Here is a 52,514-nt window from a genome sequence, read left to right as displayed (position 1 = left end):
CGGAAGAATCTACATCCTGTTTGTTACATATTGCTATGAACACTCATCGTTACATTGATAATAATTTTGATTGCCACCTAAGTGACAATTTCGATTAACTCAACACCTGTGAGTGTCCACACAGATTTACTTGTTTGATTGTTAAAGAGCGTTGACCGTGTTGGTCAGGGATGCGTATTCTACGCTTTCCCTCGTTGGCGTCAAGTGTTTTTTCAAACTTCTTTTTGCCGTTGATTTGAGGTAGTTAAAACCGCTTCAAATCAAGCTGACTCAGTGTTGGCTAGTGCCTGTTGCCGTGTCAGTGGATGCGCATTATAGGCAAATACTGAAACACCGCAAGGGCTTTTTTAAATATTTATGACAAACACGACTCAACTGAACAATAGTTAATCACAATGTGGTCTTTTTGCTCTAATTAGCCTGTTTTTAGTGTATTCGCTCGAAATAAACACCTTTGAGAAAGTATCAAAGTAGCGGCCGTGTTGTACTTAATTGCCATTAATAGCGAAATCTACTTGTAACAATATTCATTTAGCTATTGGTTTTATGTGCTATTTAGCCTATTTTAATTTTATTAGGGAAAATTATGCTTCACCATATTGTTAGGAATATCTATGTTCAGTTTACGTCTGCTTGCTTTTTTACTTTGTAGTAGTGTTAGTCATATCAGTTTTGCCACTGTCATTTATACATGGGTAGATAAGGATGGTGTGTCTCATTACAGCCAACAGCCACCAGCAGGTGTCGACTCAAAAAAAGTATATAGTGAAGATATTGAACCTGCACAAGTAGGTTATGTGCCAGTGTTACCCACCACATCGTCAAGCAAAACAAGTCAAGATTCAGACTTGGCAGCAAAAGCTAAACTCATCAAAGAAAAGGACGCTGAACAAGCCGCTTCAATTTGTGAAAGTGCGAAACACAGTTTAAAAGTATTAAGTACTTATCAACATCTGCATCGTAAGGATGCGGAAACAGGCGAAGAGATTGTAATCACCGAAGAAGAAAGACTGGCGCAGATTGAAAAGAATGAAGAACGTAAAAAACTTTTCTGTAATTAATTTAAAAATACCATAAACATTTAAAGCTAAAAAAGGAGCCCTAGGCTCCTTTTTGTTACTCACTATAAATATCGACTGAAATATTTACTGCGCGTTACGCACTGTATACATAGAACGAAACTCACCATCATTACAAGTTTCTGTACCTGAACGCCAACCATCTTCGAATGCATCAATACCAGATAAGGTTTCATCTTTCATAGACTCTAAAGATTCATTGGTTTGCTTTTCCTTCAATGCACCACTGCAGCCCTTGTTATATCCGTAATGATAAAGGCTGTTATATTCCACATTACCGACACCGATAATATCAGATTCACTTTTTTCAGGTGAACTACTACAACCTGTAGCAGCTATTGACAGTAATGCGATACCTAATACGACAGTTTTCTTCATGGTATATCCTTTTACTTGAATTTAGATTGAAGATTAATAACGCCTCTTTAATCAAATTAGTTTAAAAATTACTCACTATCAAGTAGTTCATCTCAGTTATAACGTCAAACTGGCTGGTTCTGTATCTAATGTGTTCGGATTAAAACGAAAGAAGGAACGATACTTTTGCATCGTTCCTTCCTAATTATCGTTAATAAAGTTTAATTACTGTTTAAATGTCAGCAGTCCATCTACAACATCAATTAGAATTTGCTTACCTGGTAGCAACTCACCTTTTAATAAATGATGCGCTAATGGGTTTTCAATTTCTTGTTGTAATGCCCTTTTAAGTGGACGAGCTCCGTAAGTTGGATCAAAGCCAGCTTCTGCAATCAAGGCTAAGGCATTTTTCGAAATAGACATGGTAAAGTCTTTTTCAGCTAAACGTGCTTTTAAGTTTTCTAACTGGATCTCAGCAATATGAGCAATATGCTCAGCCGCTAAAGGATGGAACACTACGGTTTCATCAATTCGATTCAAAAATTCAGGCCTAAAGCTTTGGGTCACCACACTCATAACAGCTGACTTCATTTGTCCATAGTCTTGAGAGGCAAAGCCATCTTGAATAATGTCAGAGCCTAAGTTGGAGGTCATAATAATCACAGTGTTTCTAAAATCGACTGTTCTTCCTTGACCATCTGTTAAGCGACCATCATCTAATACTTGCAGTAAAATATTAAATACATCTGGATGTGCTTTTTCTACTTCATCTAACAAGATGACTGAATAAGGTTTACGACGCACAGCTTCAGTTAAGTAACCGCCTTCTTCATAGCCAACATAACCAGGAGGTGCGCCAACTAATCTCGATACCGTATGCTTTTCCATAAACTCAGACATATCGATACGTACCATTGCAGATTCAGAATCAAACAAGAAATTCGCCAGAGATTTACATAGCTCGGTTTTACCAACCCCAGTAGGGCCCAAAAATAGGAATGAGCCAATTGGACGATTCGGATCAGCAAGGCCTGCTCGGCTGCGTCTTATCGCATTCGATACCGCTTCGACCGCTTCGTTTTGACCAATGACGCGTTGATGCAGCGCACCTTCCATTTGCAATAACTTATCGCGCTCGCCTTCAAGCATTTTTGAAACAGGGATCCCCGTCGCTTTAGATAACACTTCAGCAATTTCAGTATCAGTTACTTTATTGCGCAATAAAGTCATGTCCTGCATTTCTGCTTGCGAGGCTAAATCCAGTTGTTTTTCTAACTCTGGAATACGACCGTATTGAAGCTCAGACATACGGGTCAAATCACCTGCACGTTTGGCCACTTCCATATCCATGCGTGATTGTTCTAAATCCGCTTTAATATGTTGAGTACCTGCAAGTGCTGCTTTTTCTGTATGCCAGATTTCATTTAACTCGCCTGCTTTCTCTTCTACTTGCTTAAGCTCAGTTTGCAAATGATTTAAACGCTTGCGACTAGCTTCATCTTCTTCTTTCGCCAATGCTTGCTCTTCAAGCTTAAGCTGAATAGCACGGCGATCTAAACGATCAAGCGCCTCAGGTTTAGAATCGATTTGCATACGAATGCTCGATGCCGCTTCATCAATCAAGTCGATAGCTTTATCGGGTAACTTTCTGTCTGAGATATAGCGATGCGACATGCTTGCAGCCGCAACAATAGCAGGGTCAGTAATTTCAACATGGTGGTGCAATTCATAACGCTCTTTCAAGCCACGTAAAATCGCAATGGTATCTTCTACATTTGGCTCTTCTACTAGCACTTTTTGAAAACGACGCTCAAGCGCTGCATCTTTTTCAATGTATTGACGATACTCATCTAGCGTAGTCGCACCAACACAATGTAAATCACCGCGAGCTAAAGCAGGTTTAAGCATATTCCCTGCATCCATCGCTCCTTCGCCTTTACCGGCACCGACCATGGTATGAAGTTCATCGATAAATAAAATCACTTGACCTTCTTCTTGAGCAAGTTCATTTAGCACTGCTTTTAAACGCTCTTCGAATTCACCACGGTACTTGGCGCCAGCAATTAACGCGCCCATGTCCAAAGATAATACGCGTTTATTTTTAATCCCTTCGGGTACTTCACCATTAACAATACGCTGAGCTAATCCTTCAACAATGGCAGTTTTACCGACACCTGGCTCACCTATTAGTACCGGGTTATTTTTACTGCGACGTTGCAATACTTGAATAGTGCGACGAATCTCTTCATCACGACCAATCACAGGATCGAGTTTTCCTTGCTCCGCACGCTCAGTGAGATCGACTGTAAACTTGTTTAATGCTTGGCGTTGATCTTCCGCATTGGGATCATCAACCTTTTGTCCACCACGAATTTGCTCGATAGTTTTTTCAAGTAATTCTTTACTGGCACCTGCATCTTTTAGGCACTTACCTAATGGATCTGTACCTTCAAGTGCCGCCAAAACAAACAATTCAGAAGAGATATACTTGTCTTTACGCTTTTGAGCCAACTTATCGCACAAGTTTAATAAACGGATCAGGCTTTGGGATAATTGAATATCACCACCAGCACCTTCAACTTGTGGCTGACGCTCTAATTCTTGGCTAAGTGATGAACGTAAGCCGCTCACATTGATCCCAGCTTGGGTCAATAATGGATGAATTGAGCCTGAATCTTGATTTAATAACGCCATCATCAAATGAATAGGTTCAATAAACTGATGATCACGCCCTAATGCCAAAGATTGGGCATCTGAAATAGCGATTTGAAATTTGTTGGTCATACGATCGAGTCTCATACGGCCTCCTACACAATTTAATAAAAACGGAATGTTTTGATAATTAAAATATGGGGATGTTTATGAAAATTTCAATCTTGGAAGATAAAATCAGTACATTAGTGTTAGATTAATTGATTCAGATCAAATCGAAAAAACAGATTAAGACTTTAACCAAATAAAAGAAGCCATACGACCTGTTTGTTGATCGCGGCGATAAGAAAAGTAATCTTTATCTGAATGCGTGCAGGTATCAGCACTAAAAATTTGCTTAATACCTAACAATGTTAAGCCCATTTTTGCTAGCGCGTTCAAATCGGCAAGATATTTATCAGATGGCTTATCACATGATTCGTTAACAACAGGCTTGAAGTATTGCGCAGAGTGTTTATTTACCATCACAAACTGTTGTTTCACTTCTACACCGACTTCAAATGCTTCAGGTCCAATCGCTGGGCCTAAATAAGCCATTAACTCGGAAGGGGCACAGCTAAACTTTTTTACTGCTGTTTCGATAATGCCATCGCACAAGCCACGCCAACCAGCATGCACCGCCGCAATTTCTGTTCCTGCTTTATTACACAGTAATACCGGCAAACAATCAGCCGTCATAATCGCTAATGAAACATGAGGGGATGACGAATAACTGCCGTCAGCTTTGGGTGGGACATTATTGACTAACGATGCAGCAGACAAATGAGTGCAATCAACAATCTCAGTGCCATGTACTTGTTCAAGCCAAAACAAAGGAGCAGTTATAGATAACCTTTGCTGAATTAAAGCGCGGTTAGCCAATACATCTGACGCCTTATCTCCGACATGTAAACCTAAATTAAGGCTATCGAAGGGAGGCTTGCTTACACCGCCATGACGATTTGTCATAGCGATGCTAACATTATCAGGGATCGGCCAACTGGCTTTATACACGTTTTGCCCTTTTCTTAGCAGAAGTTAAAGATACTCGATTGGGTTTTCTTCAGTATCTTTACGCATTGCTTTAGCAAGCATTTGCATATCTTCAGGAATAGGAGCCTGCCACGACATAATTTCATGAGTGAAAGGATGCGCTAACTCTAAACGTACAGCGTGCAAAGCCTGACGATTGAAGTTTTTCAAAATATCAAAAAACTCAGGGCTGGCTTTTTTAGGCGGACGAGGACGGCCACCATAAACTGGATCGCCCACAAGTACGTGACCAATGTAATCCATGTGAACACGAATTTGGTGAGTACGACCTGTTTCTAGACGTAATCTCAAACGGGTATGCGCTCGGAATTTTTCAGCAACACGGTAATGAGTAACTGAAGGACGTCCACCCATAATGACAGCCATTTGGGTACGACGAGTTTCATGACGCTCAATCGGCTCATCAACAGTGCCACCAGCAGTCATAGTACCAATAACAATCGCTTCATATTCACGAACGATGTCACGGGCCTGCAGTGCAGTCACTAAATGCGTTTGCGCTTCAACGGTTTTAGCAACAACCATTAAACCTGTGGTGTCTTTATCTAAACGATGAACGATACCCGCACGAGGGACGTGCTCAATATCAGGACAATGATGTAATAACGCATTTAATAATGTGCCATCAGCATTGCCAGCTCCTGGGTGAACCACTAGGCCAGCTTGCTTATTAACGACAATAATATGGTCATCTTCATAGACAATATTAAGCTCAATATTTTGCGCTTTATCTTTTACTTCTTCTTCAAGCGTTGCTTCTACCGCAATTAACTGCGACTCTAATACCTTCTCACGAGGTATATCGACAACAACGCCATCGACAGAAACTGCACCAGATAGGATCCATTCTTTGATGCGTGTACGGGAATAATCAGGGAACAATTCAGCCAAAGCTTGGTCTAAACGAAGACCCGTTTGATTTGCTGTGATCTCGCTTTTTAGGTTAATCTCTTGTGTCATAGGAACCGTACCCCTTTTTTGGGGTCCAAAGTGAATGTGCTATCTGTTACAATCGGATTGTTTTCTATTTTACAGTGAAATGGAAAAATTCTTAACAACAACTTATAAAAGAATTGAATTTACATATGTCTAAATTTGCCAAAGGCGCCGCCCTAGTATTGTTTTCATTAGCTTTATCAGCTTGTAGTACCTCAAAAGGTTTTGAGGATGAAGACCTAAATGGTAAGTCTCCAGAAGGCCTTTATAGCCAAGCAAGGACCTCAATGGAGCTTGGGAACTATTCTAAAGCAGTAAGAACCCTTGAAGCTTTAGACTCTCGCTACCCATTTGGACCGCATAAAACTCAAGTACAACTTGATATGATTTTTGCGTATTACAAAATGGATGACGTCGCATCTGGCATTGCCAATATCGATCGTTTCTTACGTTTAAACCCAACGCATCCAGATATTGATTACGTGTATTATATGCGTGGTTTAACAAATATGCAGGCTGATAATTATCTTTTCCATGACATGATGAATATCGACCGTACCGATCGCGACCCTAAAAATGCTCAAGATGCATTTAAAGATTTCGATCGTTTAATCAAAAGTTACCCAAACAGTAAATATTCTGCCGATGCACAACAACGTATGCAGTATCTTAAAAACCGTTTAGCACAATACTCGATTAAAGTAGCTGAGTATTATATCAAAATGGAAGCATGGAGTGCGGCTGCTGTTCGTGCTCAATCTGTGATGGAGCAGTTCCCAGGAACGCCAGCCATTGAACGTGCACTGGAAATCATGTCAGAAGCTTACGGTGAATTAGGTCAAGAGCAGCTAAAACAGAATGTATTAACCGTTATGGCAGCTAACTTCCCTGATAATAAAGAGTTAAGCAACTAACAATTACTAGCCGATTACTTGTAAATACAGAAAAGCCCGCACTCATATCGCGGGCTTTTTTATTGCTTCAACTTAATTTTTAGCTTACACAATGCTGATAAACAAAACCGCCATAAAGGTATTTAGTTGCCTCAGCGCCTAGCACTGCAACCTTATCACCATCTTGTAATTTACCAGAATGAATCAAATTAGATAAACTCACCCAAATAGCTGCAGAACCTAAATTGCCGAACTGTTTCGCATCATTAATGATTCTATCTGGCGTCATCCCTAAAGCTTCGGCCATTAGCACATCAATATGACCATTCGCTTGATGAGGTAAAATATAAGCAAAGTCATCCAACTGGTAGCCGCGGCTTTGTAGTGCTTGCCAGCCAAGTTCAAATAGTTGACTACCCTGCTCTCTAACTGCATGGATATTATGGTGAAAACGCGCCATTCGTTTTTCGCCAACATCTTTTGAGCCGCTATCTAAATAAAACCCAGGTTGTTTTTGGTGGCCTATTTGTCCTAAATAGATATCTGAGACTTTAGCCTTCCCTTCGGTTAATGGCCCTAATACTGTCGCGGCAGCGCCATCTCCCATTTGCACATAATTTACTAATTGTTCGGTGTCGATAAATGTCTTATCCATATCAAAATAAACAGAACCTGTTTCAACCCCAACAATAGCAACCGGTTTTTGATTCACCGCGCAAAAAGCCGAAGCTATCTGTAAACCGTTAGCAAAGCCTGTACATGCTTGCCTTAGCTCTAAATATGGCCCGTGATACGCCATAACATCAGCAAGCCATGCGGCATTAGGCGGCACTTGGGTGTGGGGAGTACAAGTATGAGTGAGTAAGTAATCCAACTCATTACTGTTTATAGCGGCGTTTTGTAATGCTTGAGTTAAAACCTGCTGACTTAACTCAATACTGGTTGGCGAAGCTGAGCTTGTTGCTTTAGTTAAATCTCTCACCAAGTGACGGCCTTCAATACCCAGCCGTTTAGCAATACTTTTAGCTTTACGCGCATTTAAACGACCACATTGTTGAGATAAACAAGCCAAAAGCATTTCATTATCAATATTTATACCCGGCAATTGATGGGCAATTGAATACAATGACAAATCATGTTGAGCAAATTTTACTGCCATTTTTCCTCCAATTTATCTTGTAAGGCATCCAAGCAAATTCCCATATGTTCAAATGCCCTGTCTTGGCTTCGCAATAATTGAAACAGGTTTTGGGTAATTGACTCTTGTTGTTGGTTAAATTCAGCATTATCCGCGCCTAACTCCATTGCATGGTGACGACTGATGTAAACATGTTTGGCTTCATCTTTTTTAATTAAGCCACAGAGCTGACTAAAAGGATGGTTTGCTCCTAAATGGCTATGTTCAAAAGCCTGCATAATTTGAGTGACGCAGGTATCTAACACTGCAATACGGACAAAATGATGACTGTAATTATCTACTCTGCCAAGGCTTGTATAAAAACGTTTAGCAAGCCGTTGCACTTTCGCAACCGAATCAACTTCAGGTAAATTATCCACCACGCTTTGCAAAGCAGTATCATGTCGACACTCGTCAGACTCAACTTCCATCAAGGATGAAATCAGCCTTTCAGAATGCGCAGATATAATAGAGTGATGCTTGATTGAGTTATCTCGTAATCTGATAATTTCTTGGTTGAACACCAGTTGCGCCGATTGCTCTCCACACAAAAGGAGTGGCAATAAATGCGCCATAGCCTCGGTTTGGCGATCATTAAATGACAAGGATGAATGACCAAAGTGGTTTATCCAGCTTTGAAGCCGAAGCGCATTTTTCCCATACAAGACTTGAGGTGAGGCTTGCTTACCAAAACAACGTTTAACGATCTTACTGCTGCCCATATTGATAGCGCCTCCATTGATGATAAATAACCGGTAAGACCAAAACATCAAACAACCACGCTAATGCAATCACCATACAAGACAACAGACTAAGCTGCGCTATAGGGGCAAAGTCGGATGCTAAACCAATACCGAAGCCCAATACTAAGGTTAAGCTGGTAAAACTAATCACAGGAATGATGGCTGAATATTTAGGCCAGAAAAGGTCAAACGCCAAAGCCTTGCTAGGCTCTGGTAGCTTTAATAGAAGATGCAAAGTATCGTCTACAATAATGCCTAACATGATCCCTAACACGACAGCACTACCAATACTGATATAGCCTCCCATTAACTGCCATGCGCCAAATACCCATAGTAGTGGCAAGAAATTCACCATTAAGCCAATCAACGCAAATATCAAACTGCGTTTAATAACACCTAAAATGATACTGAGCATCAGTAATGCAATAGCGAAAGACCACAGCATATTATTAGCATTCTCTACTGATAAATGTGCAAATAACAAACTGTTTCCTAATGCGGGGCTAACGGTAAAATCAGGTTTGTTTTCCCCTAGCCAATCATCTACCTGATGCTCAAACGCTATCATTTGTTTAGCCGTTAAAGGGGCAAGGTAAATAGATAGTAAACTTGATTGATAATCTGCAGATATTTCAGCGCCAAGTCCGAGGGTATTTACTGAATTTTCACTGACAACTCGCTTAAACTGGCTTTGTGTTAATCCAGCACTTTTCACCCAATCGCCAATATGTGTCACCCTGTTCACTTCAGGTTGTTGTTTTAAAAAACGTGCGAATTGATAGAGAAAACTTAAGTATTGTTTGTCATAAATAGAATGCGAAGTTTGAGTGGCACCATTTGAAACATCATCCCCGCTCGCATTATCAGAGCTATCGTCATCTGAGATAGCAGCATTTACGCTGATTTCATAATTAATTAAATTTACTCCATCAAAGTATTGCTGCATCTTCTGCTTAGATTGACTAAAAGGATTTTCAATTGGGAAGTAACTAAATGGATCATCATTGAGTTCAAGTTTGGATGCGCTGAATATCGCCAAAGTTGAGATTAATGCCACGCTAACGAGTATGGCTGTAGGGTATTTAATTCCTCTTTTTGCCATAGTCTCAATGGGGAAGTGAGCTATTCGACTCTGGTCTTTTCGACTAAGAAGCTCGGGTTGTTTTTTTGTAGATCTTTTACCAAGCGAGCTGACAATAACGACCATTAAACTATGACAAAGCACGTAATGACATAAAACGGCTATAGCCACCAAGATACCGAAAGTTTGAATTGGTGGTGACGGGCTAAAACTCAATAAACCAAAACCTAACATGGTTGTTAGTGTGGCATAAAATAATGGCAGCTTATTATGCTGAAAACTAAACTGAAGTGGGTCGTCATTTTGCTGTTTAAGCGCCAGTTGCCATGCCAAATATAAATGAGCGGAATAAGCTAACGACAAGGTGATAATAATGACGGGAATAAATGCACTAATCGCGGCGATGGTTAGTTTAAACCAACCTGCAATTCCCAAGGTTAGCATTAACGTAACCACACAATTTAATCCAATAGCCAGCAACCATAATTGCGCTCGGATAAATAAAAATGCCATTAAAGTGATTATCAATAATAAACACGGTGCAAACCAAGCTAAATCATGACGTAGCACTTTTGCATATTGCCAATTAAGTGCTTGCTCACCACTTAGGTAAACATTTACTAATGTGTTTTTATTTGAGTCCCAATATCCGTTAGCGCTATTCAGTAAGCTATCTACATTGTGATCACGCCATAAGGTCTCATTGGCGAAATTTTGTTTACCTACATCACTGAAGCTAATGTTAAGCAGTATGGCTTGACCATCTTCAGATATCACCAGCGGCAATCGTGGATTTTGTTTATAGCTTAATAATTTGGCACGTTTATTTGCATCATCCCCTTCCACAAGATGGAGTATTGAATCATCTATATTAGAAACATCAATAAACGAGGCATAACCACCCACTTGCGCAATAGTACTATCTTGCGCTAACTGTTCGATAAAGTGGGTTAACAACAATTGCTGCTTGGGTTGACGCCAATCTTGTTGGTTTTCCAATAGCAAGAGTAAATTATTTCGCTGTTCAAATTTATGGGTAATTCGCTCAAGCCCCAGAAATCCAGCATCGTCATGGGCAAAGTAATCATTGAAGTTCACATCAAGGTTAATTCTAAGTACGCCAAGGACACTGAAAGTAATTAACATCGACACTACTAAACATACCCTAAAAGGATGTTTTTTCGATCGGTTAATCAGGGTCAATTGCCAGCTCAATAGCCTGTTCCTAATGTGAGAATGAGATGATATCCATTGTATTCAATCAATAAGACCTTGTTGCGGTGGATTTCTATTCAAACATAGCTGAAATAGTTGAAAAACGTCTGCACAAGCTTTGCTGATGACCTTTCAAGCTGTTAGTTTAATCCATTAGTTTTAGCTGAACATTTGAGCCTTTTGCGGAATTCTTAGTCAAACAAACCTAAAAATAACCTTATCACTAAAAAAAAGTTGACTATAGACCGCAAAAAACGTTTAATTGCGTCCGTCGCCCGAATAGCTCAGTCGGTAGAGCAGAGGATTGAAAATCCTCGTGTCCCTGGTTCGATTCCGGGTTCGGGCACCATATTTAGATTTGGTGGCTACTGCGACCAAATAACAAAAAAGCCTCGCAATGCGAGGCTTTTTTGTATCTGTCTATTTTGTAATAAGTGTCAAACAGACTCGAATGAATACCAGTGCAGTTACTCAACTATACTGGCTTAAACAAAATAACGATGACCAAAATACTATTATCTATGTTGCTTTGTATAAACAGTCACTTTTCAACAATTGCTGTTATCCCCAAAAAGCTAGGCCGGCTCAATATAATCCACTAGCATTTGCACCGTTTGATTGCCTCTAAACTCGTTCACATCAAGCTTATAAGCCACTCTTGCATGCTTAATTGTCGCGTCCGGCCAAGTGGCTAAATCGACATTAAACGCTATCGCATCCATCATCACTGAACCACAGTCGGTTTCAAGTACTAACTTAAGGTGTTTCTCACCCACTATTCGTTGTTGGATCACGCTAAAGTGGCCATCAAAAAGTGGCTCTTCAAACGACTGCCCCCACGGACCAGACTCCCGTAATAAAAATGCAGTTTCAAGATTCATTAACTGAGCAGGTAACTCACCATCTGATAAAACTTCACCCGTTAGTTGTTCAGGCTTTAGTATTTCACGTACCGCTTTATCATAGGCTGCTTCAAACTCAATAAAGGCATCTGCTTTAAGCGATAAACCTGCAGCCATTGCATGACCGCCAAACTTGATAATCATGCCCGGATGACGGCTATTAATCAGCTCAAGTAAGTCACGCATATGCAGACCTTTGATTGACCTAGCAGAACCTTTAATTTCTCCATCGCCTGCATCAGCAAAAGCAATAACCGGTCGATGATATTTATCTTTGATCCTTGAGGCTAAAATTCCAATCACCCCTTGATGCCAATCATCTTGGAAAATGGCTAAACCCCAAGGCAATTTAGATTCATCTAGGGTGAGTTTTTGCAGGCTTTTAAGTGCTTCTTGCTGCATACCTGCTTCAAGTTCGCGGCGCTCACCGTTGAGGCCATCGAGTTCATCAGCCATTCTGCGCGCTAGCATCATATCTTCACATAAGAGGGTTTCAACACCCAATGCCATTTCATCAAGTCGACCTGCTGCATTAAGTCTTGGCCCTACTGCAAAACCAAAGTCAGATGCCACAATGCGATGTGGGCTTCGTTTGGCAACTTCTAACAGTGCGGTAATGCCTACACGACAGCGACCACTTTTGACTCGCTGAAGTCCAGCCTGAACTAAAATGCGGTTATTACTATCAAGAGACACCACATCTGCAACCGTACCTAGCGCCACAATATCTAAAAGGCTTCCTAGATTAGGTTCTGCAATATGATTATTTTGAAACCAGTCTCGGCTTTTAAGCTCTGCTCTTAAAGCTGACATCAAATAAAAAGCCACTCCGACTCCCGCAATCGACTTACTGGCAAACTGACAACCATCTTGATTCGGGTTAACGATAGCGTCTGCATCTGGCAGGCTTTTACCTGGTAGATGGTGATCTGTCACCACTACTTGCATGCCTAATTGCTTAGCTGCAGTAACACCATCAATTGATGAAATACCGTTATCAACGGTAATCAATAACTCTGCGCCTTTTGATTGTGCAACGGCGACAATTTCAGGACTTAAGCCATAACCATAATCAAATCGATTCGGAATAAGGTAATCAACTTTAGTCGCCCCCATCATCCGAAGAGCAAGTAAACACACACTAGTGGATGTGGCACCATCGGCGTCAAAATCGCCAACAATCAATATCGATTTTTGGGCAGCAATCGCATCGGCAATGATCGCGGCGGCTTCAGGCAAGCCCAACATAGTATCAGGTCTAAGTAGCTTAGATAGACTTAACTCACACCCAGTTAAATCGACATTTCGACGTGCATAAAGTTGTTTTAACAAAGGATGGATAGTCGCGGGTAAATGGCTGTCATCTACATCAGCACGGCGAACAATTTTGTGAGCCACAAATAAACCTTATCGATAGAAATGAAAAAAGATCAAAAGCAAGATAACAAAAAAGGCGAGCTAAGTGCTCACCTTTTATTAAAATAGCGCGATATAATTATATGAACGAGCCATCGACAACCATCATCAAACCCTACAAGTTAAATGTTAGTTTTAATGGTGTTTAATAACGCTTCTGGTGGCTGGTAACCTGGTACTAAAATACCATTTTCTAACACGATAGCTGGCGTGCCATTAATACCAAATGCTTGGCCTAAACGATATTGACCTTCGATGTTAGCATCACAACTAGCCGCTTTAACGTTACCGCCAGTTTTGGCATCTGTCATTGCCTTCAAAGGATCTTTAGCACACCAAACCGCTTCCATTTCCTGCGCGTTTGCAGATGGAATACCCGCACGAGGGTAAGCTAAGTAACGTACGGTAATACCTAGGTCATTATAACCGTCCATTTCTCTGTGTAGCTTTCGGCAATAACCACAATCTACATCAGTAAAGATAGTCACAACGTGCTTTTCGTTCTTAGCTTTGTAGACCAACATATCGTCTTCAAATGGTTTAAGCATATCAACACGAGGGCCGGCAAGAGCCGCTTCGGTCAAGTTTTGCATGCCATTTTTAAGATCGTACATGTTACCGTGAATTAGCTTAGTTCCATCGGGTGAAACATATAATACACCACGATCAGTAAATGCTTGATACAGACCATCAATAGGTGATGACTGGATTTTCAAAACATTGACACCAAGTACATCTGATACTTGTTTTTTCAATTCAGTTTCATTGGGGATATCTGTTGCTGAAGCTGCCTGTAGCAGAGGCGCAACAGCTAGCGTAATCGCAAAAGAGAATGCTTTGGTTAACTTCATTAATTAATCCTATTGGGTAAAACTGAATGTCTCAGCTAATACATAGACCTGATATTGTCGGCAAAAGTTACAGAGAATATTTTACTAAATCAACCTTAACTCTTTTATTGGTGACTACTACCACCAAATTTTAAGTAACAATTCATTATAGAGTGCTGCATATCACTAGCCTCTTGGGTGGTGCTCACTATGCAATTGCTGCAATCTAGCTTTGGCAACATGAGTATAAATCTGGGTTGTTGATAAGTCGCTGTGTCCTAATAAAAGCTGCACCACGCGCAAGTCTGCACCGTGATTCAGTAAATGAGTAGCAAAGGCATGGCGTAATGTGTGCGGCGATAAATGGCAATTAATGCCTGCCCGAATTGCATACAACTTTATTCGATGCCAAAAGGTTTGCCGTGTCATCATTTGACCGCGTTTAGACGGAAACAACACATCACTTTGCTTGTTATTCAGTAATTCAGCCCGTGCCGCTAATAAATATTGCTCAATCTCAGTCACTGCGAGTTCACCCAAAGGCACTAAGCGCTCTTTGCCGCCCTTGCCTACGATTCTCACTAGACCTTGACGCAGACTGATTTGCTCAAGCGTCAGGCTCACTAATTCAGTAACACGCAGCCCTGTTGCGTAGAGTAACTCCAGCATCGCTTTGTCGCGACACTCGATGGCATCTTCAACATTTGGCTCATCTAACAAAGCATCGATTTGGCTCTCGCTTAACGCATCAGGCAGTTGGCGTGCAAGTTTAGGTGACTCAATTAAACTGGTAGGGTCAATTTCAATAGTCTGCTTAACAATCAAATAGCCATAAAAACGACGCAGGCTACTAAGCAGTCTAGCAGTGCTAGTTTTAGCAAAATTATGTTCAACTCGATAGGCTAAATAATCTCGAATAGTTAGCTGATCAACTTCAATCAAGCACATACCTTGGCTCAGCACAAAACGTTCAAAATGACGTAAATCGGTACGGTAGGATGCAAGGGTATTATCACTTAAGCCTTTTGTTGACCAAAGGTCATCTAAAAAAGCATCTATGATGGGGTCAGCTTGATACTTATCAGTCACTTTTAATCCTAAAAAAACGGCGTTACTTCACATGAAGTAACGCCGTTAGTGTAACCAAAATTAGTTTACTTTGACAAAGTTTGTCATAAGTAAATAATTGATTAGCTTGCTGCAACAGTTTGGTTTTTAGCTGGCACAAATAAGCATGCCACAATCGCGATACCGACAGGTAATAACCAAGCCATACCTTCACTGTGAAGAGGCATAAAGCTTAAGAAGTTAATTTCGAAACCAGCAGCTTTTAAGCCATCAAACACACCGAAGAACAAGGCAACCGATAGCACTAAACGGTGCGAAAACTCAGGGCGTGCAAAGCGTTCAGTTAAGAAAGTAATTGCCACTAATGCAATCGCAACAGGGTAGATAGTCATCAATACTGGAATACTGATATTAATTAACTGAGTTAAGCCAACGTTAGCAACAGTTGCACATACTAAGCTGAAAAAGATAACGAATGCTTTATAAGAAACCTTTGGCAGCAATTCATTGAAGTATTCAGAACAAGCAGTGATTAAACCAACAGCAGTTGTCAAACATGCGATGCTCACGACAGCGGCCAATAACACAGTACCCATAGTACCGAACTCGTGGGTTACATAATTTGTTAGAATTTGACCACCATTTTCAGCGCCAGCTGCAATCTCACCTGCAGTCGCACCTAAATAGAATAATGAGATATAAACAAATGCTAAACCAGACGCAGCTATAATCGCGGCGCGAACAAGGTAACGAGTTTGCGCTTTTGATTCAGTGATGCCTTTCTTACGTAAAATATCAATAATCAACATACCAAAGATCACTGAAGCCAGTGTATCCATAGTGTTGTAACCTTCTAAAATACCTTTAGAAAGTGGGCTAGTAATATAGTCACCTGTTGCAGCACCTACTGCAGCGCTCGGAGTAACAATGACTGAAACCGCTAAACCCACTAATAAGAAAATCAAAATTGGGGTTAATACTTTACCCACGCTATCAAGCAACTTACCAGGGTATAAAGACAACACCATAGCTAAAGCAAAAAAGCCAATGGTGTAAAATAGTTGAGCTTGATTAAGCGCTAACGCGCCTATTTGAATAACCGCTTCTGCATTATCTAAAAACGGACGAGCGCCAATTTCAAACGCAACTAAACCAGTACGAGGCGCCGCGAATGCAGGGCCAATAATGATATAAATAGAGACAGCAAGTGCTGTTGCAGCAAAAGCGGGCAACATCGCCATGACCTTACCATTTGCCTTAGCGACTGCAATCAGGCCTGCAAGAGGTAAACCCACGGCTGTAACAAGAAAGCCCAACATTGCGAGAGTCATATTCTCGCCAGCTAACATACCTGCAAAAGGAGGAAAAATTAGGTTACCCGCACCTAAGAAAAATGCGAAAGTCATAAAGCCTAAGCCTAATGTATCGCCGATACTCATATTACTGTTTTGCACAAAATGCCCCATCTTGTTGTTTTGTTTTTTAACAAACTTAAGTGATTCATTGATAATTAGCTACCGCTAATCAAAACCAGCCTGTAAGAATGTAAACTTAAAATTACACTTAGTCATATTAAAAACTACTCATAAATGGTTATAAAAAAGCCATTTACTCGCTTTTACAATACTCATTTGTGAGTCGTATTTCATTTTCAGCCATTTAATTGCGCGAAACGCCTTTAAACGGGTAGGAACTAATATCAAATAGCGTTTAGATAAACAAGCGCAAAACCAGCACAATGCAAAATTAACCTTCATCTGAAAACAAGGTTAAAACTCACAAAACATTCCTGCTACAGGCCAACCACATAGCGCGCATTTAGCAACATCTACGCAACGCTAATTATTTTGGGGAATAAACTAAAAGCAGTTACCATGTGTCCTCTAAAGCACCATAGTTAATATCAGAATAAAACCATGCCATTTACCTTTAAGCAGTTCCACATTGATGATAGCCATTGCGGAATGCCTGTCAGTACTGACGGCGTCATATTAGGCGCTTGGGCAAAACTACCGATTACGACTGATGAAAATAAACCGAGAAACCGCTATCGTATTCTCGATATTGGTGCAGGAAGTGGTTTGCTATCATTAATGGCGGTCCAGCGAATCAATAACCTTAATACTGATGTCATTGCAGTTGAACTCGATGACGGTGCTGCCCAAGACTGCCATTTCAACTTTGAGCAAAGCCCATGGCATTCGCAGTTGAGGGGTCAGCACCAGAGTATTCAGCAATTTTCTGATGAGATTGCACGGTCTGGTTCTGCGTTATTTGATGCCATTATTTGTAATCCACCCTACTTTGAAAATGGTCCACAATCTGATGCTAATCAACGTGCAACAGCAAGACATACCAATACATTAAACTTTGAAACACTGTTAACGCATATTCAACAGTTACTCTCGGCGAATGGTACGGCAAGTCTGATCATTCCTATTCAAAGCGAACTTGGCTTTTTGGCCGCGCTTTCGCAAACTGAGCTGGTTATTACTGCCAAAACCACCATTTGCACAGTTGAAACCAAAGCCACTAGTAGGCTCCTTTTAGCGCTTAAACATCGTTCAGCCTTAAGCAAGCAACTACCCATACTAACCTCGTCAAATTTGATTATCTCAGACGGTAAAGGTCAGTACACAGAGGCAATGAAACAACTTTGCCGCGACTTTTATTTGAAACTTTAAGGTTTAATCTGCTTTTAACTGATTACTCTCTCGCTGAGATTAACAACTTAGGTTATAATGTCCGGCTATCAATCAGTGAGACCCAAAGCGCATGCTATTTGAAGATTTTGACCTAGATCCACGCCTATTAGACTCTCTAAAGGCCATGGGACATTTAAGCCCGACTACCGTTCAACAACAAACATTGCCAATGGCTATGGAACAACGGGACATTTTAGCTAAAGCGCCTACAGGTACCGGTAAAACTGCTAGCTTCTTGCTACCTGCTTTACAACACTTGATTGACTTTCCGCGCCGCTTTAACGGTCAAGCCAGAATATTAATTCTGACACCGACTCGTGAACTTGCTAGTCAAATCCATCGTTATGCTTGTCATTTAGCCACAGATCTTGAACTAGATGTTGGGATCATCACTGGTGGTGTGCCGTACGGGCCGCAGGAAGAACAACTTGAAGAAAATATCGATCTATTAATCGCCACACCAGGTCGTTTAATGGAATACCTCGATAAAGGTCAATTCGAAGCGACTGAAGTCGAAATGCTGATTATTGATGAAGCTGACCGCATGCTAGACATGGGCTTCTCATCAGTGGTTGAAACTATTGCGATTGAAGCTCAAGGTCGTAAACAAAACATGCTTTTCTCTGCCACCTTAGAAGGTAGCGGTGTTGCCCGTTTTGCTCACGTATTGTTAGAAGATCCTGTCACGATTGATGTTGAGTCTCCACGCAGCGAAAAAGCTAAAATCCACCAATGGGCTCACTTAGCTGATAACAATGCCCATAAATTTGCATTACTGTGCAACATCCTTCAGCAAGAGTCTGTTAAACGCACCATTGTTTTCGTTAAAACTCGTGAAGTGGTTGCTAGCCTTGAAGGCTTACTACTCAAAGCAGGTATTCCTTGTGCTTTCTTGCGTGGTGACATGGAACAAAAGAAACGTTTCCAAGCCTTAAGTAAGTTCAGTAAAGGTGAAGTGAACATTTTGCTCGCAACTGATGTTGCTGCACGCGGTATCGATATTGATGGTATTACTCATGTAATCAACTATGACATGCCACGCTCAGCTGATGCTTATGTTCACCGTATTGGTCGTACTGCCCGTGCTGGCGCAAAAGGGACTGCTATCTCATTAGTTGAAGCTCACGATATGCGTATCGTCAGTAAGATTGAGCGCTACATTGAACAACCATTAAAGCGTCGTTATATCGACGGCCTAAGACCTACGCACAAAGAGGCGAAGGTACCGGGTAAGAAAAAAGATAAAAACAAGATTGCTGCCAAGAAATCTAAGAAGAACAAAAAGAAGAAATAATATTTCTTGATTAACATTTTCATAAAGCCCTGAATTGTAAACACAGTTCAGGGCTTTTTTATGGTCTAAATTCGAATTTGTAGCGTAATCAACTACTCAAGCACAAAATAAATTTCCTGAAACATTTATTTCACAACTAACGCTTTTTCTTCAATTGGTTGTCTGTTAATTTAGAGCCTATAGTGCTCTAAGTTGTTAATATTTTAATAAGAAAACTGAGTTTGAGCTGAGTTTCAAGCAGAGCCGCCCTTTAGAGTTAACATTGTTGTTTTAGTATGGATACGTTTACCGATGAAAAGAATTTTAAGAATCCTCTCTCCTTTCCTTATTCTTATCGTGTTTATTGCACTGGCAGGCTTACTTGTCAGTACCCAGCAAGCACCTGAGCAAAAAGAAGAACAAGAAAAAATCGCCATCGTCGATGTAATAACGGTTGAGCAGCAAACCGTATCATTGAATCTTCCTTCTTACGGTGTGGTTAGCCCGAAGTATAAAACTCAACTGGTGACTGAAGTACAAGGTAGGTTAGTCAGCTTAGACCCAAGCCTTGTTGCGGGCGGAATCGTTCAGCAAGGGCAAGCTTTGGCTCAAATTGAACCTTCTGATTATCAAGCAGACTTTATTCAGGCGGAAGCGACACTTGCCCAAGCCAATGCCGCACTCAACGAAGAAATCGCTCGTGGCGAAGTCGCTAAGATTGAATTTAAGGATTTTGATAATGGCTTACCGCCAGAGCTTGGTTTACGTATTCCTCAGTTAAAGAAAGAACAAGCTAACGTAAAATATGCAAAAGCCGCATTAGCTAGAGCCCAGCGCAACTTAGAACGCACGGTCATTCGCGCACCATTCGATGGGATCATCAAAGCCCGTAATGTTGATTTAGGTCAGTACGTATCATTAGGGACAAACTTAGGCGAACTATACGATACTAGTATCGCAGAAGTGCGCTTACCGCTAACCAATAATGATCTCGCCTATTTAGAGTCTGTCGACAACCCTGATACCTCTGTCATCTTAAGTGCTTCCCTTGCCGGAAAATCATTTACTTGGAACGGCAATATTGTCAGAAGTGAGAATGTCATTGATGAGCAAAACCGCATGGTGTACTTGGTTGCAGAAGTAAAAGACCCGTACCTGCGCAATCAACGTCAAGAAGGTGAATTACCACTTAAATACGGCAGCTTTGTCACGGCAATAATTAAAGGCCGAACGGTAAACGGGATTGTTAAGCTCCCACGCTATGTCGTACGCCAAGATCAAGTCGCAATCATCACCGCTGACAATACGATAGAAATACGTAAAGTGAATATCGTGCGCACCGATATCGAAAATGTATTCATCAAAGACAGCTTAAAAACCGGTGAGCGCATTTCAATTACCGATATTAACAACATGGTGTCAGGTCAAAAAGTTAAACTGCTAGGTGAGCAACAAGAAGCTGAAATTGAGTCAGAACCTGATAGCGCGGAACAAATTACACTAGCAGGTGAGCAGTAATGGACAATAATAAAGGCATAATAGCTTGGTTTGCCCGTAATAATGTCGCGGCAAACCTACTCATGTTTGCGCTGCTAATCGGCGGTTTATTTAGCTCATTATTAATCAATAAAGAAGTCTTCCCGACTTTTGAGCTTAACTTACTCAATATTTCAGTTGCCTACCCAGGCGCAGCTCCTCAAGAGATTGAGGAAGGGATTAATATTAAAATCGAAGAGTCGATTCAAGATATTAATGGCATTAAAAAAGTCACCTCTGTAGCCAGTGATGGCGTCGGCTCAGTCACGATTGAAGTTGAAGATGGTTACGAAGTTCAGCAAGTATTAGATGAAGCTAAGCTACGTATCGATGCGATTTCTACTTTCCCCGATAACATTGAAAAGCCCAATATTTATCAGATAAAACCTGAGAACAATGTAATTTGGGTGTCTGTTTATGGGGATTTAAGCCTCCATGAAATGAAAGAAATGGCTAAGACCATACGTGATGACATTACCGACTTACCCGCTGTCACTCGTGCGCAAGTTACTGGTGTACGGGACTACGAAATAGGTATTGAGCTTTCTGAAGATAAATTACGTGAGTACGACCTAACCTTTTCTCAAGTGGCCCAAGCCGTACAAAACTCATCGATTGATTTACCTGGTGGCTCAATTCGCGCCCAAGATGGCGACATCTTACTTCGTACTAAAGGTCAGGCTTATACTGGGGAAGACTTTTCACGCATTGTAGTTACAACCCGCCCTGACGGTAGCCGTATTATGCTGCCAGAAGTCGCCACCATTAAAGATGACTTTGAAGAACGATTAGAGTACACCCGCTTTAATGGTAAACCTGCAGCAATTATCGAAATCACCAGTATTGACGATCAAAATGCGCTCAATATTTCAGAACAAGTCAAAGCCTATATTGCTGAACGTAAAACCACTTTACCCGCCAATATCCAGCTTGATACTTGGGGGGACTTAACTCACTACCTCGAAGGTCGTTTAAACATGATGTTGTCGAACATGTTTTACGGGGCTTTATTGGTGTTTATTATTCTTGCTCTGTTCCTAGATCTTAAATTAGCGTTTTGGGTGATGGTGGGATTACCAGTGTGTTTCCTTGGCACCATATTACTGATGCCACTGGAGCCATTTAACCTATCAATCAATATGCTAACCCTGTTCGCCTTTATTCTGGTGCTGGGGATAGTGGTGGACGACGCCATTGTCATAGGTGAGAGTGCCTATAGTGAAATTGAAAAGAATGGCCAATCACTCACTAACGTGATTACTGGCGTACAAAAAGTTGCGATGCCAGCAACCTTTGGGGTACTAACAACCATTGCTGCATTTATTCCGATGATCATGGTTTCAGGACCAATGGGGATCATTTGGAAATCGATCGGTATGGTCGTTATCCTTGCATTAGCATTCTCGCTCATTGAATCAAAATTAATTTTGCCTGCGCATTTAGCCCACATGAAAGTGAAGAAAAAGCGCCCTCCAACCAATATTTTTTCGAAGTTTAAAGTGAGGCTCAATGAGAAACTGCAATACTTTATTCATAATCAATATCGCACCTTTCTAGGCAAGTGCATTGAAATTCGTTACAGCGTTGTAGCCATATTCATTGGCGTATTAATCCTGTCTTTGGCGTTAGTTGCTAGCGGAAAAGTGCGCTGGGTATTCTTCCCTGATATCCCCTCAGACTTCATTCAAGTTCAGCTTGAAATGGAAGAAGGCAGCTCTGAACTTAACACCTTAGATGTGGTGCAAAAAGTGGAAGAAGCCTTGTATGCCATGAATGATAAGTTTGCAAATGAAGTTGGCTCAGACGTGGTGAAACATAGCTTTATCAATATGAGTTCAAGAAGTTCTGCGTTCATTTTTGCCGAACTGTCAAAGGGCGAAGATCGTGAGATAGACGGGGTGACGATTGCAGAAGAATGGCGTAAACAGTTACCTGAGTTATTATCAGTTAAAAAGCTCAACATCGCTGCCAGTACAAATGATACCGGTGGTGATATCTCTTTTAGATTAACCTCAAGTAACTTAAGCCAACTATCTGAAGCCTCAAAAGAGCTTAAAAAGAAGCTTGCCTCCTATGAAGGTGTTTACGATGTTTCAGATAATTTCTCGTCAGGCAGCCAAGAGATTCGCCTCAATATCCGCCCAGAGGCTGAAGCGCAAGGACTGACATTATCAGATTTAGCGCGCCAGGTTCGATATGGTTTTTACGGCTATGAAGCTCAGCGTATTCTTCGTAATAAAGAAGAAGTGAAAGTGATGGTACGTTACCCACTTGAACAGCGTCGCACCATTGGCCACCTTGAAAACATGCTAATTCGCACACCTCAAGGTGTTGCAGTGCCCTTCTCAACAGTGGCAGATATAGAGTTGGGTGAATCTTTTGCATCGATAACACGTGTTGATGGCCGCCGCGCGATTACCATCTCAGCAAACGTCAACAAGAATACCGTTGAGCCATCAAAAGTGGTAAACGAAATTCAACAAGAGTTTTTACCTGAGCTTACTGACACTTACAAAGAAGTGAACGCTTCCTTAGATGGCGGAAGTCAGGATGAGCAAGATGCAATGCTAGGCTTGCTGCAAGGTTTCTTCTTTGCCATGTTTACCATTTACGCATTAATGGCAATACCACTTAAATCTTATACTCAACCCATGATCATCATGTCAGTGATCCCATTCGGCATGATTGGCGCGCTGTTCGGCCACTATATTCTTGGGTTATCAATGAGTGTATTGAGTCTGTGTGGCATCGTGGCACTAGCGGGGGTTGTAGTAAATGACTCATTGATTTTAGTCGACTTTGTTAACCGAGCCCGCAAAGAAGGCCATTCAATTTTGGAGTCTGCGATTAATTCTGGTTGTTACCGTTTCAGAGCAATCATTTTAACCTCAATGACGACCTTTGTTGGTTTAGTGCCGATATTGCTCGAGAAAAGTCTACAGGCCAAAATTGTCATTCCAATGGCGACTTCACTAGCCTTTGGTATCTTATTCTCCACTGTAGTGACACTGATTTTAGTACCTGTGCTGTACATTATTTTAGATGATGCAAAGCGCCTTTTACGCAGGTTATTTAACTGGTGGTGGCAACCTAAAAACGACGATGATGAAGCTTATAATTAACTGTTAATGGTAAGAATTAGTTACCTTAAAAAGGGAGCTTTGCTCCCTTTTTATCATTACATTAATACAGAACAAAAGTCCGCATCGGTACTAAATTAGCATTACTGATGTAAATTTTTAGGTATTGCCCAACTTACGGTTTTCAATTTCCCTTGCCAATTTTCTATCGTTAACCAAGCTCTATGATCTGCTTGAATTACTTTAGGTGCAATAGCATGTACTTCTTGCGCATGCTGACTTCCGTGCAAAATCCCTGCGTCAGCATCCTGCATATCAGCAAGTGATAAGGGTGCTGCACCAATATTAAAATAAGCCTGTCGAATATCGGCAACTTCACCCTGACTAAATAATAATAAAAAGTCTTTAGTGTACGTCCCGTCATGCATATAAGGTGAATTAAGGTTATATGGCATTGGCGTGACTTCGAATGAACCTATCGACTTCGTGCTCCAAGCATCTGGGAACTGTGGGAATAAGTTTTTATACAAGAAAAAACAACTTAAAATCAGCACAAGCCCGTTTACTTTATACTTGTAGCGATCCCACATACTGTTAGATAAACGCGCCATTATTTTCCATCCTGTTGAACTAAATGAGTTACAGGTACTTTAGAGAAAATAGACCTTTGATTATCAGTATCTTTAGCAGCTTTCACTGTTCGACCACCCCAGATTAAAAAACCTGTTATGGACATCCCTGTTAATAAGGCACCAAATATAAACCAAATAATTTTTGTCCACAGTCCACCGATATTGCCATAATGTAAAGGGTTGGCGATATGGGATAAGGTTTGTAACGCATTCATTTTCTCAGGGGATCTTTCGCTCTCAACCTTGCCAGTCCAAGGATTGACCGTCACTCCATAAGAATACTGATCATAAAAGATTCCATCACCTTCACCATAAACTTTATATGTATCTCTAAAGTGCTCAGGTAGCATAATGTAAGTGCTTTTGAAGTTTGGAAATTTCTGCTCTGCAATGTTAACCGCATCAGCTAAGCTGTACGGCCTAACTGGAACATCAGCTACACCATATGGAAGTTGACTAACTTCAACTACAGGGGCATGAGCTTCAATTTCAATATCATTTTGCCACATAATGGCTTGAGCTAAATACCATAAGCCCGTGATGCTCATGAGTATTAAAAACCACATCGACCACACTCCCGCTAACCGATGTAAATCAGCTAAAAACGTTTTCTTTCCTTGATGTATTCGTAACTTAGGTTGGGTGTACGATCGCCAAAACTTTTTATAAATCATTAGGCCAGAAACCAGTGCACCCAACATAACAAACGCCATGAAACAAACAAGGTAATAGCCAATGCTATAGCCATTTTGCCATGGAAAAAACAGCCAAGCATGCAACGAACGCATAAAAGATTTAAAAGTAAGACCTTGGATAACCTCTTGAATTTCACCTGTATATTGATTTACATAAGCAATGGCGTAAGGTTTATCGCTATCGGTAAATATAACCGTATTGGCTATATAAGATTCAAAACTCATTACAGTAGAGATACTGGCTGTCGGATATGCATTTTGAACAATATCAACCAGTTGAGATTTAGGCTTTTCAGCTAATTGTTGAGGATTACTTGCACGCGAGTCAGGATTAGTTAACCAAGTCAACTCATGACTAATGACTGATATCGTTCCGGTTAGGCAAACGAAACAGAATATTATCCAAATGGGTAAAGAGAACAAGCCATGAAGCTTGAACCAAAATCGATTACTAAGTTTTGCCATGTTAATTCCGAAATTTATGCAACTAAACACTGAACAGTCAAAGTACAAAGCCTGACGGGAAATTCCACGCCAGACTTTGATTATCAAGAGCGACTTGCTCATTTACCACATATACTTAATGCTACCAACGATGCTACGTGATTCACCGTAGTAGCAGTACCAATTACAAGCCGATATGTATTCATCATCAAGTACATTATTCACGGTGAGTTGTGCACGCCAGCGAGTATTGATGTCGTATTGGACCGATGCATCCCATATCCAATAAGCCGGTACCTTGATGGTTTCAGTTGTCACGGTTGAGTCTTCAGAATCATAAGATGAACCAACGTATCGAACCCCTGTAGCAACACGTACTTGGGGCAACATTTGGTAATCGAGATATACTGATGCCTGATGACGTGGGATCATCGGAGAACGCTTCTCGCCTGTATCGTCATTATTATCGATGTGAGAATCTGTATAAGTGTATGCTGTATTAACTTTAAGTTCGTCAGTAACTTGTACTACAGCTTCAAACTCAATACCTTGCGAGACCATTTCACCTGTTTGAGTAGCACCAAATAACCAATTCCCATCAGGGTCTTGAGCACTTGTACTCACAAGGGCATTAGTTTGCTTTAAGTTATACCAAGCCAGATTAAAATAACCATCCATATAATCAGGTGTATATTTAAAACCAACTTCTGTTTGCTTACCCTCTAACGGCTTATAAAGTTCGCCTGTTATTTGATCAACCGTACTGATCACTTCAAATGACTCTGCGTAACTCACATAGGGGGTGAAGCCAAAATCACTGCGATACATTAATCCTACATTAAATGAAAACTCGTTGTCGACACGGTCATATTGCTTATTGTTGGTCAAATCTTCGTTCTGAGTATCTACATAATCATAGCGACCACCCACAATACCAATCCAGCGGTCATCTAGTACAAGTTGATACTGACCATAGGCACTCAACTGATTCTTATCAATACGGCGCTCTAAGGCATCACTTGTGTCTAATGGATCAGAGTTCCCCGGAGTGAAATTGAATGGATCAATAATGTCATAGGCATAATTGTCCAACTCTTTACCTTCATTTTGGTGGCTTTGAACATCGAGTCCTAATAGCAGGGTTTGTTCTGTGCGATCTCCAGACCAGTTACCAATAAATCGATTATCGAGGGTGATGCTTTGTAACGTTCCCTCACGATATGTCACTCCTCTAGCATAAGTATCGCCAGAAGGATCTCCCCAGTAAGGTGTCGACATAATGTAAGTACTATTTAACAGCAAGTCGTTATAAGCGTAATTGAAATTTTGCTCAAAATCCCAAGTATCATTAATGATATGCTCTAGCTGAAAACCTGCAGTCACTTGGGTTCTGCGGCTGACATCATAATCTGGCTCGCCAAAATTAGTTGTTGGATCAATTTCACCACGAGTGTCATCCACTTGCGTGCCAATCGCAGGAAAGAAACCATTCGTAGGCGTGCCATCATCATGAATGGCAGATGCTAATAAAGTTAACGTCGTGTCTTCCGACAAGTCCATTTCTAAACTTGGCGCGATGTAATAACGAGTATTCTCAGTATCATTAAGTTCACCGTCTGCCTGACTAAACTTACCCACGACACGAAAACGCTTATCGTCAGTAATCTCATCCGATACATCGAAAGCAACACGAGCAGTATCTTTATTACCTATTTGAACATCCACTTCTCCTGCGGGTTCAAGTTTAGGCTTCTTTTGCACTGCATTCACAACGCCACCAGGAGGTGCTTCGCCGTATAAAATTGAAGCGGGACCTTTGAGTATTTCAACTTGCTCTAATCCATAAGGTTCGAGCATCCATACATAGAAGCCATCTTTAAATAAACGGCTACCATCAAGGTAAGTAGCTGCCTCGAAACCGCGAACAGTTAACCAGTCTGTATCGTTATCAGCTCCATAAGGCGAAGACAACACCCCTGAGGTATAGCGAAAACTTTCATCCAGCTTATTAACATTACGAATTTCAAGATCATCTCGTTCCACAACAGACACTGATACAGGCGTCTCGGCCATTGGAGTATGGATTTTCAGGGCTGAAGCTGTAACTTGAATTTTTTCCATTTCAGGCAGTTCTTGTTCAGCGTAAGCTGAATTACTGCTAAATAGAGCTAGGGATAATGCTAAATACACAGGAGAAAGTTTCTCTGCTTTGACTGGTAACATGATAGAGGTATCTCATAAATCACTACAATAATTATGAGAAGTATTATCATTAAGATTTGCAATCATAACAAGGCGATTTTTGAGGTGGCCTTCACAGAAAACGAACAATCTCTCAAAAAACAACGTCAATTAATAATTTTACGTTAACCAGTGTAATAACTGACAATAAATTCTAGTAATCATATACAGCTTTTAGTTGACCTTACACAGCTCAGTCTTCGCAAAATTAATAACCACAGTTTGTTCCCAAATCAGCTCCATAGGCTAATAAAAATTGCTTAAATTGCGAGTTAATAAACGGATATCCCTTTAAAAACTCTTTAAACTACCAAATTGGCTTTTGTTTTAGGTTTTAACTTACATGCACAACTCAGCAAAAAATCATAAACTTACTCTAGATCCATCGTCTATTTCTACAGTAACAGAACAAGATCATCACTCATCAACATTGGTTTATGATATCCGCCAAAGCCGTTACCTTAACATCACTGGTCGCTGCACATTACGATGCCAGTTCTGCCCAAAGCACAACGGCTCTAAACAAGTACATCAATATGAGTTATCACTTGATAAGCAAGTAAAACCAGCTGACATCATCCCTCTATTAGGTCATGTTTCAGACTTTGATGAGTATGTTTTTTGTGGTTATGGCGAGCCTACACTTAACTTAGAAACACTTCTAACAGTTGCAACTCATATCAAAGCGCAAGGTGGGAAAACACGCCTAAATACCGATGGTTTAGGTAATTTATTTCATCGGCGTAATATCCTGCCAGAGCTGGCAACATGTATCGATAGTTTATCAATTTCATTAAATGCTGATACTGAAGCCCTTTATCTTCAACATTGCAGACCAAAGCTAAAAGGCGCTTATGAAGCACTGTTAGCGTTTATTGAGTTAGCACCCCAATATATTTCCCAAGTTCAAGTCTCAGCGATTAACGGCCTAGATCAAGTCGACATCGAACAATGCCGTAAGATAGTGGAACAAAGAGGAGCTGAGTTTAAACAACGTGAACTTGATATTGTCGGTTAACCTGAAACAAGTATGGTAAAAATTTAGTTAAAAAAGCTTTACTAAGGTCAACCTAGTAAAGCTTTCGTGATAACATTGGTTATATCGGGACTGTTAATATAAGTAAGTGAATGTTTAAAAGACAAACCAATAAAAACGTCTCAAAGTTTCTACTCATTTCAGCGCAAGATATCCACTGGAGTCGTCAACAGATCTTAGCCTTAGCAAGCCAAGTCTCTGTGATGGTTATCAGCATCATTATTTTCACCACAATGCTACTCAATTTAGGCGAACGTCGCCTGCAAGAAGATTGGGCCGATAAGCGTTACAGTGAATTACAAACTGTTGGCACACTGGCCTCAGATAAAGTTAACTTCTTAAAATTTCGCACACAAGCTTTCGCCAAAGCTGAGTTAATGAATCAGTACTTAAAAAATCCTTCAGAACAACAAAAGCAAAAGCTAGTCAACAATTGGTCCGGGTTACTGAATCATATTCCAGAACTTTTAGGCTTAACTTTATTTGATCCTCAAGGTAATAAACGTATTGCTAGCACTGATGCTTTTGATAACGTGCCACTCCCTGACGTTGTTCTTAATGGCGACAAAACTATGGGCGGCAATGACGTTTTTTCATCACAAATAAAATTTGTACCCATTAATGGTAAGCTAATCCCTTTTGTTTACCAGCTTGCTTGGATAGAAAACCCTGATCAAAGTATTCGTGGATACTTAGTGACTTATAATTCGATAATCGAAGTTCTGCAATCGATTAAACCTGCCTTTTTTAACCACAACACACCGCTATTATTATTAGGTGAACAAGGCAAATTATATTCAGGCGCAGGACAACAAAATCCACTCAAAAAAATGCCTAATACCTTAGGCGATAGCTTACAGCAAAGTTACCCTAGCCTTTGGCAGCAAATGGCTAATACCAATTTTGGCCAATATCATAATGATGTTGGAACATTTGTTTTTCTTAAAATAGAACTTGCTGCGCACGATACCCTCATTAGAGAGTATTTTTTGCTTTCATATATTCGCCATGAAGATATTGCCGCAAGGTTTGAGCAATGGCGTTATATCTTGATCTTTTTCGGAACACTCATCGGTTTACTCGCGACAGGCTTATTATTCACTCGCCACCGTTTTCAACTTGAGAGAACCGCAAACGCTAACAGCATCAATTTATCAAGTAACTTGTTTAATGTTCACCAAAGTTGTTTATTAGTAAATAATAGCGGACGAATTATTAAAGCAAATCAAAAGGCTGCTGAAACCTTATCTTTAGAGATTGATGAACTGTTAGAGAGAAGGTTACAGCGCATACTGCAATTAGAAGATCACACTTATCAAACGTTAGTTCAGTCAATGAATGATAATAAGCGCTGGACTGAAACCATTAGCTTTAACGATCAGCCTTGCACGATTAATTTATGCGTTCAGCCTGGTAAAACAAACTTAACCAGCGAAAGTTATTGGGTCGTCACCTTTGAAAATATCACTGAATTATCTGCAGTAAAACAGCAAGCTTACAGTTATCGATTACTTTCAGAAAGTGACGTTGCTACCGCTTTGACCGACGTAAATGGTGAACTCATCAAGTTCAACCATAAGTTCAAAAAACTGTTGGATGTAGAAGATAACAGCAATGCTAGTATTGTTGAGTTACTGGGTGAAGAGGTGACTCAGCAATGGGCCGATATTTCTAGTCGTTTAAGTTTACAAGGTAAGTGGAAAGGCCAAATTATTGCCAATACGGGCACACGATTTGCCAATAGCCTTAAAGCAAGTATTCAAGCCGAACATTCCATTGATGGTGATATCGAATACTTAGTAATAACACTGCAAGTTTTAAAGCAGCAAACATCGATAAAGCAGTTGCCTTCACAACAATCGCCGTTAAGTTCGATGGTTTTGCCATTATCAGAGCTTGAAGTACACTTTAGTACCTTAACAGAGCCTAATCGTGAACAAACGTGTTTAATGATAATGGACATTAACCCTGAAGGGTTAATCAGCCATATCAGCGATATCGATCACCTCGAAAAACGTCAAAAAGACATTGAGATCCAATTGCTCATCGACTTGCCCACCGGATACCAAATTGCTCATTGGCGTTTGGGCTCATTAGTCATTTTACTGCCTCTGAGCGATTCTATTCAGGCACATAAATATGCCATGAGCACTATGGATAGATTAGAGCAAAATGACTTAAATGAAGGGATTAATATTGGCATTGCTGGCTACCCTGAACAGCAAAGCTTTGAAGGTTACTTAGCCAATGCAGAGGTAGCACTTAAGCGCGCAAAACAAACTGGCGACCAAAATATTTGCCAAGCCTTTACCCGTAAAGTTTAACCTGTAGTTCAGCTGGCTATCGCTTAATTACTTTGCCGCTTAGTCGCTCATTTCTAATAAGTTATTAGGTAACTTGCTGCGAGTAATTTCAATAATATTGGAGCGGCTCATGACCACTTTATAACGGGCGTATTCTAATGGCCCTTTACCATCCTTTAATACCGCCACTAAATTAACTTGGTAACGCCTTTCAACTGATTCATTGCTGACCTTACCGTCTTGTTCTTTATATATTTTTGCCTTACCGCGCTCTAGGTGCCTTGCAAAAGGCACTAAGCTGAAATTCACTTGTTCCTGTATTTGTGAATAGCCCGCTTCAAAGTCTTTGTTAGTGACTTTGGTAGCAATCCGATAATGCAGTACCTCTGCATCAACCTTATTTTGACTATGACGCTGTTTCATAATTTCAGCGACTTCAGCAGGAATGTCTTGTGGCCGAGTAAAATCAAGCCAGACAAGTTGTTTCGCCACTACTGTTTTAGTGGTGGTATCACGAAGAATACGACTCCAGCGAGGACGACCACGTTGAATGAAACGCCACAGCGCATTGCGAACATCTTCTTTAAAAATTTCCCTAAAACCATAAATAATCGCTAACGTAACGATTAAACTCATGGTTAAGCCGCTAAAGACGCCCTGAGCTTTAATAATCATTGCAGAGACAACCAACATCACCAAGGTTGTCGCTAAGCCTGTGACAAACTTTTTAAGGCCGACACCAAGGGTTTTCAGTTCTTCTTTAAGTACCACACCTTGTTGGATCAAACGCCGCAGTAGCAACATCTTATTAGAGATACGATTAGCGTCTTGCTTAGTGCCTGCCGAGTTGTACTTTTTCTCTTCTTCACGGTAATGATTTTCAGCACGGCACAAGTTAACTATCTGCTCTTTAATATCACTGTAATCAGCATTGCGTGGACGATACGCTAGAGTTTTAAGTAACTGCTGCTCACAGAACCAAGACAGGTAATTGTCTGCATTAGCAAAATAAGACTGTAATCGCTCTTCGCTTGGCTCGTTACGACGAAACTTTTTTAGTAATTGAGAGACTGACTTTCCAAGCTCGTCTAAAGCGGGGTAAAACTCTTCTGCCTCAGTAATTTGTCTTAGCTCTTTAGCATCTGTTTCAATAGCGACAGCAAATTGATAGGCGAACAAGTTGAGGTAAAAACGGAACTCTTCTTTAGTCCGCTTATTGATACTGACAAAACGGTTTTGTACTAAAGGTAAATGCAATCCTTTAGAGTAATATGAGCGTCGACCGACTATCGCACTATGATAGTACTCTTCTTCATCTAAGGTTTTATCACCAATGCCCATTTCGGTAGGCAAATAAAAATATAAATCCAACGCACGTTGATGCCCAACCTCCATTTGATGGCTGAACTTAATAGATAATGCTTCTTCTTGTTTTACTTTGATTTTTGCCACTGAGGTGGACTCAATAACGGAGAATATAGCTACTATAGCGAATTTAATTAAAAATGAGAAAAGAGATATGAATTAATCGTGTAATCGACAAGCCCAAAGTGTGTTGTAGGGACTGAATTTAATCAAAATAAAATCTTTTTTAGTATCCATTTCTAACACTTGTAAAGCCACACTTATATCACTACCAGTCACAAGCATACTCTTGACTTCGTCGAGTTCATTAACCAAATAATCTTGCAACTGCGGATCGTCAAGCTGGTATTGTGCATCGGTGATTTTCAAATCTAATTGGTACATTAATTTACCAATTTCAAGCTCTTTCAACTTCCCCTTTAACGAGACTAACTCTCGTTCACCTTCTTTCTCAGCAGTATAGTAGTCCAAATTAATTTGTTTGTTTTGAACCGTTAATGAAAGATAAAGGGGTTCATGTTGGTGGTTCATTATAACATTATCCACCATTTCAAATTGGTATATCTTGCTATTACAATCAAACGCCCAAACACTTCGAGAGTCGGCAAAATTTTCAAGCAACAATATCGAACAACAAAATACTGTTATGCTGATGAATAAAAACACCACTCGACCAAGCTTAGTTAATAGAAATTTAGCAATTCTAGTCAGCACAGACATTGACCTCTTTTAACCAAGCTGGATTCACTACTGATTGCTCGATAGATTCTCTAATCAATTTAATATTGTGAAACTTCCAACCGTCTAAAGTGCGCTTTATCAGGACGACACTGACCGTTTTATTATCACTAGCTGTTGTTGCGGTAATACTATCCCAAAGCATCACTGGACACTTTTTCAGTTCACTAAGTGCATGGTTAGCTCGGAATATGAGTTTGTCACCTTGATACTCTTCACCAGAAGAATAGATGCTTAATGTTGCTAAGTTGCCTTGCTGGGTAAAAAATCGCTCACTAAACGCTGGTACAATATAGTCAGGATCATTTAAGTTTGAATACACGAAATACGAAGCTATTAATGTCATTAAAATAATCAGTATATAATGGGCATTAGAAATAACTTTGACTGGCGTATCCAGTAAACTCGAATGATTGACTGCAACTTTGTTATATAAAATTGCGCCTTGATCTGTGATTAACTCAATTAAACCACGGTGATTACTGCCAAAGTAGTCTTGAAAGTTTTCAATGACTTGTTCCATCTCTGCTATAGATAGTTTTTGTTGATAACCATCAAGCCCTTCTGGAAATGATAACAATTCGATAGGCACAACATGACCCCGATGTTTAGCAAGTATGCTTAACACCCAGTACTCATTATTATTGAGTTGCCATTTAGTAGCATTGGATTGGTTGATAAGCTCTTTGTGCTCACCATCAAACCAACAACAACCGATTTGCATGCCGTAATATTCTCTTAAGTCAATATGGAAAAATATTATACGCCAGCAAAATGAGGTAATTTGTGATCAAAACAACTGATAACTCTCCAAGCTTAAATTTCGTGAACTAGACCTCGTAATTTCGAACCTGATCTTTAATAAATCTAAACCTAAAGATACAAGTGTTAACAACCTTAACAATTGCAGCGATTATATCAGTACGTTAGTAGAACAAAAAACGAACTAACATACAGACCTATCCAACCATGACTGTAAATGCAAGCTCCAATATACGAATATTCCACCTGCAGAAATGTAACACTCGTAACAAATAATATAAGCGTTGCCAAGAGGTTAACTTTCGTTCACACCAATGGAGTAAAATAAAAAAGAAGGCACAAAAAAGCCGAGTCATACTCGGCTGATAAACGTATAAGCTAGCTAACTTAAGTAATTAGAATGCGTATAGTAATGTCATATTGGTTTCTGTATCAGTACTTTTCTTGTCTTCTAGTGGGTCACTATTATAACGAACAATAACAGCAAATTTCATTGCTAGTGCGCCGATAATATTAGCCGTAAGTGCCGTTTCAGAGCGTCCCTCTAAGCTATCACCGTAATCAGCGACAAACAATTGAGTGAATTTTGAGCTCTCTGTAATTTCATAAGAAAAGTTTAGCGCACCGTGAGCAACCACACTGTCTTCAGTATCATAACCAAGGAGTGCAGTCTGTTCATCATCAAGCTTTTTATAAATATAACCAGGACCGATTTCAGCACTTAAAAAGGTGCGCCCAGTATCAATGAACTTATGACCGTAACCCGCAGAAGCGATTGCTTTGTAATCATAACCTGTGAACGGATCAACTTCATAGTTACCAGTAATATACATATAGTTCTTTTCATCGAACTTATAGTCACCTTGAATACCTGCATAGTATCGCTTAGCAGTGTTTTCACCAGAATCTTCTTTATATAAGCCTTCTAGTAAATATGCATTTTCCCAGTTACCTAGTTCTTGCTTAAGGCCTAGACGTGCTTTTAGTGAAGAAGTATCAGTGTTACCTGTTGTTAACGTTGCACCTAACTCCGCTTCACCAGCAAAAGTCTTATCACCCTCTACAAAGTCAGCGCCAGCATTGGCAGCAAATGGCATGGCAAGCGTTACAGCTCCAGCAAGTAGCAGTTTTTTCATGTCATTAAATCCTTTATTTACAAATAATCTAAATTCACCCCAGAAATTGAACCGCATACTAACACTTTGGTATCAAAAATGAAAAAACTACTGCTTTTTTAATGCTTAATGTAGGCAAATACTGTGTTTACGCCAGTACTAAGCTTTTTGACTGCCAACGACCGCTACGCCAACGCCACAACATGATTAATCCACGAGTCCACTCATCAATAGCAAGGGCGCACCAGATTCCAACTAGGCCCATATCAAGGTAAATTCCGAAAAAATAGGCTAAAGGCACCGCTATGCACCACATTGAGAAGATACCCGCTATAAAGGGAAATCTTGCATCGCCACTAGCACGAAGTGCATTAATGACAATGAGGTTAAACGTTCTTCCTGGTTCCATGAATAAGGTCAGTAAAAATAGCTGCCCGACCATTGCCAGAATATCTTGGTCATCAGTGAAAAAAGCTACGAGGTTTTCACCAAGTAATGCAGCCAATGCAGCTACCGCAGTAGTCAGTACTAAACCAATTTTTAGAGCGCGATACATTTGGGTTTCTGCCGATTTATACTGTTTAGCCCCTATCATGTGACCAATCATGATTTCGTTACCGATCCCAATAGATAAGCCAAACAATAAAATGAACATGCAAATTTGAAAGTACAAAGCCTGGGCTGCCAGTGCTTTCTCTCCCATCAAGCCGACAAAAGCCGTCACTACCATAAATTGCAGCATCCAAGAGATATTCTCACCTGCCGCAGGCAAACCAATATGAAAGACTTTGGCTAGCAGATGCTTTTTAGGTTTAATGATTTCGGATATTTTAAGTGGAGTTTTGGTGTACTTAACAAATAAATACGCCATTAACGACATACCCACTAAACGGCCAACGACGGTACTTATTGCCACGCCAGCAACGCCCATTTGCGGAATACCAAACCAGCCGTAAAGCAGTAATAAATTGCCGCCAAAAGTAATTACATTCATCAGCAGCGTCACCCACATAGCTTGCTGGGTAAAACCATGAGCGCGCATACCAGCTGCTAAACACATAGCCATGGCTTCTGGGATCAAACAAATCCCCACAATTTGTAAATACAGTTTAGCGTCAGGAATTAAATCTACTGGAAGATTCATCAGGTGCAATATAAGCCCTGCCCCCATAAATACACCCAATGCTGCGGCTACACCCACCATTAAATTAAAGCCGATGGATGAGTAGACTACATCACTTGCTGTTGCTCTATTTTTAGCGCCTAAGTATTGGGTTATGACCACGCTGGCACCAATACTGACGAAGCTGAATAAGGTAATTGATAATTCGAACACCATATTGCCGACAGACAATGCTGCGACACCTTGATAAGAGACGCGGCTGATCATTAAGGTATTTAATGCTGCTGTTAGAAAGTGCAGCGCGAAGTCGAAGAATAATGGCCAAGTTAACGCAAATAGCGATAGTGGTGCGTTGGGTTTTACATGCATTTTGACACTTCAATAATGGTTAAAGGTGAGCATATTCCATTACAAGGATAACAAGCATAAATGACAGTTCATTGATCATTTACGCCATAGGTTTTGGCTTCATTCCATTTTTAAGGGCGGGGATAATGCGCTATAAAACGCTTTGATACAAGCTGTTTCATTCAAGATTATGCATAAAAAAACCAGCGATGGTCGCTGGTTTTTATGAAGCTTTATTAATCAATTAGTTACGTATTATAAAGTGAGTAAACTTCATGTAACTACAAACCAACTATTAGTTGATTTGTGGGTTTAGTTCACCTGATTGATAAGCTTTGTACATTGCTTGTAGAGACTTAGGCTTAATTTTAGAACCCATGCCAGCACAACCAAATGCTTCATAACGAGTCGTACAAATGTCAGCCATTGCTTCCATTGACGCCTTTAAGAATTTACGTGGATCAAATTCTGATGGGTTTTCAGCAAGGAACTTACGCACTGCACCTGTTGATGCTAAACGTAAATCAGTATCGATGTTAACTTTACGAACACCGTGCTTAATACCTTCAACAATCTCTTCTAACGGCACACCGTAAGTTTCAGGGATTTCGCCGCCGTATTGGTTAATCACTTCTAACCACTCTTGTGGTACTGAAGAAGAACCGTGCATCACTAAGTGAGTGTTAGGAATACGTGCGTGGATCTCTTTGATACGGTCAATACGTAATACGTCACCGGTCGGTTTACGGCTAAACTTGTAAGCACCATGGCTAGTACCAATTGCAATGGCAAGTGCATCAACATGAGTATCAGCAACAAAACGTGCTGCTTCTTCTGGTGTTGTTAGCATTTGATCCATTGTTAAGATACCAGCTGCGCCAATACCATCTTCTTCGCCAGCTTCGCCTGTTTCTAAGCTACCTAAACAACCGATTTCACCTTCAACTGATACACCACAAGCGTGTGCAAATGCCACTGTGCGACGAGTCACATCAACGTTATATTCGTATGATGCTGGTGTTTTACCATCAGCCATCAAAGAACCGTCCATCATTACTGAAGACATACCTAACTGGATAGAACGCTGACAAATATCAGGATCAGTACCATGGTCTTGGTGAATACATACTGGAATATCTGGGTATTGCTCAAGAGCTGCAGCCATCAAGTACTTAAGGAACTGAGGACGAGCATACTTACGCGCACCCGCTGAAGCCTGAACAATGACAGGGCTGTCAGTCGCTTCAGCTGCTTGCATAATTGCACGCATTTGCTCAAGGTTGTTTACGTTGAATGCTGGAACACCGTAGTTGTGTTCTGCAGCATGGTCTAACATTTGACGTAGAGATATTAAGGCCATTTTTTACTCCAAAAATAGGGTGATGTCTCACCTAGGTCGCTATCGCTTTGGATTGATTTTTATACCCTATATTACTCACTGCATTGCTATTTATCTGACGATAACCAACAATTCATTGAAAAACATGGGCGGTTTTTTTCTAATAATTATATTTTTCTAAATAGAAATCTTGCTCGGTTAAGTTGACAGCATGACGTTTACTCTTTGATAAACTGTCAGGCTGCATATTCAACTTAACCTTTTAAATTTTTTCTAATTACGCGCCGCGCTTTTCTAACATTGCAACTGCAGGTAGCTCTTTGCCTTCAAGAAATTCAAGGAAAGCACCACCACCAGTAGAAATATAAGAAACCTTATCAGCGATATCATACTTATCTACAGCCGCTAACGTATCGCCACCACCAGCAATTGAGAATGCATTTGAGTCAGCAATCGCTTGAGCTATACGTTTAGTGCCTTCGCCGAATTGATCAAATTCAAATACGCCAACAGGTCCGTTCCAAACAACCGTACCAGCAGCTTCGATGATTTTAGCTAAAGCTTCTGCGCTATCAGGGCCAATATCAAAAATCATATCGGTATCTGATACATTGCTAACAGATTTTAATGTTGCTGCAGCGGTTGGGCTAAACTCGCCAGCGACTACAACATCAGTTGGCACAGGGATATCACCGCCGCGACTTTGAGCATTAGCCACTAAACGCTTAGCTTCATCGACTAAGTCAGCTTCAAATAAAGATTTACCTACTTGATGACCCGCTGCCGCGACGAATGTATTGGCAATACCACCACCAACAACTAGCTGGTCTACTTTAGTTGATAAGCTTTCAAGTACAGTTAGCTTAGTTGAGACTTTTGAGCCACCAACAATGGCAACCATTGGACGTGCCGGGTTATCTAATGCTTTACCCAGAGCAGATAATTCACCCGCTAGAAGTGGGCCTGCACAAGCTACTGATGCGTGAAGTCCAACGCCATGAGTCGATGCTTGTGCGCGATGCGCTGTACCAAATGCATCCATTACATAAACATCACAAAGTGCAGCTAATTTTTTAGCTAAAGCTTCATCGTTCTTCTTCTCACCAAGGTTAAAACGTACGTTTTCAAATACGACTACTTCACCGACTTTAGCATCGACGCCATCAAGGTAATCAGACGCTAGCGTCACAGGGCAATCAAGAGCTTCATTTAAATAGTTAACTACTGGCTGCATTGAGAACTCAGCATTGAACTCTCCTTCAGTTGGGCGACCTAAATGTGACATCACCATTACAGCTGCACCTTTCTCAAGTGCTAACTTAATCGTAGGTAGAGAAGCGCGCAAACGTGCATCACTGGTCACTACACCATCACTCACTGGTACATTTAGATCTTCACGAATAAGCACGCGCTTATTAGTTAAATCCAAGTCAATCATATTGATAATAGCCATTGAGACTTTCCTTTTAATTTAAAAACAAAACTGCTTTTGCTAATGAGCGCTTTACCCAAATTAGATAAAGCGCTCAATAGCAGTAAAATTAGTGTTCAGTATTCTTAGCGAGGATCATAGCTAAACTGGTATCTAGCATTCGATTGGCAAATCCCCACTCGTTATCACACCAAAGCAATAACTTGACCAAGTGGCCATCACTCACACGAGTTTGGGTACCATCAACAATACTGGAACGTGGGTCGTGGTTAAAATCACACGACACTAATGGTGCATCAGTATAGCCTAACACTGCATTAAATAACCCGCTGGCCGCAAGCTCTAAAACATTATTTATTTTCTCAATATCAACACGCTCATTTAAGGTCACCGATAAGTCAATTGCGGTGACATTAATGGTCGGAACGCGCACTGAAATCGCTTCAAATTTATCTTTCATGTGCGGCAATATTCTCTCAATACCCCGCGCCAATTTAGTATCCACTGGAATGATTGATTGCCCCGCAGCACGGGTACGACGTAAGTCATCATGATAAGCATCAATCACTTGTTGATCGTTCATTGAAGAATGAATGGTGGTGATTGCACCACTTTTAACACCAAAATGATTATCTAGCACATCAATGACAGGCACAATACAGTTGGTGGTGCATGACGCATTTGATACCACTGTATGCTCGGCTTTAAGCAAATTATCATTCACACCAAATACAATAGTCGCATCCACATCAGCTGAAGATGGGTGACTAATGAGAACTTGCTTGGCGCCGGCTTTGATATGCGCTTCGCATTCAGCCCGATCGCCTAAGCTACCACTGCATTCATAAACAATATCAATATCAAGATCAGACCAAGGTAATAAACTGGCATCAGGCTGATGGAATAATTGAATAACATCATCACCGATAACTAGCTGGTCGTCTTTTAACTTTACTGTATTTTGGAAACGGCCATGAGTCGTGTCATATTGCGTGAGATGACTGATTGCGGCAGGTTTGGCAAGTTCATTAATTGCCACGATCTGGATTTCTTGACGTTTACCCGACTCGTATAATGCACGAAGGATAGAACGGCCTATACGGCCATAGCCATTAATAGCGACTCGGATCATTGAGGGTTAAGCTTCCTCTTAACAGTACTCAGTAAAAAGCAGATAAAAAAACGGCCTGCAAGTGTTTGCAGGCCGTCATTATACAGACTTAAAGGATAAAAGTTTACCCTTATTATTTAACTGTATTTGGGTTAAACCAGTGAGTTTACTGTGTTAACCACATTTTCAACGGTAAAGCCGAAGTGCTTCAATAAGTCTCCGCCTGGCGCTGACTCACCAAAGGTAGACATACCAACAACTGCACCGTTAAAGCCAACGTATTTGTACCAGTAATCAACATGAGCGGCTTCAATTGCAACACGCTTAGTAACAGAAGCAGGTAATACAGACTCTTTATAAGCTGCATCTTGCTTATCGAATACGTTAGTAGAAGGCATAGATACTACGCGAACTTTCTGGCCTTTTTCAGTTAAGGCAGCAGCAGAATCAAGTGCAAGTTGCACTTCTGAACCTGTTGCAATCAGAATCACATCAGCAGTACCTTCACAATCAGACAGTACGTAACCACCTTTAGCGACGTTAGCTAATTGCTCAGCGTTACGTGCTTGTGCTTTTAATCCTTGACGGCTAAATACAAGCGACGTTGGTGCTTTACGGTTTTCAATTGCAGACTTCCAAGATACGGCTGTTTCAGCAGCATCACATGGACGCCATACCGTCATGTTTGGCGTCATACGTAAGTTAGCAAGTTGCTCTACTGGTTGGTGAGTAGGACCATCTTCACCTTGACCAATTGAGTCATGGGTATAAACGAATACGTTTTGAATGCCCATTAGCGCAGACATACGTACTGCGTTACGTGCGTACTCCATAAACATCATGAAGGTTGCGCCGTAGTTAATGAAACCACCATGTAGCGAAGCACCATTCATAATGCCGCTCATACCGAATTCACGTACACCGTAGAAGATGTAGTTACCCGCAGGGTCGTCTTGAATACCTTTTGAACCAGACCAAAGCGTTAAGTTAGAACCGGCTAAATCGGCACTGCCGCCTAATAACTCAGGTAGCATTTCACCGAAGAAACCAATCGCATTTTGTGAAGCTTTACGACTTGCGATACCTTCAGCTTTATCTTGACACTCTTGAATGAAAGCGTTCGCTTTCTCTTCAAATTCAGCAGGAAGCTCGCCAGTGATAACACGACGTTTGTATTCTGCGGCTAGCTCTGGGAACGCTGCTGTATAAGCTGCGAATTTTTCGTTCCAGCTAGCTTCGTTTGAAGCGCCAGAATCTTTAGCATCCCAACCTTCATAAACGGTTTCAGGAATTTCAAATGCAGCGTGATCCCAACCAAGGAATTCACGTGCAGCAGCAATTTCAGCATCACCAAGTGGAGCACCGTGACAATCATGGCTACCTGATTTGTTTGGCGAACCAAAACCAATCGTGGTTTTACAACAAATCATTGTTGGCTTGTCTGTTACAGACTTAGCTTCTTCGATTGCCGCGCGAATAGCATCGCTATCATGACCATCTACGTTAGCAATTACATGCCAGCCGTAAGACTCAAAACGCTTAGGCGTATCGTCTGTAAACCAACCTTCAACATGACCATCAATAGAAATACCATTGTCATCCCAGAAAGCCACAAGCTTACCAAGGCCAAGTGTACCCGCTAATGAACATGCTTCATGAGAGATACCTTCCATCAAACAACCATCACCTAAGAAACAGTAAGTGAAGTGATCAACAATGTCGTGACCTGGTTGGTTGAATTGTGCAGCTAAGGTCTTTTCAGCAATCGCCATACCTACAGCGTTACTGATACCAGCGCCTAACGGTCCAGTGGTTGTTTCAACACCTGGTGTGTAACCATATTCAGGATGACCAGGGGTTTTTGAGTGAAGCTGGCGGAAGTTCTTCAACTCTTCAATAGGTAATGCATAACCTGTTAAATGCAGTAAAGAGTAGATAAGCATTGAACCATGGCCATTTGATAAAACAAAACGGTCACGATCAACCCACTCAGGGTTGTTTGGGTTGTGCTTAAGGAAGTCATTCCATAGCACTTCAGCGATGTCAGCCATCCCCATTGGTGCACCTGGGTGGCCAGAATTGGCTTTTTGAACAGCATCCATGGTTAATGCACGGATTGCGTTAGCGAGTTCTTTACGAGATGACATGCTCTCTCCTGCTTGTTATATGAGGTCTAGCGGGCAATTGTGGGGCATATTTTCCCCTACTAGGCGGTGTGACGCAAATTTTTATTAGATCTATTAACCATTTTTTACGTCTAACAGACTAATCCAAGCTAAACAAAGCGATTATTTAGGCAGACTGACACCATATTACCGATAAAATTTATATAGCTTTTTCTATCAACTAATTACTTTATATCGCTGATATTGATCCCAAACGGTAATATTCCGTAATAACAATGCGTGAATATTTATTGCCAATGGGCAATAAAAAAACCAACAAAGTGATAAACATCGACTAAAGTTATTGTTTTATTTTTAACCTTAAAGCCCTTGATCGTTACGCTATAAATAGAATAATTAGCATAAAATTCATAAGATTAATTTATTAAAAATCTGAAACAGGTCATTTTCAATTTTTCTAAATCTTTGAATGATTGCACAATTATTAACTTATATTAGTTCTAAGGGGTGTTATCCAACCTGATTTGAATTATTATAGACGTCTAGATGTAGATGCTTCTACACGTTCAAATTCCAAAAGACGAGATTTACCAACTATGGCAAACCACTTGTTCACCTCTGAGTCCGTCTCAGAAGGTCATCCAGATAAAATCGCCGATCAGATTTCTGATGCGGTATTAGACGCAATTTTAGAGCAAGACCCTAAAGCACGTGTTGCTTGTGAAACTTACGTTAAGACCGGTATGGTTTTAGTCGGCGGTGAAGTCACAACTTCAGCTTGGGTTGATATCGAAGAAATCACACGTAAGACAGTACGTGAAATTGGTTACACTCATTCAGATATGGGTTTTGATGCTGATTCTTGTGCGATTTTAAATGCCATTGGTAAACAGTCTCCAGACATTAACCAAGGTGTTGACCGTAGCGACCCAGCAGAGCAAGGCGCTGGTGACCAAGGGTTAATGTTCGGTTACGCAAGTAACGAAACCGACGTATTAATGCCTGCACCAATTACGTACGCTCACAAATTAGTGAAGCGTCAATCTGAAGTTCGTAAAGACGGTACATTACCGTGGTTACGTCCAGATGCAAAAAGCCAAGTCACTTTTGCCTATGAGAACGGTAAAATCAAGGGTATTGATGCCATCGTGTTATCAACACAACATCGTGAAGATGTGACCCAAGAAGACTTAATTGAAGGCGTAATGGAAACTATCATTAAGCCTGTTTTACCATCTCAGTGGTTAAACAAAGACACTAAGTACTTTATCAATCCAACAGGTCGTTTCGTTATCGGCGGACCAGTAGGCGATTGTGGTTTAACCGGTCGTAAAATCATCGTAGATACATACGGTGGTATGGCTCGTCACGGTGGTGGTGCTTTCTCAGGTAAAGACCCATCGAAAGTTGACCGTAGTGCTGCATATGCTGCACGTTACGTTGCTAAAAACATCGTAGCAGCTGGCCTTGCTGAGCGCTGTGAAATCCAAGTGTCTTATGCCATTGGCGTTGCAGAACCAACTTCAATCAGCATCGAAACCTTCGGTACTGGTAAAGTGTCTGAAGATGTACTGATTAAGCTTGTGCGTCAGCACTTTGAGCTTCGTCCATACGGCTTAACTGCAATGCTAGACCTTGCACGTCCTATCTATCAAAGTACTGCGGCATATGGTCACTTCGGTCGTAATGAGTTCCCTTGGGAAGCGACTGACAAAGCTGAAATCTTACGCGCTGATGCGGGTCTATAAGTTTTAAAACTTATCGACAATTAAGCTCAACGTCTTAGAAATAAAAAAACCGTCAATTGACGGTTTTTTTGTACCTTTAAAAAGCGAGTTTATCTCACTCAACTCATAAGAATTAAACTAAGACTCGATAGAATAGGTAAATAATAATCGCCCCCACAGTTAACACTGATGGGTAAAACGTTAAACTGAAACCAATCGATCTTGCTCCTGCGCCTTTATCGTATCCTCGCATAAACAAAATTCGGCCAATAAAGAATAAAACTGAAATCAACGCAATTAACGACATGTAATCAGCTGGCATGATAAAAGCCCATAAAAAGTAAACACTCATTACAATACAAAATTGCTCTAAGGTATTTTGCAGCACGTTTTGTAAACGCCTTACCCGCTCCGACTCTTTATTAAAACTGCGTCCATCAATATCTTCAGAGTTAAAAAAACGATGTTTAGCTACTCGGGCAACAGCAATAATCAAACTTAACGTAGGCAAAAGCATGCCATAGGCATAAATAATCAACCTTTCAATTAAGGACTGTGGTTCACTAAATTCAAATGGATTAGCTAACGCGCCATAAATGACGACTGCAAAGGAAACAACCATGCCCACCACTATTCCTTTGGTGACATCACGTTGCTGATTAGCAAATTTTGTTTGGTTTGGATCTACTCTTAAAATTGGCATTATCTCTCCCTGTAATTAATGCTCAACTATCTTTAAAATAGTGACCTAGATGATCCTTCATTGACTCGGTCACTTTCCAAAGCTCACTCCAATGAGCAAGCAGTGCTTAATAATCGACTATCGATTTAGCTGGACCTTCTGCCTAGTTAAACTATAGTCATTGCCAGCCATTCTGCCGATGGCATCTAACTTTTCACTGTCTATTTTAAAGTCGGTGACTGCATCATCACGTACATGAATTGCTACCACATCCCCCAGTACAAGATGCCCAGACATAGGTTCTTGGCCTAAATCAACTATCTGATTTAACCGACATTCAAAACTAACTAAAGCTTGTTTGACTCTATGAGGAGCCACAATTGATGATGCCAGCTTTTCAACACTCGCATATTCAAACTCATCTTCATCGGCAGGTAATTGATGGCAAGTTTGATTCATCACCGCTAAGTCTTGATAACTCACACTATTGATCACAAACTCTTGCTGTTCACGAATATTAGTCAAGGTATCTTTTTCTAATCCTTTATCTGTGCTCATTGGGTTAAAGCACAACACTGGGGGGTTAGCACTTGCAACCGTAAAGAATGAAAATGGTGCTAAGTTACTCACCCCACTTTTTGATATCGTTGAAACCCAAGCAATAGGTCTTGGACTTACACCACCAATTAATAATTTATAAACCTGTTGCGCTGTTAACGCCTGCGGCAAAAATTCCATTTCAATCTCTAGCTGTTTTAAACAATAACTCACTATTTCCAAACACGGGTGATTTGGCGGAAATAATAAATTAAATAAGTTACTTACTAAGCTATCACCCAATAAATCTTCAAACAAGTCTAAATAAACCAAGTCTAGATGAAACAAGCTATTAACATAATTTATCAGTCATTTTTATTAAATTTTGTATAAATATCCCTCAAAACCACCACCATTAATACGCAAATAATCACAAATAAGCGATACTTTTGCCTCTTTTTAAAGTCAGCTTGTCTGTATTTTCAACCTCGCTGCTTAATTGAAAACCTTCCAAGTCGTGATTTGTTACTATGGAGGTTAATGACATTAAAGGTATATCTTCAACATTAATTAAGGACAAATAATGCACACTGCAAAGTGGTTTTATCCTTCAAAACTTAACTTAAAGAGTGACACGAAGAATGGCCAGATATCTAGCGATCAAAGGAAGTGGTCTGAGCTAAAGCTGTTTTATCGTCAACATTTACCTTATTCTAAACCCAATATTAATGATCAAATAGCACTCATAAGCTTAGCCACTCAGTTGGGGCAGTCAAACCATCAGCCTGATTCGATTCAGTTAGGTTCGATAAAGGTACTCTCTGACTCCGACTTGCAACAAACGAGTGTAATTAATGAAAAGTTACTTAATGAGCAAGCCAAGATAACGGCTGCTATTAGATTAAAAACAATAGGAAAGAGCCAGTTAATCACAGGGCTTGTTGTCGCAAAGCATGCGAGAGGAAAAGGGTTAGCTCACCAGTTAATGAACTTTATTCGTCCTAAACTGCTGAAAACACGCAGTTACGTTTTCGCGATTCCAGAGTTAGAGAGTTTTTATCAAGCTTATGGCTTTCATCAAATCAAAAGCATTAGTCAAAATAATTTGGTTGATAATGATGTACTACAACAGTTTGATAAATACCATAGTCTGGAAAGGCCTCTAATACTGATGAAGAAAGCCACCGAATAACAAGCCTGAATTAACAGTGATCAAAATGAGATGTTTCTACGCACATAAACGAAATTTGCTGCAAGCTAAGCACTGGCACATTGACGGTCTTAGCCGCTGACAACTCAACTGTTTTATCTTCATCTAGTAAAGTTATTGCTTCTTCATAACCATTGGTGCGACCGCAATCGATAACACCCAACTCAGTGTCGACGATATAAAAAAATCTTGATTTCGAATTACTATCAGTACTTAGTTCGAGCTCATATGCTGAATAGCTTTTATCCAATGATCCCAGTACCCCAACGACAATTTTTAAGTTCTCAAACGCCCCTAACCTTAAATGTAAGTAAGGCTGAAATATTTGCTCAAACTGCTGCTGATTATCTTGCTGGTTTTGTTCCATATGATTACTACTCACCATTAAATACATTTCATTTGATTATTTAGTGCTGTTTGCTGCTAAAAGTTAATTAGTTCTTCATGACCAACAAATAATAATCACGTTGTTGAAAGCTAAAATAGTCCACCACTTCCATTGCTGATTTTTTAGTATGGGCAGCAAAAGAAATCGCATTATCTTCTGCGATAAATGTGACCATAAAACTGTATTTCATCGCAGCTTTACGTTGAATACCTTTTACTAACTGCTCAAAAATCCCTTGCCCTCGATGGGATGGATGGATCCAAATCGGACCATATTGGCAGCTATTTTGCGATGTCACCCGGCTAAAACCTATTTCGACATCACTGAGTTTTCGTAATACCTGCGCATAAATACCCCAAGCTTGAAACCAAGACCAAGGCCCTGCGATCACGTAACCAATAATCGATTTAACGCTAACTCCTGCTGAAGCAGTATCAGTGTTTAATTCAGCTAACATTATCCAGCCTTGTTTTATTAGCTCGCTGATTTGTACTTTAGAAAAACACTGGCCAGACATTGTATCGGCAGAAGAAGACAATTCATCATTCATGTATTGCAGCTCTAGATCTGCAATATTTACGGCATCAACCTCTGTGGCTAAACGGTATTTAATGCTCATTTATTGTGTTCGTCACTTTTTTCATGTTCATTAGCCTTATTATTTTGATTGGTATGCTGTTTTTGCGCCCAGTCAAAAACGAGCGCTACAGGATAAGGCGCCATAATGAGTAAACCTACACCTATTAAACTGGCGATTATCAACATCCCACTTATTTCATTAGCGACATCAGTGAGTAAATATAATCCTGCACCAATACCAACACACAACAAACCAAACATATGCAGAACTTTAAAAAATTTACTCATGTGAGACTCTTTCGCTAAAAAAAATTGATTTAAAGGATTTCAGTTTGCCATCTGAACATCGAATAAGTTCAAAAACAGCACAATGCATGGTGTGAGTGACAAATATTAGATTAATTCTACTTCAGGATGAAAATAACCCCAAAACACAGTATATACTATCGGAAATAGCGTCCCCATTGGAATTAGTCCATCATGATAAAACCCATTTTCACCGCTTGTGTGGTTATTTTCGGTCTTAGTGCTTGTCAAAGCAACAGCCATCCGGCTGAAGAAATTAATCTAATCGGTAATTGGTATGTAGAATCAGCTTTATCTGAAGCTGTCATTAATCACAGTCCTGCTCAAATTACCTTTGCCGCTGATGGCAAGTTGTCTGGCAATAACAGCTGCAACCAATTTTTTGGTGAATATCAGCAAAATGAAAATCAATTAACTCTGTCACCTGCTGGTTCAAGTATGATGGCTTGTGTCGATATGCTTATGCAGCAAGAGCAACGTATTATGAAGGCTATGCCAATGGTGACTAATATTAAGCGTTCAAAATCTGGCAAGCTATTATTAAAATCAGATGCTGGCGCTAATCTACTGGTATTAAGCCAACTCGATGAATAAGTGCCTTCATTGATTTAAATAGTTAACAATCGTAAAAACGAGTAAAAAAAAGAGTGAAGCCATGGCTTCACTCTTTTTTATGCGTTTAGTACGTAACTTTACCAGGTTAACTGCTTGTTTTGATGTTGTCTTCAACCTTTTGAGCTAAATCAACTTCAGCATGTTGAGCAATAATCGCTGATTGCTCCATGTCAGCATTGTAGTGTTCAACATCTAATTCATCTTCTGAACGAGCAATAATCGTCGTTGCCACTAAATCACCTGATACGTTAACCACGGTACGTGCCATATCTAGCACACGGTCAATACCAGCAATAATTGCCACACCTTCTAACGGTAAACCAACTGTGGTTAATACTAACGTTAACATCACAAGGCCTGCACCAGGTACGCCAGCAGTACCAATAGACGCAAGTGTAGCGGTTAATATAATGGTGATGTAATCAACCCATGTTAAATCGATACCAAAAGCTTGAGCGACGAATAACGCCGTTACACCTTGATAAAGCGCAGTGCCATCCATGTTGATGGTCGTACCCAGTGGCAGTACAAAACTTGATATTTTCTTGTTGATACCTAAGTTTTCACTGGCACATTTCATACTCGCAGGTAAGGTACCCGCAGAGCTAGAAGTGGTAAATGCCACCGCCATTGCATTACCGATGCCTTTGAAGAACTGCAGTGGATTAAGTTTACCAAATACACTTAACACTAAGCTGTAGAAACCTAAGATATGTAATGCACAACCAACGTAGACTGCCACAATGACCTTAATCAATGGCAATAACATGTCGAGTCCATACTCACCAGCAACCCATGCCATCAAACCAAATACACCATAAGGTGCTAGCTTCATCACTAAGTCAGTCAGTTTAAACATCGCTTCAGCTAAGCTTTCAAATACGCGAATAGCAGGTTTACCGTGATCACCAATTAACACCAATGAAATACCCAGTGCGACAGCAAACACAATCACTTGTAAAATTTGACCACTTGCTAGAGCTGCAACAGGATTAGTCGGCACGATATTGATCAAAGTGTCCATTAATGTCGGCACTTCTTTCACTTCATTTATAATTTCGCTGCTCTGTAAGCCAAGACCAGCGCCCGGCATCATGATATTACCGACTAGCAAACCAATACTAATTGCGATAGACGTTGTACCTAAATAGAACGCAAATGACTTAAAGCCAATTCGCCCCATTTTGGCCGTGTCTTGCATTGAAGTCACACCCACAATTAAAGAACAAAACACGAGTGGCACAATTAACATTTTAATGGTGTTAACAAACAAGGTACCAATAGGCTTAAGGTAACTCGCATCTTCACCTAGGCTGACCCCGGCGATAATACCTAGCACCATCCCAATAAGGATTTGTAACCATAACGGAACTGACATCCAACGCGACCAAACTCGACGTGGAAAAGACGGAGCATGTTTTGACATGATGTAAACCTTGCTGATTGAGTAAATAAGTAGTGCGTAATTCGCTGCCGAACGGCTTATTAAATTAGAAGATGGCAATAATCAATAAAATCGGCGCGGCATACTAGCACGACAATCATGATTGATTGGATGATCTATATCATCTTACGCAGGTCTAGTAGTGAATAAATTACATTAGGCCTCAAAAATATACTCAACCTTGCCTTTTCCAACTTTTGTAGGATATAACGCTGCTGGCGGTCTCTCCCTTTCAATCAAATAGCTCCAATAATCATCATCAAATCCAGCAAATAGATTTTTGTGCTCACCACGAGACTTTAAAATTAGCCACCACCACACCATCGCCCATAATCCAAAAGTGAATAAGGTCAAAATAAAGTGCAACACATGATTAATTGCAGGCTGTGCATTAGCGGAGGCTGTAGTAGGATGTGACACCTGTATAGGCTTGCTCGCAGCGCAACCAATGCGATTAGAGCGAGCAAAGTAACGGTATACTCTGAATTGATATTTTGATTTATTCATAGCATTCTCTCAAACCATACAAGATGAATATTAAGCATAGCAGCTTAGACTTTAGTCGAATAAAAATGTGGTGAAAATTTATTTATTTTTCGCCTCAAGGAGCCACAATGAAAATAAGAAAAGGCCAACTATCAGATTTACCAGCATTAGTTGAATTCAATCAAGCCATGGCAATGGAGACAGAAAGCTTGTCTTTAGACAATGAACTGCTCACCAAAGGCGTAAGCACTATGCTTAACAGTCCTGAAAAAGGCTTCTATTTAGTGGCCGAAATAGAGGGTGAAATTGCAGGTTCATTAATGGTCACACTTGAATGGAGTGATTGGCGAGCAACAAACTACTGCTGGATACAAAGTGTGTATATTCGCCCGCAAAATCGTCGCCAAGGGATATATGCCAAACTTTATCAAACGGTAAAATCAATGGCTGTCGATATTGGCGGCGCGGCAAGTTTTAGATTGTATGTTGAACACGATAATTTACGTGCTCAAAAAACCTATGAATCATTAGGGATGGAGCAAAGCCACTACCTGATGTACGAAGAGCTTGCTGAGGGCACAAAAGAGTAACGCTTAATACTAAATAGCGTGGCAAATAAAAAACAAAAAAGGCTTTCATTTGAAAGCCTTTTTATTGTTTACAACACTAAGTAGATTAATTAGCGCACGTTTATGCACACAAATTAGTGACCTTAATTGCTAACCCACCTTGGCTCGTTTCACGGTATTTAGAGTGCATGTCCTTTCCTGTTTCGTACATAGTCGCAATCACTTTATCTAAACTAACCCGTGGCTCTGAATTACGGCGTAGCGCCATACGAGATGAGTTAATCGCTTTAACTGACGCAATTGCATTACGCTCGATACACGGTACCTGAACTTGGCCTGCAACAGGATCGCACGTTAAACCTAAGTTGTGCTCCATGCCAATTTCTGCCGCCATACACACTTGCGCAGGTGAGCCGCCCATAAGCTCAGCTAAGCCTGCAGCCGCCATTGAACACGCCACGCCAACTTCCCCCTGACAACCCACCTCGGCGCCCGAAATCGATGCATTACGTTTATAAAGCGAACCCACCGCAGCTGCAGCTAAAAAGAAGCGGCTACATTCTTTTGGACCCACTTTTTGAATGAACTTATTGTAGTAAGCTAGCACAGCTGGAATGATCCCTGCAGCGCCATTGGTAGGCGATGTCACTACACGACCACCAGCTGCATTTTCTTCACTCACAGCTAACGCAAATAAGTTAACCCAGTCAATTATTTCCATCGGATCATTACTGAGTTTTTCACTGCGCATCAATTCACGGTGTAAAGCAGGAGCACGGCGAGATACCTTTAGCGGGCCAGCTAAAACACCTTCAGTATTACAGCCTTTATCAATGGCATTTTGCATTGTTTTCCAGACTAAACTGAAGCCAGAATACATATCTTCTTCACTGCGAAAGCATAACTCATTTTGCTTCATCAAGCCGCTAATGCTTAAACCCGAGTCTTTACAATGAGCGACTAATTCGTCTGCAAAATTAAAGTGATAAGGCACTTCAACACCATTTACATGGCTTTGGTTAAACTCACTTTCTTCAACGATGAAGCCACCGCCGATAGAGTAATAAGTGTTGCTATAAACACATTTGTCACCAATCCAAGCGTGTAATTTCATACCGTTTTCATG

At 40.6% G+C, this 52,514-nt stretch carries 43 protein-coding genes and 1 tRNA gene (1 of these 44 only partly in view); 13 read left to right on the top strand and 31 right to left on the bottom strand.

Annotated features, from left to right (window positions below; all coding sequences use genetic code 11):
- Positions 1 to 614: 614 nt before the first annotated feature.
- A complete protein-coding gene (locus K5Q58_RS10880) occupies positions 615 to 1,061 on the top strand; it encodes a DUF4124 domain-containing protein (RefSeq protein ID WP_220753954.1) in 447 nt (148 codons plus the stop codon).
- Between the two features lie 84 nt (positions 1,062 to 1,145).
- Here K5Q58_RS10880 and K5Q58_RS10875 read toward each other — a convergent pair whose 3' ends face one another.
- From K5Q58_RS10875 to rluD, 4 genes are all read right to left on the bottom strand, one after another.
- Positions 1,146 to 1,457 (bottom strand): hypothetical protein, encoded by a 312-nt coding sequence (locus K5Q58_RS10875; RefSeq protein WP_220753953.1) that lies wholly within the window; start codon positions 1,455 to 1,457, stop codon positions 1,146 to 1,148.
- A 204-nt stretch (positions 1,458 to 1,661) separates the two neighbouring features.
- Positions 1,662 to 4,235: an ATP-dependent chaperone ClpB gene (clpB, locus tag K5Q58_RS10870; protein WP_220753952.1), complete on the bottom strand. Its 2,574-nt coding sequence runs from the start codon at positions 4,233 to 4,235 to the stop codon at positions 1,662 to 1,664.
- Between the two features lie 141 nt (positions 4,236 to 4,376).
- A complete protein-coding gene (pgeF, locus tag K5Q58_RS10865) occupies positions 4,377 to 5,141 on the bottom strand; it encodes a peptidoglycan editing factor PgeF (protein ID WP_220753951.1) in 765 nt (254 codons plus the stop codon).
- Positions 5,142 to 5,165: 24 nt separating this feature from the next.
- Positions 5,166 to 6,140 (bottom strand): 23S rRNA pseudouridine(1911/1915/1917) synthase RluD, encoded by a 975-nt coding sequence (gene rluD, locus K5Q58_RS10860; protein WP_220753950.1) that lies wholly within the window; start codon positions 6,138 to 6,140, stop codon positions 5,166 to 5,168.
- 125 nt (positions 6,141 to 6,265) lie between these two features.
- Between rluD and K5Q58_RS10855 the strand changes: the two genes are divergently transcribed.
- Positions 6,266 to 7,030: an outer membrane protein assembly factor BamD gene (locus K5Q58_RS10855; protein ID WP_220753949.1), complete on the top strand. Its 765-nt coding sequence runs from the start codon at positions 6,266 to 6,268 to the stop codon at positions 7,028 to 7,030.
- 79 nt (positions 7,031 to 7,109) lie between these two features.
- On the opposite strand, the gene K5Q58_RS10850 is transcribed toward K5Q58_RS10855, so the two are convergent.
- Genes K5Q58_RS10850 through K5Q58_RS10840 form a run of 3 tightly spaced genes read right to left on the bottom strand, consistent with a single transcriptional unit; the run spans position 7,110 to position 11,156 of the window.
- The gene (locus K5Q58_RS10850; protein ID WP_220753948.1) at positions 7,110 to 8,168 is read right to left on the bottom strand and encodes a 3-oxoacyl-ACP synthase III family protein; all 1,059 of its coding nucleotides are present in this window, start codon (positions 8,166 to 8,168) and stop codon (positions 7,110 to 7,112) included.
- On the bottom strand, positions 8,159 to 8,908 hold the full coding sequence (locus tag K5Q58_RS10845) for a hypothetical protein (protein WP_220753947.1): 750 nt from the start codon (positions 8,906 to 8,908) through the stop codon (positions 8,159 to 8,161). Before K5Q58_RS10845 ends, K5Q58_RS10850 begins: the two co-directional genes overlap by 10 nt.
- Entirely contained in the window at positions 8,895 to 11,156 is a 2,262-nt protein-coding gene (locus K5Q58_RS10840) for an RND family transporter (protein ID WP_220753946.1), read from the bottom strand. The genes K5Q58_RS10845 and K5Q58_RS10840 overlap by 14 nt, the downstream gene beginning before the upstream one ends.
- Before the next feature lie 342 nt (positions 11,157 to 11,498).
- Between K5Q58_RS10840 and K5Q58_RS10835 the strand changes: the two genes are divergently transcribed.
- Positions 11,499 to 11,574, top strand: a tRNA-Phe gene (locus tag K5Q58_RS10835).
- Between the two features lie 226 nt (positions 11,575 to 11,800).
- Here K5Q58_RS10835 and recJ read toward each other — a convergent pair.
- The 4 genes from recJ to brnQ form a co-directional block, all read right to left on the bottom strand.
- On the bottom strand, positions 11,801 to 13,525 hold the full coding sequence (recJ, locus tag K5Q58_RS10830; RefSeq protein ID WP_220753945.1) for a single-stranded-DNA-specific exonuclease RecJ: 1,725 nt from the start codon (positions 13,523 to 13,525) through the stop codon (positions 11,801 to 11,803).
- 140 nt (positions 13,526 to 13,665) lie between these two features.
- Entirely contained in the window at positions 13,666 to 14,394 is a 729-nt protein-coding gene (gene dsbC / locus K5Q58_RS10825) for a bifunctional protein-disulfide isomerase/oxidoreductase DsbC (protein ID WP_220753944.1), read from the bottom strand.
- 165 nt (positions 14,395 to 14,559) lie between these two features.
- Complete coding sequence (gene xerD / locus K5Q58_RS10820; protein WP_220753943.1) at positions 14,560 to 15,462, bottom strand: site-specific tyrosine recombinase XerD; 903 nt, start codon at positions 15,460 to 15,462, stop codon at positions 14,560 to 14,562.
- Positions 15,463 to 15,563: 101 nt separating this feature from the next.
- Positions 15,564 to 16,907: a branched-chain amino acid transport system II carrier protein gene (gene brnQ / locus K5Q58_RS10815; protein WP_220753942.1), complete on the bottom strand. Its 1,344-nt coding sequence runs from the start codon at positions 16,905 to 16,907 to the stop codon at positions 15,564 to 15,566.
- A 450-nt stretch (positions 16,908 to 17,357) separates the two neighbouring features.
- Between brnQ and K5Q58_RS10810 the strand changes: the two genes are divergently transcribed.
- The 4 genes from K5Q58_RS10810 to K5Q58_RS10795 all read left to right on the top strand — a co-directional run bounded on the left by K5Q58_RS10810 (position 17,358) and on the right by K5Q58_RS10795 (position 24,077).
- Positions 17,358 to 18,125: a tRNA1(Val) (adenine(37)-N6)-methyltransferase gene (locus K5Q58_RS10810; RefSeq protein WP_220753941.1), complete on the top strand. Its 768-nt coding sequence runs from the start codon at positions 17,358 to 17,360 to the stop codon at positions 18,123 to 18,125.
- 91 nt (positions 18,126 to 18,216) lie between these two features.
- Positions 18,217 to 19,440, top strand: coding sequence for an ATP-dependent RNA helicase SrmB (srmB, locus tag K5Q58_RS10805; protein ID WP_220753940.1), 1,224 nt, complete (start codon positions 18,217 to 18,219; stop codon positions 19,438 to 19,440).
- A 291-nt stretch (positions 19,441 to 19,731) separates the two neighbouring features.
- On the top strand, positions 19,732 to 20,937 hold the full coding sequence (locus K5Q58_RS10800) for an efflux RND transporter periplasmic adaptor subunit (protein ID WP_220753939.1): 1,206 nt from the start codon (positions 19,732 to 19,734) through the stop codon (positions 20,935 to 20,937).
- Positions 20,937 to 24,077: an efflux RND transporter permease subunit gene (locus K5Q58_RS10795; RefSeq protein WP_220753938.1), complete on the top strand. Its 3,141-nt coding sequence runs from the start codon at positions 20,937 to 20,939 to the stop codon at positions 24,075 to 24,077. Before K5Q58_RS10800 ends, K5Q58_RS10795 begins: the two co-directional genes overlap by 1 nt.
- Positions 24,078 to 24,178: 101 nt before the next feature.
- Here the strand turns inward: K5Q58_RS10795 and K5Q58_RS10790 are convergent, their stop codons facing one another.
- From K5Q58_RS10790 to K5Q58_RS10780, 3 genes are all read right to left on the bottom strand, one after another.
- Positions 24,179 to 24,646 carry a hypothetical protein gene (locus tag K5Q58_RS10790; protein ID WP_220753937.1) on the bottom strand — a complete coding sequence of 156 codons (468 nt, stop codon included), beginning with the start codon at positions 24,644 to 24,646 and terminating at the stop codon, positions 24,179 to 24,181.
- Complete coding sequence (locus K5Q58_RS10785; protein WP_220753936.1) at positions 24,646 to 25,827, bottom strand: PepSY domain-containing protein; 1,182 nt, start codon at positions 25,825 to 25,827, stop codon at positions 24,646 to 24,648. The genes K5Q58_RS10790 and K5Q58_RS10785 overlap by 1 nt, the downstream gene beginning before the upstream one ends.
- A gap of 102 nt (positions 25,828 to 25,929) precedes the next feature.
- On the bottom strand, positions 25,930 to 28,029 hold the full coding sequence (locus K5Q58_RS10780; protein WP_220753935.1) for a TonB-dependent siderophore receptor: 2,100 nt from the start codon (positions 28,027 to 28,029) through the stop codon (positions 25,930 to 25,932).
- A 361-nt stretch (positions 28,030 to 28,390) separates the two neighbouring features.
- On the opposite strand from K5Q58_RS10780, the gene K5Q58_RS10775 reads away from it, so the two are divergent.
- Complete coding sequence (locus K5Q58_RS10775) at positions 28,391 to 29,065, top strand: TatD family nuclease-associated radical SAM protein (RefSeq protein ID WP_220753934.1); 675 nt, start codon at positions 28,391 to 28,393, stop codon at positions 29,063 to 29,065.
- Positions 29,066 to 29,175: 110 nt separating this feature from the next.
- Complete coding sequence (locus K5Q58_RS10770; RefSeq protein ID WP_220753933.1) at positions 29,176 to 31,407, top strand: PAS domain-containing protein; 2,232 nt, start codon at positions 29,176 to 29,178, stop codon at positions 31,405 to 31,407.
- Between the two features lie 39 nt (positions 31,408 to 31,446).
- On the opposite strand, the gene K5Q58_RS10765 is transcribed toward K5Q58_RS10770, so the two are convergent.
- From K5Q58_RS10765 to tkt, 9 genes are all read right to left on the bottom strand, one after another.
- Positions 31,447 to 32,838, bottom strand: coding sequence for a hypothetical protein (locus K5Q58_RS10765; protein WP_220753932.1), 1,392 nt, complete (start codon positions 32,836 to 32,838; stop codon positions 31,447 to 31,449).
- 72 nt (positions 32,839 to 32,910) lie between these two features.
- The gene (locus tag K5Q58_RS10760) at positions 32,911 to 33,471 is read right to left on the bottom strand and encodes a hypothetical protein (RefSeq protein WP_220753931.1); all 561 of its coding nucleotides are present in this window, start codon (positions 33,469 to 33,471) and stop codon (positions 32,911 to 32,913) included.
- Positions 33,455 to 34,213: a hypothetical protein gene (locus K5Q58_RS10755; protein ID WP_220753930.1), complete on the bottom strand. Its 759-nt coding sequence runs from the start codon at positions 34,211 to 34,213 to the stop codon at positions 33,455 to 33,457. The genes K5Q58_RS10760 and K5Q58_RS10755 overlap by 17 nt, the downstream gene beginning before the upstream one ends.
- A 433-nt stretch (positions 34,214 to 34,646) precedes the next feature.
- The gene (locus K5Q58_RS10750; protein ID WP_220753929.1) at positions 34,647 to 35,387 is read right to left on the bottom strand and encodes a YdiY family protein; all 741 of its coding nucleotides are present in this window, start codon (positions 35,385 to 35,387) and stop codon (positions 34,647 to 34,649) included.
- A 127-nt stretch (positions 35,388 to 35,514) separates the two neighbouring features.
- Positions 35,515 to 36,858, bottom strand: coding sequence for an MATE family efflux transporter (locus tag K5Q58_RS10745; protein ID WP_220753928.1), 1,344 nt, complete (start codon positions 36,856 to 36,858; stop codon positions 35,515 to 35,517).
- A gap of 274 nt (positions 36,859 to 37,132) precedes the next feature.
- Positions 37,133 to 38,197, bottom strand: a complete 1,065-nt coding sequence (gene fba / locus K5Q58_RS10740; RefSeq protein WP_220753927.1) for a class II fructose-bisphosphate aldolase — start codon at positions 38,195 to 38,197, stop codon at positions 37,133 to 37,135.
- Positions 38,198 to 38,453: 256 nt separating this feature from the next.
- Positions 38,454 to 39,629 carry a phosphoglycerate kinase gene (locus K5Q58_RS10735; RefSeq protein ID WP_220753926.1) on the bottom strand — a complete coding sequence of 392 codons (1,176 nt, stop codon included), beginning with the start codon at positions 39,627 to 39,629 and terminating at the stop codon, positions 38,454 to 38,456.
- Between the two features lie 88 nt (positions 39,630 to 39,717).
- Entirely contained in the window at positions 39,718 to 40,740 is a 1,023-nt protein-coding gene (gene epd / locus K5Q58_RS10730) for an erythrose-4-phosphate dehydrogenase (RefSeq protein WP_220753925.1), read from the bottom strand.
- 131 nt (positions 40,741 to 40,871) lie between these two features.
- Positions 40,872 to 42,866 carry a transketolase gene (gene tkt, locus K5Q58_RS10725; protein WP_220753924.1) on the bottom strand — a complete coding sequence of 665 codons (1,995 nt, stop codon included), beginning with the start codon at positions 42,864 to 42,866 and terminating at the stop codon, positions 40,872 to 40,874.
- 575 nt (positions 42,867 to 43,441) lie between these two features.
- On the opposite strand from tkt, the gene metK reads away from it, so the two are divergent.
- Positions 43,442 to 44,593 carry a methionine adenosyltransferase gene (gene metK, locus K5Q58_RS10720; protein ID WP_220753923.1) on the top strand — a complete coding sequence of 384 codons (1,152 nt, stop codon included), beginning with the start codon at positions 43,442 to 43,444 and terminating at the stop codon, positions 44,591 to 44,593.
- Positions 44,594 to 44,705: 112 nt separating this feature from the next.
- Here the strand turns inward: metK and K5Q58_RS10715 are convergent, their stop codons facing one another.
- Both K5Q58_RS10715 and K5Q58_RS10710 read right to left on the bottom strand, forming a co-directional pair.
- Positions 44,706 to 45,275, bottom strand: a complete 570-nt coding sequence (locus K5Q58_RS10715) for an MAPEG family protein (protein WP_220753922.1) — start codon at positions 45,273 to 45,275, stop codon at positions 44,706 to 44,708.
- A 117-nt stretch (positions 45,276 to 45,392) separates the two neighbouring features.
- The gene (locus K5Q58_RS10710; RefSeq protein WP_220753921.1) at positions 45,393 to 45,992 is read right to left on the bottom strand and encodes a flavin reductase family protein; all 600 of its coding nucleotides are present in this window, start codon (positions 45,990 to 45,992) and stop codon (positions 45,393 to 45,395) included.
- A gap of 382 nt (positions 45,993 to 46,374) precedes the next feature.
- Between K5Q58_RS10710 and K5Q58_RS10705 the strand changes: the two genes are divergently transcribed.
- Positions 46,375 to 46,983, top strand: a complete 609-nt coding sequence (locus K5Q58_RS10705) for a GNAT family N-acetyltransferase (RefSeq protein ID WP_220753920.1) — start codon at positions 46,375 to 46,377, stop codon at positions 46,981 to 46,983.
- Positions 46,984 to 46,993: 10 nt separating this feature from the next.
- Here the strand turns inward: K5Q58_RS10705 and K5Q58_RS10700 are convergent, their stop codons facing one another.
- The 3 genes from K5Q58_RS10700 to K5Q58_RS10690 form a co-directional block, all read right to left on the bottom strand.
- Positions 46,994 to 47,368 (bottom strand): hypothetical protein, encoded by a 375-nt coding sequence (locus tag K5Q58_RS10700; protein WP_220753919.1) that lies wholly within the window; start codon positions 47,366 to 47,368, stop codon positions 46,994 to 46,996.
- A gap of 67 nt (positions 47,369 to 47,435) precedes the next feature.
- On the bottom strand, positions 47,436 to 48,008 hold the full coding sequence (locus K5Q58_RS10695) for a GNAT family N-acetyltransferase (RefSeq protein WP_220753918.1): 573 nt from the start codon (positions 48,006 to 48,008) through the stop codon (positions 47,436 to 47,438).
- A complete protein-coding gene (locus K5Q58_RS10690) occupies positions 48,005 to 48,256 on the bottom strand; it encodes a hypothetical protein (protein WP_220753917.1) in 252 nt (83 codons plus the stop codon). Before K5Q58_RS10690 ends, K5Q58_RS10695 begins: the two co-directional genes overlap by 4 nt.
- A gap of 192 nt (positions 48,257 to 48,448) precedes the next feature.
- Between K5Q58_RS10690 and K5Q58_RS10685 the strand changes: the two genes are divergently transcribed.
- Complete coding sequence (locus K5Q58_RS10685) at positions 48,449 to 48,868, top strand: META domain-containing protein (RefSeq protein ID WP_220753916.1); 420 nt, start codon at positions 48,449 to 48,451, stop codon at positions 48,866 to 48,868.
- Between the two features lie 106 nt (positions 48,869 to 48,974).
- Here the strand turns inward: K5Q58_RS10685 and K5Q58_RS10680 are convergent, their stop codons facing one another.
- Both K5Q58_RS10680 and K5Q58_RS10675 read right to left on the bottom strand, forming a co-directional pair.
- On the bottom strand, positions 48,975 to 50,315 hold the full coding sequence (locus tag K5Q58_RS10680) for a dicarboxylate/amino acid:cation symporter (RefSeq protein WP_220753915.1): 1,341 nt from the start codon (positions 50,313 to 50,315) through the stop codon (positions 48,975 to 48,977).
- 174 nt (positions 50,316 to 50,489) lie between these two features.
- A complete protein-coding gene (locus K5Q58_RS10675) occupies positions 50,490 to 50,840 on the bottom strand; it encodes a hypothetical protein (RefSeq protein ID WP_259651316.1) in 351 nt (116 codons plus the stop codon).
- A gap of 107 nt (positions 50,841 to 50,947) precedes the next feature.
- Here K5Q58_RS10675 and K5Q58_RS10670 point away from each other — a divergent pair, with 107 nt between their 5' ends.
- Positions 50,948 to 51,409, top strand: coding sequence for a GNAT family N-acetyltransferase (locus K5Q58_RS10670; RefSeq protein ID WP_220753914.1), 462 nt, complete (start codon positions 50,948 to 50,950; stop codon positions 51,407 to 51,409).
- Positions 51,410 to 51,509: 100 nt separating this feature from the next.
- Here K5Q58_RS10670 and K5Q58_RS10665 read toward each other — a convergent pair whose 3' ends face one another.
- Positions 51,510 to 52,514: the 3' portion of an L-serine ammonia-lyase gene (locus tag K5Q58_RS10665; protein ID WP_220753913.1), read on the bottom strand. 363 nt of this gene lie beyond the right edge of the window; 1,005 of the gene's 1,368 nt are visible here — the last part of the coding sequence; its start codon lies off the right edge, out of view; its stop codon occupies positions 51,510 to 51,512.

The sequence above is a fragment of the Shewanella sp. KT0246 genome (assembly GCF_019654955.1).
Classification (GTDB): domain Bacteria; phylum Pseudomonadota; class Gammaproteobacteria; order Enterobacterales; family Shewanellaceae; genus Shewanella; species Shewanella goraebulensis.
The sequence above is the reverse complement of the archived record's forward strand: the minus strand, read 5'-3'. Positions and strand labels throughout refer to the sequence as shown.

Excerpts from the sequence above, each read along its gene's own strand:
- K5Q58_RS10880 (WP_220753954.1), top strand. The coding sequence starts at position 615 with ATGTTCAGTTTACGTCTGCTTGCTTTTTTACTTTGTAGTAGTGTTAGT.
- K5Q58_RS10875 (WP_220753953.1), bottom strand. The coding sequence starts at position 1,457 with ATGAAGAAAACTGTCGTATTAGGTATCGCATTACTGTCAATAGCTGCT.
- clpB (WP_220753952.1), bottom strand. The coding sequence starts at position 4,235 with ATGAGACTCGATCGTATGACCAACAAATTTCAAATCGCTATTTCAGAT.
- rluD (WP_220753950.1), bottom strand. The coding sequence starts at position 6,140 with ATGACACAAGAGATTAACCTAAAAAGCGAGATCACAGCAAATCAAACG.
- K5Q58_RS10855 (WP_220753949.1), top strand. The coding sequence starts at position 6,266 with ATGTCTAAATTTGCCAAAGGCGCCGCCCTAGTATTGTTTTCATTAGCT.
- K5Q58_RS10850 (WP_220753948.1), bottom strand. The coding sequence starts at position 8,168 with ATGGCAGTAAAATTTGCTCAACATGATTTGTCATTGTATTCAATTGCC.
- K5Q58_RS10845 (WP_220753947.1), bottom strand. The coding sequence starts at position 8,908 with ATGGGCAGCAGTAAGATCGTTAAACGTTGTTTTGGTAAGCAAGCCTCA.
- K5Q58_RS10840 (WP_220753946.1), bottom strand. The coding sequence starts at position 11,156 with ATGTTAATTACTTTCAGTGTCCTTGGCGTACTTAGAATTAACCTTGAT.
- dsbC (WP_220753944.1), bottom strand. The coding sequence starts at position 14,394 with ATGAAGTTAACCAAAGCATTCTCTTTTGCGATTACGCTAGCTGTTGCG.
- brnQ (WP_220753942.1), bottom strand. The coding sequence starts at position 16,907 with ATGGGGCATTTTGTGCAAAACAGTAATATGAGTATCGGCGATACATTA.
- K5Q58_RS10810 (WP_220753941.1), top strand. The coding sequence starts at position 17,358 with ATGCCATTTACCTTTAAGCAGTTCCACATTGATGATAGCCATTGCGGA.
- srmB (WP_220753940.1), top strand. The coding sequence starts at position 18,217 with ATGCTATTTGAAGATTTTGACCTAGATCCACGCCTATTAGACTCTCTA.
- K5Q58_RS10800 (WP_220753939.1), top strand. The coding sequence starts at position 19,732 with ATGAAAAGAATTTTAAGAATCCTCTCTCCTTTCCTTATTCTTATCGTG.
- K5Q58_RS10795 (WP_220753938.1), top strand. The coding sequence starts at position 20,937 with ATGGACAATAATAAAGGCATAATAGCTTGGTTTGCCCGTAATAATGTC.
- K5Q58_RS10790 (WP_220753937.1), bottom strand. The coding sequence starts at position 24,646 with ATGGCGCGTTTATCTAACAGTATGTGGGATCGCTACAAGTATAAAGTA.
- K5Q58_RS10785 (WP_220753936.1), bottom strand. The coding sequence starts at position 25,827 with ATGGCAAAACTTAGTAATCGATTTTGGTTCAAGCTTCATGGCTTGTTC.
- K5Q58_RS10780 (WP_220753935.1), bottom strand. The coding sequence starts at position 28,029 with ATGTTACCAGTCAAAGCAGAGAAACTTTCTCCTGTGTATTTAGCATTA.
- K5Q58_RS10775 (WP_220753934.1), top strand. The coding sequence starts at position 28,391 with ATGCACAACTCAGCAAAAAATCATAAACTTACTCTAGATCCATCGTCT.
- K5Q58_RS10770 (WP_220753933.1), top strand. The coding sequence starts at position 29,176 with ATGTTTAAAAGACAAACCAATAAAAACGTCTCAAAGTTTCTACTCATT.
- K5Q58_RS10760 (WP_220753931.1), bottom strand. The coding sequence starts at position 33,471 with ATGTCTGTGCTGACTAGAATTGCTAAATTTCTATTAACTAAGCTTGGT.
- K5Q58_RS10755 (WP_220753930.1), bottom strand. The coding sequence starts at position 34,213 with ATGCAAATCGGTTGTTGTTGGTTTGATGGTGAGCACAAAGAGCTTATC.
- K5Q58_RS10750 (WP_220753929.1), bottom strand. The coding sequence starts at position 35,387 with ATGAAAAAACTGCTACTTGCTGGAGCTGTAACGCTTGCCATGCCATTT.
- K5Q58_RS10745 (WP_220753928.1), bottom strand. The coding sequence starts at position 36,858 with ATGCATGTAAAACCCAACGCACCACTATCGCTATTTGCGTTAACTTGG.
- fba (WP_220753927.1), bottom strand. The coding sequence starts at position 38,197 with ATGGCCTTAATATCTCTACGTCAAATGTTAGACCATGCTGCAGAACAC.
- K5Q58_RS10735 (WP_220753926.1), bottom strand. The coding sequence starts at position 39,629 with ATGGCTATTATCAATATGATTGACTTGGATTTAACTAATAAGCGCGTG.
- epd (WP_220753925.1), bottom strand. The coding sequence starts at position 40,740 with ATGATCCGAGTCGCTATTAATGGCTATGGCCGTATAGGCCGTTCTATC.
- tkt (WP_220753924.1), bottom strand. The coding sequence starts at position 42,866 with ATGTCATCTCGTAAAGAACTCGCTAACGCAATCCGTGCATTAACCATG.
- metK (WP_220753923.1), top strand. The coding sequence starts at position 43,442 with ATGGCAAACCACTTGTTCACCTCTGAGTCCGTCTCAGAAGGTCATCCA.
- K5Q58_RS10715 (WP_220753922.1), bottom strand. The coding sequence starts at position 45,275 with ATGCCAATTTTAAGAGTAGATCCAAACCAAACAAAATTTGCTAATCAG.
- K5Q58_RS10710 (WP_220753921.1), bottom strand. The coding sequence starts at position 45,992 with ATGGAATTTTTGCCGCAGGCGTTAACAGCGCAACAGGTTTATAAATTA.
- K5Q58_RS10705 (WP_220753920.1), top strand. The coding sequence starts at position 46,375 with ATGCACACTGCAAAGTGGTTTTATCCTTCAAAACTTAACTTAAAGAGT.
- K5Q58_RS10700 (WP_220753919.1), bottom strand. The coding sequence starts at position 47,368 with ATGGAACAAAACCAGCAAGATAATCAGCAGCAGTTTGAGCAAATATTT.
- K5Q58_RS10695 (WP_220753918.1), bottom strand. The coding sequence starts at position 48,008 with ATGAGCATTAAATACCGTTTAGCCACAGAGGTTGATGCCGTAAATATT.
- K5Q58_RS10690 (WP_220753917.1), bottom strand. The coding sequence starts at position 48,256 with ATGAGTAAATTTTTTAAAGTTCTGCATATGTTTGGTTTGTTGTGTGTT.
- K5Q58_RS10685 (WP_220753916.1), top strand. The coding sequence starts at position 48,449 with ATGATAAAACCCATTTTCACCGCTTGTGTGGTTATTTTCGGTCTTAGT.
- K5Q58_RS10680 (WP_220753915.1), bottom strand. The coding sequence starts at position 50,315 with ATGTCAAAACATGCTCCGTCTTTTCCACGTCGAGTTTGGTCGCGTTGG.
- K5Q58_RS10675 (WP_259651316.1), bottom strand. The coding sequence starts at position 50,840 with ATGAATAAATCAAAATATCAATTCAGAGTATACCGTTACTTTGCTCGC.
- K5Q58_RS10670 (WP_220753914.1), top strand. The coding sequence starts at position 50,948 with ATGAAAATAAGAAAAGGCCAACTATCAGATTTACCAGCATTAGTTGAA.